52 protein-coding genes (1 of these 52 cut by a window edge) are annotated in these 56,448 nt (G+C 62.6%); 25 read left to right on the forward strand and 27 right to left on the reverse strand.

Annotation, left to right across the window (positions count from 1 at the left end; all coding sequences use genetic code 11):
- Positions 1-152: 152 nt before the first annotated feature.
- The 3 genes from OKB87_RS14370 to OKB87_RS14380 are packed head-to-tail and all read left to right on the forward strand — an operon-like array spanning position 153 to position 3,365.
- Complete coding sequence (locus tag OKB87_RS14370; protein WP_010636233.1) at positions 153-2,063, forward strand: ABC transporter ATP-binding protein; 1,911 nt, start codon at positions 153-155, stop codon at positions 2,061-2,063.
- Positions 2,056-2,517, forward strand: coding sequence for a DUF2390 domain-containing protein (locus OKB87_RS14375; RefSeq protein ID WP_270827805.1), 462 nt, complete (start codon positions 2,056-2,058; stop codon positions 2,515-2,517). Before OKB87_RS14370 ends, OKB87_RS14375 begins: the two co-directional genes overlap by 8 nt.
- Entirely contained in the window at positions 2,511-3,365 is an 855-nt protein-coding gene (locus OKB87_RS14380) for a 23S rRNA (adenine(2030)-N(6))-methyltransferase RlmJ (RefSeq protein ID WP_259241672.1), read from the forward strand. The genes OKB87_RS14375 and OKB87_RS14380 overlap by 7 nt, the downstream gene beginning before the upstream one ends.
- Positions 3,366-3,415: 50 nt before the next feature.
- Here the strand turns inward: OKB87_RS14380 and OKB87_RS14385 are convergent, their stop codons facing one another.
- Positions 3,416-4,345, reverse strand: coding sequence for a LysR family transcriptional regulator (locus tag OKB87_RS14385; RefSeq protein ID WP_270827807.1), 930 nt, complete (start codon positions 4,343-4,345; stop codon positions 3,416-3,418).
- A 109-nt stretch (positions 4,346-4,454) separates the two neighbouring features.
- On the opposite strand from OKB87_RS14385, the gene OKB87_RS14390 reads away from it, so the two are divergent.
- The gene (locus OKB87_RS14390) at positions 4,455-5,054 is read left to right on the forward strand and encodes an FMN-dependent NADH-azoreductase (RefSeq protein ID WP_270827808.1); all 600 of its coding nucleotides are present in this window, start codon (positions 4,455-4,457) and stop codon (positions 5,052-5,054) included.
- Positions 5,055-5,151: 97 nt separating this feature from the next.
- Here OKB87_RS14390 and OKB87_RS14395 read toward each other — a convergent pair whose 3' ends face one another.
- Positions 5,152-5,358: a hypothetical protein gene (locus OKB87_RS14395; protein ID WP_016351920.1), complete on the reverse strand. Its 207-nt coding sequence runs from the start codon at positions 5,356-5,358 to the stop codon at positions 5,152-5,154.
- A gap of 186 nt (positions 5,359-5,544) precedes the next feature.
- Between OKB87_RS14395 and OKB87_RS14400 the strand changes: the two genes are divergently transcribed.
- From OKB87_RS14400 to OKB87_RS14420, 5 genes are all read left to right on the forward strand, one after another.
- Positions 5,545-5,907: a DUF2061 domain-containing protein gene (locus OKB87_RS14400; protein ID WP_139724827.1), complete on the forward strand. Its 363-nt coding sequence runs from the start codon at positions 5,545-5,547 to the stop codon at positions 5,905-5,907.
- Between the two features lie 355 nt (positions 5,908-6,262).
- Positions 6,263-7,153 carry a DUF4747 family protein gene (locus OKB87_RS14405; protein ID WP_270827809.1) on the forward strand — a complete coding sequence of 297 codons (891 nt, stop codon included), beginning with the start codon at positions 6,263-6,265 and terminating at the stop codon, positions 7,151-7,153.
- Position 7,154: 1 nt separating this feature from the next.
- Complete coding sequence (locus OKB87_RS14410; protein WP_270827811.1) at positions 7,155-7,754, forward strand: hypothetical protein; 600 nt, start codon at positions 7,155-7,157, stop codon at positions 7,752-7,754.
- 97 nt (positions 7,755-7,851) lie between these two features.
- Entirely contained in the window at positions 7,852-8,100 is a 249-nt protein-coding gene (locus OKB87_RS14415; RefSeq protein WP_270827813.1) for a hypothetical protein, read from the forward strand.
- A 491-nt stretch (positions 8,101-8,591) separates the two neighbouring features.
- Positions 8,592-9,413 carry an alpha/beta fold hydrolase gene (locus OKB87_RS14420; protein WP_270827814.1) on the forward strand — a complete coding sequence of 274 codons (822 nt, stop codon included), beginning with the start codon at positions 8,592-8,594 and terminating at the stop codon, positions 9,411-9,413.
- Positions 9,414-9,446: 33 nt separating this feature from the next.
- Here OKB87_RS14420 and OKB87_RS14425 read toward each other — a convergent pair whose 3' ends face one another.
- From OKB87_RS14425 to OKB87_RS14475, 11 genes are all read right to left on the reverse strand, one after another.
- On the reverse strand, positions 9,447-10,556 hold the full coding sequence (locus tag OKB87_RS14425; RefSeq protein ID WP_270827815.1) for a hypothetical protein: 1,110 nt from the start codon (positions 10,554-10,556) through the stop codon (positions 9,447-9,449).
- 299 nt (positions 10,557-10,855) lie between these two features.
- Positions 10,856-12,373 (reverse strand): sodium/proline symporter PutP, encoded by a 1,518-nt coding sequence (putP, locus tag OKB87_RS14430; RefSeq protein ID WP_270827816.1) that lies wholly within the window; start codon positions 12,371-12,373, stop codon positions 10,856-10,858.
- A 288-nt stretch (positions 12,374-12,661) separates the two neighbouring features.
- Entirely contained in the window at positions 12,662-13,588 is a 927-nt protein-coding gene (locus tag OKB87_RS14435) for a L,D-transpeptidase family protein (protein ID WP_016351926.1), read from the reverse strand.
- Between the two features lie 186 nt (positions 13,589-13,774).
- The gene (locus OKB87_RS14440) at positions 13,775-15,016 is read right to left on the reverse strand and encodes a mechanosensitive ion channel family protein (protein ID WP_011707327.1); all 1,242 of its coding nucleotides are present in this window, start codon (positions 15,014-15,016) and stop codon (positions 13,775-13,777) included.
- Between the two features lie 133 nt (positions 15,017-15,149).
- Entirely contained in the window at positions 15,150-16,349 is a 1,200-nt protein-coding gene (locus OKB87_RS14445) for an acetate kinase (RefSeq protein ID WP_024945799.1), read from the reverse strand.
- Between the two features lie 174 nt (positions 16,350-16,523).
- A complete protein-coding gene (locus OKB87_RS14450) occupies positions 16,524-16,994 on the reverse strand; it encodes a YhcH/YjgK/YiaL family protein (protein WP_049048167.1) in 471 nt (156 codons plus the stop codon).
- Between the two features lie 310 nt (positions 16,995-17,304).
- Positions 17,305-18,411: a 1-acyl-sn-glycerol-3-phosphate acyltransferase gene (locus OKB87_RS14455; RefSeq protein WP_060390729.1), complete on the reverse strand. Its 1,107-nt coding sequence runs from the start codon at positions 18,409-18,411 to the stop codon at positions 17,305-17,307.
- A gap of 160 nt (positions 18,412-18,571) precedes the next feature.
- Positions 18,572-20,236, reverse strand: a complete 1,665-nt coding sequence (gene cueO, locus OKB87_RS14460; protein WP_077096558.1) for a multicopper oxidase CueO — start codon at positions 20,234-20,236, stop codon at positions 18,572-18,574.
- 126 nt (positions 20,237-20,362) lie between these two features.
- A complete protein-coding gene (locus OKB87_RS14465; RefSeq protein ID WP_270827817.1) occupies positions 20,363-21,055 on the reverse strand; it encodes an aspartate/glutamate racemase family protein in 693 nt (230 codons plus the stop codon).
- Positions 21,056-21,199: 144 nt separating this feature from the next.
- Entirely contained in the window at positions 21,200-21,790 is a 591-nt protein-coding gene (locus OKB87_RS14470; protein ID WP_017411093.1) for a LysE family translocator, read from the reverse strand.
- 124 nt (positions 21,791-21,914) lie between these two features.
- Positions 21,915-22,511, reverse strand: coding sequence for a LysE family translocator (locus OKB87_RS14475; RefSeq protein WP_043127371.1), 597 nt, complete (start codon positions 22,509-22,511; stop codon positions 21,915-21,917).
- A gap of 117 nt (positions 22,512-22,628) precedes the next feature.
- On the opposite strand from OKB87_RS14475, the gene OKB87_RS14480 reads away from it, so the two are divergent.
- From OKB87_RS14480 to OKB87_RS14500, 5 genes are all read left to right on the forward strand, one after another.
- On the forward strand, positions 22,629-24,005 hold the full coding sequence (locus OKB87_RS14480) for an aminotransferase-like domain-containing protein (RefSeq protein WP_041216550.1): 1,377 nt from the start codon (positions 22,629-22,631) through the stop codon (positions 24,003-24,005).
- A gap of 42 nt (positions 24,006-24,047) precedes the next feature.
- Entirely contained in the window at positions 24,048-24,512 is a 465-nt protein-coding gene (locus OKB87_RS14485; protein ID WP_270827819.1) for a hypothetical protein, read from the forward strand.
- 93 nt (positions 24,513-24,605) lie between these two features.
- Entirely contained in the window at positions 24,606-26,666 is a 2,061-nt protein-coding gene (locus tag OKB87_RS14490; RefSeq protein WP_270827820.1) for a hypothetical protein, read from the forward strand.
- Entirely contained in the window at positions 26,636-27,361 is a 726-nt protein-coding gene (locus OKB87_RS14495) for a DUF3142 domain-containing protein (protein WP_270827822.1), read from the forward strand. The genes OKB87_RS14490 and OKB87_RS14495 overlap by 31 nt, the downstream gene beginning before the upstream one ends.
- 110 nt (positions 27,362-27,471) lie before the next feature.
- Complete coding sequence (locus OKB87_RS14500) at positions 27,472-29,097, forward strand: hypothetical protein (RefSeq protein WP_270827823.1); 1,626 nt, start codon at positions 27,472-27,474, stop codon at positions 29,095-29,097.
- Positions 29,098-29,130: 33 nt separating this feature from the next.
- On the opposite strand, the gene OKB87_RS14505 is transcribed toward OKB87_RS14500, so the two are convergent.
- Positions 29,131-30,444: a sodium-dependent transporter gene (locus tag OKB87_RS14505; protein WP_049048160.1), complete on the reverse strand. Its 1,314-nt coding sequence runs from the start codon at positions 30,442-30,444 to the stop codon at positions 29,131-29,133.
- Positions 30,445-30,894: 450 nt separating this feature from the next.
- Between OKB87_RS14505 and OKB87_RS14510 the strand changes: the two genes are divergently transcribed.
- The gene (locus OKB87_RS14510) at positions 30,895-31,611 is read left to right on the forward strand and encodes a substrate-binding periplasmic protein (RefSeq protein WP_270827824.1); all 717 of its coding nucleotides are present in this window, start codon (positions 30,895-30,897) and stop codon (positions 31,609-31,611) included.
- On the opposite strand, the gene OKB87_RS14515 is transcribed toward OKB87_RS14510, so the two are convergent.
- Together OKB87_RS14515 and OKB87_RS14520 are read right to left on the reverse strand one after the other, a co-directional pair.
- Complete coding sequence (locus tag OKB87_RS14515; protein ID WP_011707342.1) at positions 31,612-32,925, reverse strand: sodium-dependent transporter; 1,314 nt, start codon at positions 32,923-32,925, stop codon at positions 31,612-31,614.
- 214 nt (positions 32,926-33,139) lie between these two features.
- Positions 33,140-33,979 carry an isopenicillin N synthase family dioxygenase gene (locus OKB87_RS14520; protein WP_011707343.1) on the reverse strand — a complete coding sequence of 280 codons (840 nt, stop codon included), beginning with the start codon at positions 33,977-33,979 and terminating at the stop codon, positions 33,140-33,142.
- A gap of 208 nt (positions 33,980-34,187) precedes the next feature.
- On the opposite strand from OKB87_RS14520, the gene OKB87_RS14525 reads away from it, so the two are divergent.
- Positions 34,188-34,751 carry a DUF2799 domain-containing protein gene (locus OKB87_RS14525; RefSeq protein WP_011707344.1) on the forward strand — a complete coding sequence of 188 codons (564 nt, stop codon included), beginning with the start codon at positions 34,188-34,190 and terminating at the stop codon, positions 34,749-34,751.
- A gap of 50 nt (positions 34,752-34,801) precedes the next feature.
- Here OKB87_RS14525 and OKB87_RS14530 read toward each other — a convergent pair whose 3' ends face one another.
- Entirely contained in the window at positions 34,802-35,623 is an 822-nt protein-coding gene (locus tag OKB87_RS14530) for a Cof-type HAD-IIB family hydrolase (protein ID WP_041216541.1), read from the reverse strand.
- Between the two features lie 379 nt (positions 35,624-36,002).
- The gene (locus OKB87_RS14535; RefSeq protein WP_113995059.1) at positions 36,003-37,244 is read right to left on the reverse strand and encodes an MFS transporter; all 1,242 of its coding nucleotides are present in this window, start codon (positions 37,242-37,244) and stop codon (positions 36,003-36,005) included.
- Between the two features lie 166 nt (positions 37,245-37,410).
- On the opposite strand from OKB87_RS14535, the gene OKB87_RS14540 reads away from it, so the two are divergent.
- Positions 37,411-38,031 (forward strand): helix-turn-helix transcriptional regulator, encoded by a 621-nt coding sequence (locus tag OKB87_RS14540; RefSeq protein WP_270827825.1) that lies wholly within the window; start codon positions 37,411-37,413, stop codon positions 38,029-38,031.
- On the opposite strand, the gene OKB87_RS14545 is transcribed toward OKB87_RS14540, so the two are convergent.
- The gene (locus tag OKB87_RS14545; RefSeq protein ID WP_123785047.1) at positions 38,007-38,222 is read right to left on the reverse strand and encodes a hypothetical protein; all 216 of its coding nucleotides are present in this window, start codon (positions 38,220-38,222) and stop codon (positions 38,007-38,009) included. The genes OKB87_RS14540 and OKB87_RS14545 overlap by 25 nt on opposite strands.
- Positions 38,223-38,339: 117 nt before the next feature.
- Here OKB87_RS14545 and OKB87_RS14550 point away from each other — a divergent pair, with 117 nt between their 5' ends.
- Positions 38,340-38,816: an Lrp/AsnC family transcriptional regulator gene (locus OKB87_RS14550; RefSeq protein ID WP_005304871.1), complete on the forward strand. Its 477-nt coding sequence runs from the start codon at positions 38,340-38,342 to the stop codon at positions 38,814-38,816.
- Positions 38,817-38,906: 90 nt separating this feature from the next.
- Here OKB87_RS14550 and OKB87_RS14555 read toward each other — a convergent pair whose 3' ends face one another.
- The 3 genes from OKB87_RS14555 to OKB87_RS14565 all read right to left on the reverse strand — a co-directional run bounded on the left by OKB87_RS14555 (position 38,907) and on the right by OKB87_RS14565 (position 40,057).
- Positions 38,907-39,224 (reverse strand): hypothetical protein, encoded by a 318-nt coding sequence (locus tag OKB87_RS14555; protein WP_005304873.1) that lies wholly within the window; start codon positions 39,222-39,224, stop codon positions 38,907-38,909.
- 145 nt (positions 39,225-39,369) lie between these two features.
- Complete coding sequence (locus OKB87_RS14560) at positions 39,370-39,597, reverse strand: hypothetical protein (RefSeq protein WP_044800769.1); 228 nt, start codon at positions 39,595-39,597, stop codon at positions 39,370-39,372.
- A 34-nt stretch (positions 39,598-39,631) separates the two neighbouring features.
- Entirely contained in the window at positions 39,632-40,057 is a 426-nt protein-coding gene (locus OKB87_RS14565; RefSeq protein WP_270827826.1) for a MarR family winged helix-turn-helix transcriptional regulator, read from the reverse strand.
- A gap of 142 nt (positions 40,058-40,199) precedes the next feature.
- Here OKB87_RS14565 and OKB87_RS14570 point away from each other — a divergent pair, with 142 nt between their 5' ends.
- The 4 genes from OKB87_RS14570 to chrA all read left to right on the forward strand — a co-directional run bounded on the left by OKB87_RS14570 (position 40,200) and on the right by chrA (position 43,701).
- Positions 40,200-40,646 (forward strand): organic hydroperoxide resistance protein, encoded by a 447-nt coding sequence (locus tag OKB87_RS14570; protein WP_270827827.1) that lies wholly within the window; start codon positions 40,200-40,202, stop codon positions 40,644-40,646.
- Between the two features lie 82 nt (positions 40,647-40,728).
- Positions 40,729-41,733: an NADP-dependent oxidoreductase gene (locus OKB87_RS14575; RefSeq protein ID WP_270827828.1), complete on the forward strand. Its 1,005-nt coding sequence runs from the start codon at positions 40,729-40,731 to the stop codon at positions 41,731-41,733.
- Between the two features lie 193 nt (positions 41,734-41,926).
- Positions 41,927-42,370 (forward strand): nucleotide triphosphate diphosphatase NUDT15, encoded by a 444-nt coding sequence (locus OKB87_RS14580; RefSeq protein WP_270827829.1) that lies wholly within the window; start codon positions 41,927-41,929, stop codon positions 42,368-42,370.
- Positions 42,371-42,549: 179 nt separating this feature from the next.
- A complete protein-coding gene (gene chrA, locus OKB87_RS14585) occupies positions 42,550-43,701 on the forward strand; it encodes a chromate efflux transporter (RefSeq protein ID WP_270827830.1) in 1,152 nt (383 codons plus the stop codon).
- A gap of 82 nt (positions 43,702-43,783) precedes the next feature.
- On the opposite strand, the gene msrB is transcribed toward chrA, so the two are convergent.
- The 4 genes from msrB to malQ all read right to left on the reverse strand — a co-directional run bounded on the left by msrB (position 43,784) and on the right by malQ (position 50,823).
- Positions 43,784-44,176, reverse strand: coding sequence for a peptide-methionine (R)-S-oxide reductase MsrB (gene msrB / locus OKB87_RS14590; RefSeq protein WP_017411114.1), 393 nt, complete (start codon positions 44,174-44,176; stop codon positions 43,784-43,786).
- Between the two features lie 56 nt (positions 44,177-44,232).
- Positions 44,233-46,374 (reverse strand): glycogen debranching protein GlgX, encoded by a 2,142-nt coding sequence (glgX, locus tag OKB87_RS14595; RefSeq protein ID WP_270827831.1) that lies wholly within the window; start codon positions 46,372-46,374, stop codon positions 44,233-44,235.
- Entirely contained in the window at positions 46,374-48,551 is a 2,178-nt protein-coding gene (glgB, locus tag OKB87_RS14600) for a 1,4-alpha-glucan branching protein GlgB (RefSeq protein ID WP_270827833.1), read from the reverse strand. Before glgB ends, glgX begins: the two co-directional genes overlap by 1 nt.
- 82 nt (positions 48,552-48,633) lie before the next feature.
- On the reverse strand, positions 48,634-50,823 hold the full coding sequence (gene malQ / locus OKB87_RS14605) for a 4-alpha-glucanotransferase (protein ID WP_270827834.1): 2,190 nt from the start codon (positions 50,821-50,823) through the stop codon (positions 48,634-48,636).
- A 346-nt stretch (positions 50,824-51,169) separates the two neighbouring features.
- On the opposite strand from malQ, the gene gap reads away from it, so the two are divergent.
- Positions 51,170-52,165 (forward strand): type I glyceraldehyde-3-phosphate dehydrogenase, encoded by a 996-nt coding sequence (gene gap / locus OKB87_RS14610; RefSeq protein ID WP_011707358.1) that lies wholly within the window; start codon positions 51,170-51,172, stop codon positions 52,163-52,165.
- Between the two features lie 115 nt (positions 52,166-52,280).
- Positions 52,281-53,147: a D-hexose-6-phosphate mutarotase gene (locus OKB87_RS14615; protein ID WP_045525443.1), complete on the forward strand. Its 867-nt coding sequence runs from the start codon at positions 52,281-52,283 to the stop codon at positions 53,145-53,147.
- A gap of 70 nt (positions 53,148-53,217) precedes the next feature.
- On the opposite strand, the gene nadA is transcribed toward OKB87_RS14615, so the two are convergent.
- Complete coding sequence (gene nadA / locus OKB87_RS14620) at positions 53,218-54,291, reverse strand: quinolinate synthase NadA (protein ID WP_045789014.1); 1,074 nt, start codon at positions 54,289-54,291, stop codon at positions 53,218-53,220.
- A gap of 140 nt (positions 54,292-54,431) precedes the next feature.
- Here nadA and OKB87_RS14625 point away from each other — a divergent pair, with 140 nt between their 5' ends.
- A protein-coding gene (locus tag OKB87_RS14625; protein ID WP_065475698.1) for a methyl-accepting chemotaxis protein crosses the window boundary here: on the forward strand, positions 54,432-56,448 show its 5' portion. Its footprint extends 89 nt past the window's final position; the window shows 2,017 of its 2,106 coding nt (coding positions 1-2,017); the start codon lies at positions 54,432-54,434; its stop codon lies beyond the right edge, outside the window.

Genomic DNA, 56,448 nt, shown 5'->3' on the forward strand with positions numbered 1-56,448 from the left:
GCCTCCACCGTCATACTGTTTGATAGTTCTGTTATGACATGTTTTTGTGGTGCCAGCCAGTAGCAGGCCCGTACCTAAAGTGCAAACCGGCGCCATTTCACGTAAGATCCGCGCCAGTTTTTCTCCTTCATTTGAGCCAAGCAGACCAATCCATGATAGTTGCCAGTCAAATCGAACTGATCCGCGGCGGCCGCAAGCTGCTGGACAACGCATCCGCCACCATTCACCCCGGCCACAAGGTGGGTCTGGTGGGCAAGAACGGCTGTGGCAAGTCCACCTTTTTTGCACTGGTACGGGGCGAGCTGGCCATCGACAGCGGCAGCTTCAGCCTGCCCGCCGGCTGGCAGATTGCCGGGGTGGCACAGGAGACCCCGGCGCTGGAGTGCTCCGCCCTCGACTACGTGATCGACGGCGACAAGGAGTTCCGCGCGCTGGAGGCCGAGCTGGCCCAGGCCGAGCAGGATGACAACGGTCTGCTGGTGGCCGAGCTGCACGGCAAGCTCGACACCATAGGTGCCTACAGCATCCGCGCTCGCGCCGCCGAGCTGTTGCACGGCCTCGGCTTTGGCGACGAGCAGCTCGGCTCGCCGGTGCGCAGCTTCTCTGGTGGCTGGCGCATGCGCCTCAACCTCGCCCAGGCGCTGCTCTGCCGCTCCGATCTGCTGCTGCTCGATGAACCGACCAACCACCTGGATCTCGACGCCGTCATCTGGCTGGAGAAGTGGCTCAAGGGCTATCAGGGCACGCTGGTGCTCATCTCTCACGACCGCGACTTCCTCGACTCTGTGGTGACTCGCATCATCCATATCGAGAACGGCAAGCTCAACGAATACAGCGGCGGCTACTCCGACTTCGAACTGCAGCGCGCCGAACACCTGGCCCAGCAGCAGTCCATGTACGAGAAGCAGCAGCGGGAGATGGCCCACATGCAATCCTATGTGGATCGCTTCCGCTACAAGGCCTCCAAGGCGCGCCAAGCCCAGAGCCGATTGAAGGCCATGGAGCGGATGGAGAAGATCCTGCCCGCCCACGCCGACTCCGAATTCAGCTTCGAGTTTCGCGAGCCGTCGGCCCTGCCGACCCCGCTGATTGCCATGGAAAACCTCAGCGCCGGTTACGGCGACAAGGTGATCCTGGAGAAGATCAAACTCAACCTGGTACCGGGTTCACGCATCGGCCTGCTCGGTCGCAACGGCGCCGGCAAATCCACCTTCATCAAGATGCTGGCGGGCTCCAACCCGCCGCTCTCCGGCAAGCTGGAAGTGAGCGCCGGGGTCAGCATCGGCTACTTCGCCCAGCATCAGCTGGAGACCCTGCGCCTGGATGACTCCCCCCTCGATCACCTGGTGCGCCTCGCACCGGACAAGACCGAGCAGGAGCTGCGCAACTACCTGGGCAGCTTCGGCTTTCATGGTGACAAGGCGCTCGACAAGGTGGCCCCCTTCTCCGGTGGCGAGAAGGCGCGACTGGTGCTGGCCCTCATCACCTGGCAAAAGCCCAACCTGCTGCTGCTGGATGAACCAACCAACCACCTGGATCTGGAGATGCGCCACGCCCTGACCATGGCGCTGCAAGGGTTCGAGGGCGCCATGGTGGTGGTCTCCCACGACCGTCACCTGCTGCGTACCACCACAGATGACTTCTATCTGGTGCACGGTGGCCGGGTCGAGGCCTTCGACGGCGATCTGGACGACTACCACAAGTGGCTCGGCGAGCAGGAGAAAGAGGCCAACGCCAAACAGGACGACGGCGTCGTCTCCGCCAACTCGGCAGTGGCGCGCAAGGATCAGAAGCGGCGCGAGGCGGAGTTCCGGCAACAGACCCGACCGCTGCGCCAGAAGCTGGAGAAGCTCGAAACCAGCATGGAGAAGCTGCAGGCCAAGCTGGCCGCGGTGGAAGAGCAGCTGGCCGACCCCGCCATCTATGAAGAGAGCGCCAAGCAGAAGCTCTCCGAGCTGCTCAAGTCCCAGGGCCCCATCAAGGAGGAGCTGGAAGGGGTGGAGCTGGAGTGGATGAGCCTCTCTGAGGAGCTGGAAACCATGGAGCAAGCCTTCCTTGCGTGACGAACAGCTGATGACGAGCGAGCGGATCGACGCCCACGAACTGCCGGGCCCGCTCGACTTCTGGCACTGGAGCGGCGAGGTTTACGGTGCGCGCAGCCAGGACTGGCTCAGCGTGCAGGCGCAGGGGGGCAACGTCAATCTGGCGCTGTTGCTGCACCGGCTGGATCAGTTCGGGATCCCGGTCGATCTGACCGACCTGCAACCAGCGCTGGTGCAGACCGAGGCGGTGCTCGGCCCCTGGCGCACCCTGCGTTCGAGCGCCAAGGCGCGGCTCGGCGAGCAGGAGTATCAGGCCATGCTGGCCCACGAGCTGGAGCTGGAGCGGCTGCAACAAGGGGTGCTGCTGCAGACCCTGCGCAGCCTCACCCTGTTTCGCGGCAACAGCCGCAACCTGTTGAACTATCTATTGTTACTGGGGGCCCAGCAGGGCCCCCTCAGAGACCTAATATGCTGAGTTATCGCCACGCCTTTCACGCCGGCAACCACGCCGACGTGCTGAAACACGCCGTTCAGGCCCTGATCATCGAGTCCCTCAAGAAGAAGGAGAAACCCTTCATCGTGCTGGACACCCATGCCGGCGGCGGTCTCTACGACCTGCGCGGCGACTGGTCGCAGAAGAAGGCGGAATATGCTGACGGCATTGGCCGGCTGTGGGACGAGCGGGCCCAGTGGTCCGCCATGGCGCCCTATCTCGGCGTCATCGAGGAGATGAACAGCGATGGCCAGCTGCACTACTACCCCGGCTCGCCGGAGCTGTCGCGCCGCCTCGCCCGCGAGCAGGACAAGCTGGCGCTGATGGAACTGCACAACAACGAGGTGGACGATCTGCGCGCCAACATGGGTTACGACCCCCGCGTCGCCGTCCACCACCGTGACGGCTTCGAGGGGCTGGTGGCCCTGCTGCCGCCCACGCCACGCCGCGGCCTGGTACTGATCGACCCGCCCTATGAGCTGAAGGAAGATTACTTCGCGGTGGTCGATACCCTTAAAAAAGCGCAAAAACGCTGGGCTACCGGCATCTATGCCCTCTGGTATCCCATTCTGGGGGAAGAGGCGGACAAGTCTCGCGATATGCTGCGCGCCATCAAGCGCGAGAACTTCGGTAACGTCCTGGTGGCCGAGCTGGAAGTGGCCGGTCAGACTGCCGACTGGGGCATGAACGGCTCAGGCATGCTGATAGTGAGCCCCCCCTGGCTGCTGGACGAGCAGATTGAAGCCTTCCTCAAACCCCTCTGTGCCAAGCTGGCGCAGGGCGCCGGCGCCCAGTACAAGGTCGAGTGGCTCAACAAGGTTGAAGCGTAACGCCTTGCATCACTCGCACACCGCCAAGGGCCTGCCACTGCAGGCCCTTTTTATTGGTCATGGCTGCCCGCCCCCGCCACGCTGGCAAGCCGCTCCGGCAGCCGGCTCGCCAACCAGTCGATGGCCATTCTGGTCTTGAGCGGCAGGTGCGGGCTGTGGGGCCAGAGGGCATTGATGGGGTAGCTCCGACCCTTGAGCGAACCCAGCACTTCGTGCAGCTCGCCCCGCTCAAGGTGCGGGCGCGCCAGCCAGCTCGGCAACCAGGCAAGACCAAAGCCCGCGATGGCCGCCTGGGTGATGGCGTGCAGATCGTCCAGCTGCAGGCGCCCCGTCGGCCGCACCGATTGCCACTGGCCATCCAGCTGCCACTGCCACGCCAGCACCCGCCCCTGTCGTAGATAGGCGATGCTCTCGTGCTCGGCCAGAGCCGCCAGCGTCATCGGTTCGCCCCGCTCGGCCAGATAGCTGGGGGCAGCGCAGAGCGTCATGCCATGCTCGCCGAGCCGGCGCGCCGCCAGATCCAGGCTGTCTGGCGGCTCCCCGTTGCGGATCACCAGATCGAGCCCCTCCTCCACCAGATCCACCTTGCGATCGCTGAACGACAGCGACAGCGCCAGCCCGGGATGAGCCTGCGCCAGTTCCAGCAGCAGGGGCGCCACGCACAGCTGACCGAATAGTACCGGCATGGAGACCTTGAGGCTGCCGTTGAGAGTGAGCTTGTTGCTGGCCAGCGCCGCCTCGCCGAGGCGCACCTCCTCCAGCGCCCGCAGGCAGTGACGATGGAACAGCGCCCCCTCCTCGGTCAGGCTCTGGCTGCGGGTGGTGCGGTGAAACAGCTGGACGCCGAGACGCTGCTCGAGCCGGGCAATCCCCTTACCCACCGCCGAGCGAGTGAGGTGGAGCCGCTCGGCGGCCTGGGCGAAACTGCCCGCCTCCACCACGCTGGCGAACAGATCGAGGCCATTGAGACTGTTTGCCATCGATTGCATACCTTGTGGAACCAATATGGCGAAATAGTATCAGCACTGCGGAAAAAAATGACTGATAAGCTCCCTCCATCCCCACACTTTGTTAGATGGAGTTCACCTCATGAGTCAGATCCTGCTGCTGCAATCCAGCCTCAACGGCCCCGCGTCCCGCACCAACCAGTTGATGGAACGCTTTCTGCAAGCGCGCCGGGAGCAGGGCCACCAGGACCAGGTGGTGGTGCGCGACCTGCCTGCCCTCGCCCTGCCGTCACTGGACAGCGCACTGTTTCACGCCCTGCGGGGGGCCGAGCCGGCCAGCGAGGCCATCCGCCAGGCGGTGGCGCTGTCGGATCAACTGATTGCCGAGCTCAAGGCCGCCGACCTGCTGCTGATCGGCGCCCCCATGTACAACCTCAACGTGCCGACCCCGCTCAAGAACTGGTTCGATCTGGTGGCGCGAGCCAGGGTCACCTTTCGCTACACCGACCGCTACCCCATGGGGCTGGTGGAGGGGGTAAAAGCCCTGGTGTTCAGCAGCCGCGGCGGCGTGCATCAAGGCCAGACAACGGATGCGGTCACCCCCTACCTCGAGTCCGTGCTCGGCCTGATGGGCATCGCGCAGGTGGAGTTCGTCTACGCAGAGGGAATGGACCTGCTCCCCCACGGGATGGAGCAGGGCATGCACCAGGCCCATGAGCGGATCGCCGCCCTCAGCCGGTGAGCCCCTCGCCCGCCTCTTGCCGCCACAACCGGCAACTGTGCGGGAGACGAGCAAATAAAAAAGCCCCGTCACGGGGCTTTTTCCATGCCTGCCGACCTCACGTTTTGCCCGGGAGATCCCGCCAGAGCGCCAGAATGAGCAGCGCCAGCAGGGCGAAAGGCGGGGCCAGACTGAGCAGCATGCACAGCACTGTGATCAGCACCGGATGCTCGCTCTTGCGGCGGGCCAGTCGCCAGGCCACGACGCCGACGATGATCATCAGCAACAGGATGAACTGCCCCATCAGGGTGGCGTTGATATTCATATGCATGAAAGCTCCTTTTTCATGGCAAAGGCTCACTCTAGCGCCGCTGTGGCCCCAGGCAACTCCCAATCCGGTGAGGGCGTTCTCACTTGATAGGTCGTCCCTATCCAACCATTAGATGAGAATAGCTTTCATTTAATGGGGTTTCGGGGGATACTCTGCTCATCACCAGAGGGAGCCGCCATCATGAAAAAGACCATCAGCTTTGCCGTTTTGCACTTCACCGTGGCCTTTACCGTGGCTTACCTGCTGACCGGTGAACTGCTCACCGCCAGCCTGATCGCCCTGATAGAGCCCGCCGTCAACACGGTCGCCTTCTACTTCCATGATCTCAGCTGGCACAAGCTCAAGCCCCACCATAGCCTGCAGGCCAAGACCAGCAGCTTCGCCCTGGTGCACTTCTCGGTGGCCTTCGGCGTCGCCTACCTGCTGAGCGGCGAGCTGCTCACCGGCGGCGTGATGGCGATGATCGAGCCTGCCATCAACACCGTCGTTTTCTTCTTCCACGAGCGGCTGTGGCGCGCCCGCCAGTCGCTGGCACTGGCCTGAGGGAGGGGCTGCGGCCCTTCCCCCTGAACAAGCTTCTCTCCCCCGGCAAGGGGACCCCCTTGCCGTACTGACCAATTTGTTGATCCCGCCCCAACATTTATCACCTCGCCCTTCCCCTGCGCCTCTCTCTCGCTACCATACCCGAATGGCAATCCAAGCCTCGTCGGAGTCATCCATGGGCCCTCTCCGCCATCCCCGTTGGTTACCAAGCAGCAGACTGGAGGCTGAAATTCAGGGGCGGTAGCCAACGCGCATGAAGACGACTCAGGTCGCCGCCCTAACAAGATTTCATCCGTTCTTCAGGCTGTTACGCTCACACCCTAATGTGACATCAATTAGTATTGGAATTTTCAAAATGACTAGACTCAACTCAGTATCCTACACAGCATTAAATATCAGAACTCATCCCCATTCGGCTGAAACATATGTTAACTTAATGAATAGGGTCTTCGATCTAAAAATCCCTATTAATCTCAGAGGTGAATCATATGCAATATTGACCGAAATAAAGCCGATCAGTGAAAACCCTGTAGATGGAATAGAAGGTGAATTAACAAAATATACCAAAATTGAAATCGGTCGTTGGTTCAATATATCAACGCTAAAACCAGCAGAAGAAGATGAAACCAGACGAATTCAAATCCCTGAGGAACTAAGACCTAACTTTTCTAGTTTTAGGTTCGTTTTTTACCCAAGGAATCACTATTTAGTCATTGAGCATAAGGATAAATTTGGCTCTATAGCACCCAAAAATATTGAAAAGTTTTTTAGAGGCCTTTTCAATGCTGATTCGATCATTAGTGAGTTCAATGAAATCGAACTGACATTAATACCAGATACAGACCAATTAGACGCAATATTTCGCATAAATACAATAACTGAGCTTTTGTTAGTTATCCGCAGGCCAAATACTGATGGGTTAGATGATTTAGAAGATGAAGTATTAGAGAGACTTAACAACCAAAATATTGCTGAAGAAAAAATAGTTTATAAATCTCAAAAAAACCAATCCATCATACCAGATAACAGAACAATTAATTTAAGTAATGTGGCTCAATTGAACGGTGAAGTTAAAGCAATTGGTAGAGATGCCGAAGGGAAAAGAATTGAGAAATCTACCCATGAACACCCTTTTAGTCACACGGAACGATATTCACCTAATGAACATACACAAATTTCATTTTTACATATAGTAGCCGAGAGAATTATTAATCGAATCAAGGCCATGACTAGAATAAGGGTTTGATATGCGTACCTCACAATACAAAGGGGCTTTAAAATTATTTAAGAGATACTGGGTGGCTTATGGAGGCTTGAAAGCCGTTACTTTATCACCTTACTTTCACCTGTCTTTACTAATAACGATTATTTCATATGGCTCTTGGATTAATCCAAACTGGGTTGATACTCCAATATCAGTGCTACCAAATGTAATTGGTTTTTCTTTAGGTGGTTATGCAATTTGGCTCGCATTGGGTGATGAAAAATTTAGATATACAATTTCAGGTAAGTCAAAAGATGGTTCAGATTCACCGTTCATAAAAGTGAACGCTACTTTTGTTCACTTCATTATATTGCAAGTTATATCTTTGCTGTTTGCATTAATTGTAAAATCAAAACCTCTTTATAACAGCCCATTAGATTGGCAACACTATGCTTTAAATATTGCGCCATGGCTTTATGATTTTTCTAACATAGCGCACATAGTTGCATCTTTTGTTGGCTACCTCTTATTTATCTACGCAATCTTATCTGCACTCGCAGCCACAATGGCAATATTTAGAATTGCGGGTTGGCTAGAGGTTTACCACATGAAGCAAAACCAGCAAGAAGAAAGAAGGAAATAATAGGTTTGGTGATAACCAACAAAAATTTTTGTTGACTGTAACACAGCCCCACATATAAAGATCATTTTGTATACAAAGTTATAAAGCACGGAGAATTATGGAAATTGAATTAGCATGGTCATCTTTATTGAAAATCATAGCCTTAGGTGTACTTACATATGTTGTCTCTCCATTATTGATGGTAGTGAGAGACAGCATTTTATGGTGGGTGATTAACAAGGTTGTTTTTACAAAAAGAGCTAGGAAAATAGTCGCAGAATACTCTATAGATAAATCCTGGCTAGATTGCGCTGATATACTTCCTTTTCGAGTTCTGGGTTCGGAGATGAACAAAAATTTTACTTAAATAAAAATGAGGTAACTCCAGAAATCTGGCTTAATCAAAAGAAATATTGGGAGGAAACATCAGAAAAAGTAGCTAAGCAAGAATTTTATTTAAAATCACTTGAGAAACGTGTTGATCGTTTCTTACATCATTACAAACTAGATGATGTCAATCCAGTTAGAGCTATGCGGGAAAAGCTTTATGATAATTTCTGCAAGACATTCGAACGAAAGGCAGCCATAGATTTAAATAGCGCTGGGTATTCGGACAATCGCGAATAACCCCACCACTGAATAATAATGATCGGAAGTTCCCCCTGCGGGGTTGATATCGGCCAACCTGAAGTAGCACAAGGTGCGCCGGTGTCAATATAAGCTGGATTTATGGGTTTTCCGCCGATGATCTAACTTCTGCTTATAGTGGCCATCGCCAGCTTGATATAGCTCGATTACGGGCCGCAGGGCCCTTTCATATACTCTCCCACTTCTACGACACGCCGAGGAGGCGTTGATATGCAGTCACAGACTCACACTTTTATGATCAATGGCAGCCCAATGCCCTGCCTGCAGGCCGGTTCCGGTGAGCCGCAGCTGCTGATCCATGGCGCGCTGGCCAACCATACCCTCTGGCTCGAACATATCGAGCGGCTCTCACAGCACTACACCGTCTATGCCCCCACCCTGCGCCACTTTGGCGAGGCGGGCACAGAGGGGCCTTTCGGCCTAGAGACCCATGCCGGCGATCTGCTGGCGCTGCTGGCACAGCTGGCGTGTGGGCCTATCCATCTGGTCGGCTGGTCTTATGGCGCTGATGTGGTACTGACCGTCGCCTTGCAAGCTCCGGAGCGCGTCCGAAGCCTCTATCTGGTGGAGCCGGGCTGCCCGGGGGTGCTGGATGAGCAGGGGCTCGCCGCCTTTATGACCGATGCCGGCGCCATGTTCGGCCCCGTGTTTGGTCAGGTTGAAGCTGGGCAGTTGCAAGAGGCGGTGGCCACCCTGATCGATGGCTCGGGGGGCCGCCCGGGCTACTTTGCCGCGCAATCCCTCAAGTGGCAGCAGGCCCAGCTGGCAGAGGCCGCCAGCCTGCCCAAGCAGCTGAGCCAGAACAAGCGGCCGGATTGGTCGCCGTCGCGCCTTGCCGCGCTCAGCATGCCCACCTGCATCGTGCAGGGCGCGCAGACCAGAGCGCTGTTTGCGCAAGTGTGCGAGGCCCTTGGCAACGCCATCCCCGCCTGCCAGCGCCTGCAGGTGGCGGATGTCGGCCATCTCTACCCCATCGAGCAACCCGCGCTGTTTGTGCAGCAGCTGCTGCGTTGGCTCAAACAGCAGGCATGAAAAAACCGGAACCCAAGGGTTCCGGTTTTTTCATCAAGGCATCAGCTGTGGTAATCGCCCCGGGTGCTGCTTGATAACCGACCAGGGTAGTATGCTCCACTCGGTCAGCTCGCAGTTACGCTCGACACGGGGAAAAGAAGGGTCCAACACTATCCCCTTCTCTGTCATATACCAAGAGGCATACTCCCAGACTGACGGATCTGCGTAATTGCACTCTTCCGCATCGGGAACCATATCATTGGGGTAGAGCCGCCGAAACTCGTTTACGAGCCAAGGGGCCAGATACTTCTCCTTGTACTCAGATGCTGCAGGGTCATACGACCGACTATCGAACTTTACTGGAGCTCCACTACCAACCCAGAGCAGGTCTTCGAGTGTCAGCATCTCTCCGGTGGCAAGATTAATGTTTAATGGCGAATCACCAAAGTCAGGGTGTGCACCACCGCAAAAATAGCCGGTAAAGATACTGGCGCTGAGCAAGTTCGGACTGATGAAACGGGGCGTAACCGTCTGGTCGAATTCCCCACCCATAGGGGTACTCATACACTGAAAATAACTGGCGACCTCGCTCCACTGACGCTCTGCCAGCACATGATTGAGTTTCCCAAGCTGCTCAGCAGGTAGCCCTGACGTAATACGAAAATACGCAATTTTGCTTTGCGGCTCTTGCAGCCATTGCAAGCTATAACCCTGAAATGACTCTCGCTTGCCCGGTTTTAGTGAAAGTCCTTCAAGTCGCATGAGTTCATAAAGATCACGCTTACGCCAGCTGACAAGAACCGGATCCTGTATATCAATGGCGCTGCTATCGACCACCTTCAATACCACAGAAATAGGCTTCTTCCCGGCCCATGTTCCCTGAAGGCCATTACCGGAGCGCTCAAGGAGCATGGCGATCTTTTCGGGTTCACTGTTATCCCACAATTCTGAGAGCTGCAGGGTCTTACCCTCCCACTTACCCGACAGGGGAATATCCTTTCGGTACTTGCGGTAGAAGTAACGCCCACTGACCGTACCATCTGATGACGTATCAAGGGTCATCACTACCGGCATTCGTCCTACCTTGCCCTGATACACCTCGCTGGCCTGCGTAACCATAGCTAGCAACAAACAACCCAACCCCAGCCAAAACCTTGCTATCACCCTTCTCTCCTGTGTTGTGGCTATTGTCCATCCTCACGCTGCCCACTCATCAGAGTGGGCATATTGAAATTTTCTCTCGCAGAAATGGGCAATCAACAGATGAAACAGGAACCATACGGTTCCGGCTTTCATCATGCCAACTCAAACACGAGCAAGCCAAGCAATTAAGCCCGGTTTTTAACTTCTTTCAGACCGCAGAAAGGATCTTTGGCATCTAGAGCGTCTTCGATACGGATCTGTCGCTTGTACTGGTAAAAAGCCCCGCATCGCGGGGCTTTTTGTTATCGGCAGTAGCCAACTCAGTTGACTGCAACCGGCTGACCCAGCGCATCCGGCGGGGTCTGGAACTCGCGCTCGGCGTCGTCGAAGCGCTCCAGCATGGCCTTGGAGGGGGCCTTGTCCAGCAGGCTGAACACCACGATGGCGAGTCCGGAGAAGAGGAAGCCCGGGATGATTTCATAGAGCCCCAGCCAGCCGAACTGCTTCCAGACGATGACGGTCAGGGCGCCCACCAGCATGCCCGCCAGGGCGCCGTTGCGGGTCATCCGCGACCAGAGCACGGAGAGCAACACCACGGGGCCGAAGGCAGCGCCAAAGCCGGCCCAGGCGTAGCTCACCAGCCCCAGCACCCGGTTCTCCGGGTTCATGGCGACGGCGATGGCGATCAGCGCGATCACCAGCACCATGGCACGACCGACCCACACCAGCTCCTGCTGGGAGGCGTTCTTGCGCAGGAACGGCTTGTAGAGATCCTCGGTGATGGCGCTGGAGCAGACCAGCAGCTGGCAACTGAGGGTACTCATTACCGCCGCCAGGATGGCGGAGAGCAGCACGCCGGCGATCCAGGGATTGAACAGGATCTTGGAGAGCTCGATGAAGACCCGCTCCGGGTTGCCGGTGACGCCGGCCGCCTGTTCGGTGAAGGTGGAGAAGTAGGCCAGGCCGAAGAAGCCGATGGCCACGGCGCCGCCCAGGCAGAGCACCATCCAGGTCATGCTGATGCGACGGGCATTGGTCATGGAGTGGTGGGAATCCGCCGCCATGAAGCGCGCCAGGATGTGGGGCTGGCCGAAGTAGCCCAGGCCCCAGGCCATCAGCGAGATGATGGCGATGAAGTCCAGGTTCTTGAACATGTCGAGGTTGCTGGCGTTCTGCGCCGCCACCTGCACCATGGCAGTGTCGATGCCGCCCACCGCGATGATGACGAACACCGGGGTCAGGATCAGGGCGAAGATCATCAGGGTGGCCTGCACCGTATCGGTCCAGCTCACCGCAAGGAAGCCGCCGAAGAAGGTATAGGTGATGGTGGCCGCGGCGCCGACCCAGAGGGCGGTGTCATAGCTCATGCCGAAGGTGCTCTCGAACAGGCGGGCACCGGCCACTACGCCGGAGGCGCAGTAGATGGTGAAGAACAGCAGGATCACCAGGGCGGAGAGGATGCGCAGCACCCGGCTCTTGTCCTCGAAGCGGTAGGTGAAGTAGTCCGGCAGGGTCAGGGCGTTGCGGTTCTTCTCGGTATGCACCCGCAGCCGGCCGGCGACCCAGCGCCAGTTGAGGTAGGCCCCCAGGGTGAGGCCGATGGCGATCCAGCTCTCGGAGATGCCGCCAATGAAGACGGCGCCCGGCAGGCCCATCAAGAGCCAGCCGCTCATGTCGGAGGCACCGGCGGAGAGGGCGGTCACCCAGCTCCCCATCCGGCGGCCGCCGAGAATGTAGTCGTCAAAGTTGCGGGTGGCGCGATAGGCGATAAAGCCGATCAGGACCATCCCGAGGATGTACACCAGAAAGGTGATGAGCATGGGTGTGCTGGCTGTCATTCAAAACTCCGTTATGTGACGTGTGTACCCGTTCTGACGACGGGCTCTTCCTTAAAAAACCGCCCTAGCTTAATCAGCAGATCCCATGACCTCAACCTTTTTTAACAAACAGAAAACACAATATAAACGTTTCATCTTTAACCAACAGACCAGCTTTGCCCCGTTCCGCCAGATTTTATCCTGATGCAGCAACTGCTTATCCGCCGGGCACGATCCGCGGCACAACCCCGCCACGGCAGCAAAAAAAAAGCCCCGACCAGAGGTCGGGGCCATGTCGGCAAGCACCAATCAGCGATTGATCGCGATCGGCATGCCGCTGCGCTGCTCCAGCGCCTGCTTGACCAGCTGGGAGTCGCTGTCGGCGTGGGCGATGAAGCGGGTCACCGCCGGGGTCATCGGCAGCGGTGCAGGCAGGCTGGAGTTGAACTCCTCCTGATTGCGGGAGAGCGGCTGATGCACTTCCAGGTAGCGGCGGCCATCCGGCTCGACACTGGCCTTGATCGGCTGGTTGACGAACTGGACGCGGGTACCGACCGGTACCTTCTTGAACAGGTACTCGATATCGTCGTTGCGCAGGCGCACGCAGCCGTGGCTCACCCGCAGGCCGATGCCGAACTGGGCATTGGTGCCGTGGATGGCGTACATCTTGCCGATGTAGAGCGCGAACAGCCCCATGGGGTTGTCCGGGCCGGCCGGCCACACCGCAGGCAGGCTTTCGCCACGGGCGGCATATTCGGCATGCATCTTGGCGGTCGGGGTCCAGGTCGGGCCCGCCTTCTTGCGCTGCACGCTGGTCACCCAGTTTTCCGGGGTGTCGGTGCCGAGCTGGCCGATGCCGATGGGCAGCACTTCCACCACCTTCTTGCCTTTCGGGTAGTAATAGAGGCGCATCTCGGCCACGTTCAGCACGATGCCTTCACGGGGTGCATCCGGCAGGATCAGCTGGTGCGGCACGATCAGCTTCTCGCCGGTCTGCAGCAGCAGGGGATCCGCCTTGGGATTGGCCTCCAGCATGTTGGTCAGCCCCAGCTGGAATTTGGCGGCGGCGGCCTCCAGCGGCTGGCCGTTTTCTTCGGCCGGGACCACGTATTCCAGATTTTCACCCACCAGGCGGCTGTTGGCCGCAGGCAGGGCGTATTCAACCGCGAGCGCAGGCGCGGCGCCCAAGAGGAGGCTGCAGCACAGCGCGGCCGCAGTAGTGTGGAGGAGCTTCATAACTTTCCTGTAATGGATGACGTGGTTCAAGACTCTGGGCTGACCCGGGAGCGGCGGGCGATCCAGGGGGCGAAGAGAAGGCCGCCATTTTTCTCCTCTGCCGGGCAAATTTCAACTGACAAGTGGCGGCGGGTCAGCGATTAATATCGCTTTTTTATCCGCCGCCAGCCCCTGCCGGTCGGTCGTTTACCCCTTTTGCCAGGCGCGCATATCGTAACCTGTGGGAGATTGGTGCAACCGCAGATGAAATTGCTCAATGATGGCAAAGATGTGGTCGAAAATGTCGGCCTGGATCCCTTCGTAATCGGCCCAGGCGGTGGTCGCCGTGAAGCAGTAGATCTCCAGCGGCAGGCCGTCCGAGGTCGGTGCCAGCTGGCGCACCATCAGGGTCATGTCCTTGCGAATGCCGGGGTGGGCGCGCAGGTAGGCGTCCAGATAGGCGCGCAGGGTGCCGAGGTTGGTGAGGTGACGACCGTTGATGGGGCAGCTGATGGCGTCGCTCAACTGCTGGTTGTAGGCGCTCAGCTCCTGCTCCTTGCGGCTCAGATAGGGCGCCAGCAGCTGGGCCTGCTTGAGCTGCAGCTGCTCGTCCGCCGTCAGGAAGCGCACGCTGGTCATGTCGATGTTGACGCTGCGCTTGATGCGCCGACCACCCGACTCCGTCATCCCCTGCCAGTTCTTGAAGGAGTCGGAAATCAGGGCATAGGTGGGGATGGTGGTGATGGTCTTGTCCCAGTTCGACACCTTGACCGTGGTGAGGCCGATGTCGGTCACCTCGCCATCGGCGCCGTACTTGTCCATCTGCAGCCAGTCACCGACACTCAGCATCCGGTTGGCGGAGAGCTGGATGCCGGCCACCAGCCCGAGGATAGGATCCTTGAACACCAACATCAGCACTGCGGTCATGGCACCCAGACCGCTGAATAGGAACAGCGGCGACTTGCCGAGCAGCAGGGCGATCATCAGGATACCCACCAGGATGCTGCCCACCAGCTTCACCCCCTGGAAGATACCGCGCAGGGGCAGATCCCGCCCGAGCCGGGTGTAGCGGCTCACCGACAGCATGCAGTCGAGCAGGGCAAACAGGGAGAGCAGCAGGAACAGCAGGATCCAGAGCTGGGCCACCATCTCGATCAGTTGCAGGCTGTCGGAGTTGCGCGGCAGCCAGATCTCGGCCTGACCGAGCAGCACGGCCCCCTGCAGCACGAAGGCGAGCCGGTAGAACAATCGCTGCTGCAACTGGGGCGGCAGCCATACCTGCTTGGTCTTGCCGAGCACCCCCACCAGCCGCACCAGCAGCACCCGGTGCAGCAGCATGTGCAGCAGCAGTGAGGTGAGCACGATAAAGCCGAGGGCGATCACCAGCCCCATCATGCCGGTTACCTCCAGCCCGAGCCCGGCCAGCCAGCGAAAAAACATCTCCTTCATCCCATCCTCCTGTGCGTGAAACTGCGGTCAGGGTACGTATCTGCCACCCCATGTCAAATGACAGCCGGCGCCACGGCCGCCACAAACGACAACGCCCGGCAGGGGCCGGGCGTTGTCTGGGAGCGAGGGTGCGTTAGCCGACCAGGCTCAGGGCATCGCGGGCGATGACCAGCTCTTCGTTGGTGGGCATCACCAGCGCCAGGCGGCTGCCTTCGGCCGTGATGGGGCCTTCACCGCCCAGCACCGCGGCGTTGTTGGCTTCCTTGTCGATCTTGAAGCCGAACAGGGCCAGACGGGCCAGCACCATCTCGCGCACCATGGCGGCGTTTTCACCGATACCACCGGTGAACACCAGGGCGTCCAGACGACCATCCATGGCGGCAGCGTAGGCGCCGACATACTTGGCCACCCGGTAGGTGAACACGTCCAGCGCGCGCTTGGCACCGGCGTCGGTGGCGTAGTTGGTGGTGACATAGCGGCAGTCGCTGCTCGCCTCGGTCATGCCCAGCAGGCCGGACTCGCGGGTCAGGGTGTGGTTGATCTGCTCCACGCTGTAACCGAGCTGGTCGTGCATGAAGAAGACTACAGCGGGGTCTATGTCGCCGGAGCGGGTGCCCATCGCCAGCCCTTCCAGCGGGGTCAGGCCCATGGAGGTGTCGACGGATTCGCCGCCACGGATGGCGCAGACGGAGGCGCCGTTACCCAGGTGGCAGTTGATGATGTTGAGCTCGGAGAGCGGCTTGCCCAGCGCCTTGGCGGTCTCTTCTGCGATGAAGCGGTGGGAGGTGCCATGGGCGCCGTAACGACGGATGCCGTTCTCTTTGTAGAGCTTGTAGGGCAGCGCGTAGAGGTAGGCTTCCTGTGGCAGGGTCTGGTGGAAGGCGGTGTCGAACACGGCCACGTTCTTCTCTGCCAGCGCCGGGAACACCTTCAGCGCGGCACGGATGCCGATCAGGTGCGCCGGGTTGTGCAGGGGGGCGAACGGAATGGCGGCTTCGATACCGGCAATCACGCCGTCATCGATGCGAACGGAACGGGAGAACTGCTCGCCACCGTGCACGATGCGGTGACCGATGGCCACCAGCTGCTCGGCCAGAGTCGGATCCTGCGGCAGGATGTGACCCACGATGTGGTCGAGGGCCTCCTGGTGCGCGGCGCCCGCGCCCAGCATGGCTTCGCCTTTGACCCCGTGGAGTTTCCATTTGATACGTGCATCATCCAGATTGAAGCATTCGGCCAGGCCGGACAGCATGTCCTCACCTGTTTCGGCGTCCATTACGGCAAATTTCAGGGAAGAGCTACCGCAGTTAAGGATCAATACCAACTTGCTCATGTTCTACATCTTCCTGTGCTTCGGCTTTATGCCGACAGTGTCGTGTCATCCAAAGTGGATGGGATTCCCCTGCCGGGGGCTTATGGTCGCAGGAAAGTGCGCCCAATTTTTCAATATGTTAAGTGCAAATCCGGATGATTCCGGGCACTCGTCTCAGCCAGGCTGCGCCAGCGGTCACAGGCCGGCCAGCAGATCCCGGTGCACCTTGACCACCAGCTTCTTCACCTGAGCCGGCTGGTTGGGGGTGCAGAGGGGGCGATGCAGTTCTCCCGGCCAGAAGATGGCGAAGTCGCCGGGCTGCAACGCCAGATAACTGGTCTGTTCGTCCTCGACGAACCAGAGGTCGGGATGGGGATGATCGGCGCCTTCGGCAACATAGCCATGGGGCCCGACCCCGATCCACTCTTCGCCACGCAGCAGCAGCTGGATGTCCAGATACTGCTGATGGAACTCGCCACGGCGATCCGCGGCCGGCTCGGTCAGCTCTTCGCTCACCAGGCAGAACAGCTTGAGACCGTCGATCTCCTGCTTGCCGAGCGGCGCCTGCAGCCACTGTTCGACGCTTTGCACCACCTCGACCATGATGCGGTCCAGCGGGGCGGGCAGCGGCGTGCGCTGCAGGGTGTTCAGACTGCCGGTGATCATGGCGCTTCCTTAGGTGTATTCAGGCGACATCTTAGCCGCAAAATGAAAAAGGACCCTGTTGAGGTCCTTGTGTCACACCGCCTGCAATCCGTGCAGACAGAGATAGAGCATTTGCTCGTATCAAGCGGGATGAGTGCACTGTTACACACTCATCCGCGGCTTGCCAAGAGGCGCAAGCGCGTTCGCCCAGTGATCGTACCAGCTGAAACAATATTATTCACTACTCCAGCACCGCCGACTTTGACCAGACGCAAAAACGGGAGCATCTGCTCCCGTTTTTTTCGCATCACCCGGTGATAACCGGTGCCATTCAAGCCTTGCCGGCGTTCTCCACCGGCTTGGCGTACATGGCGCGCCAGATGGCCTTGTGCTCTTCCGGCACCTCCGACTGACGGCTCAGGAAGGCAGCCTGCTCGATGGTGTTGGCCTTGCCTGCCACATCTGCAGCCAGGTAGTTGCCCGGGAAGAGGCGGTAGTTGCCCCAGATCGCCTTGTCGATGAGCGCAGCCAGTTCATCCGGATCGCTGAAGCCCTCGGTGATGGGGGCGCCGAAGGAGACGTGTACCCGCCCCTTCTGGCCGACGATGCCGGCGACAATGCTCTCGATGTCTTCGAACTCGCCCTTCTCGTAGCTGCCGTTGACCGACTTCTCGTACAGCTCGCGCGCCTTGGCCTTGTCGGTGGGATCCAGCTCGTAGCTGATGCTGACCGGCACGATATTGAGGCTGCGCATGTAGTCGACGAACTCGATCTTCTGCTTCTTGCCGTCCACGTAGAACATCTTGAGGATGGCCGGATCGGTCTTGTCATCGCCGTTCTTGGCGCGCCCTTCCTTCTGGGCAATCCAGATGGAGTGGCCTTCGTGCACCGACTGGCCGATGTAGGCGGACAGCTCGCCGAGCGCCTTCATCATCTCCCGCGGCCCCTTTGCGGAGCGCTTGACGATGAAGCTCTTGTTGAGCTTCATCAGCTCGGTGGCGCAGGGTTTGCGCAGCAGGTTGTCGCCGATGGCAATGCGCACGGTATCGAACCCGTGGGTGTGCAGCCCCCAGTTGACGAACGCCGGATCCATGGCGATGTCCCTGTGGTTGGAGACGAACAGGTAGCCCTGCTCCTTCTTCAGATGCTCGAGCCCGGAGAAGGTCACCCCCTGGGTGGAGGTGGCGATCATCCGGCTCATGTAGCGGGTCACTCCCATCTGCACCTGATGGATGGTGGTCACCTTGGACCACTTGTAGCGCAGGAACTGGCGGATCAGCGGGCGGATGGCCCAGCCCAGCCAGCTCATCAGGGAGCCGAAACGATACTTGGCGATGGCGCCGACAAATTCATCATCCCGGATCAGCCGTTCGATGGCTGCCGGCACTTCCTCATCGCGGTAGGGGCGAATGTCCGCGAATCTATCTACTTCAGTCACAGTGTCAGCCTTGCAGGTAAGGAGTCGCGGCCAGCGCGCGCTGGCCGGAAAATTCAGGGCGCAATTTTACACGCTTTTATGCCGAGGGGTATGTGGCGTGCGTAGATAGTGAGATCTGACCAGTGAAATGAACAAATGGCCCCGTTCGGGCCATTCTTTTTTACTCTTCCACCGTGAACGAGAGCATCATGCCGGTATCCTCGTGCTCCAGCAGATGGCAGTGGGCCATGTAGGCCCGCTCCTTGGGCGCCGTGTGATCGAAACGCACCAGCACCTCGCTGCGCCCGCCCTCCACCTTGACGATGTCCTTCCAGCCGGCGCGATGCGGTGCCACCGGCTGACCGTTCTCGCTCAGGATCCGGAAGCGGGAGCCGTGAATATGGAAGGGGTGCAGCATCATGTCCCCCTCCCCCGAGATGATCCAGCGCTCGGTACGGCCGCGCTTGACCGCAAACTGCGGGTCGTTCATGGCGAAGGCCTGGCCGTTGATGCGGTTGCCGCCGTGCAGATCCAGCGGCTTGGCACTGCCCTTGTCCTCCTGCATCCCCGCCATGGTGTCGTGCTGCATCTCGCCCGCTGGCATGGCCATGGCGCCATGATCCATCCCCGCCATCGACATACCGGCCATCCCCTCGCCCTGCCCGTCCATCTTCATCCCGGCCATGGTGCCCGTATCGCCGTGGGCCATGCTCATGCCCGCCATGGCGCCGTGGCCGTAGCGGCTCATTAGCGCCTGCATCCCCTGCCGGTCCAGCTCGGGATCCATCGACAGGGTCAGGGTGCGGCTCGGCAAGCCTTGGGTGGCCGGCAGCGCCGGCAGCCGGGCCAGGCTGTCCGGCAAGCGTCCCTTGCCCTCGATGAGGGAGGGCCGGATCCGCAGCAGCGGCAGGGCCGCATCGAACGGCGCCAGGGTCATCCCCATCTGGCGTACCGGCAGGGTGAGCAGGTCGAACGCCTTGCCGTTGCGGGCATCCACCATCACCTCGAAGCGCTCCCCCGGCAGCAGCGCCAGCTCGCTCAGCGCCACCGGCTCCGCCAGCAGGCCGCCATCACTGCCGATCACATACAAGGGGCGGCCGTCACTGGTCGCCAGCGTGAGGGAGCGGGCATTGCAGCCGTTGAGCAGCCGCAAGCGCAGCCAGCCGCGAGGCGCATCGTGGGCCGGATAGACGGCGCCGTTGGTCAGCATCAGATCGCCGAACCAGCCGACCGCCGCGCTCATCACATCCAGCTGGTAGTCCACCTGATCCCGCCCATCGAGGCGCTTGTCCTGCAGTACCAGCGGGATGTCGTCCACACCCCAGCGCTGGGGCAGCGGCAGCCGCAGGCTCTCCTCGTCGTCGAGGATGAAGAGCCCGGCCAGCCCCATGGCCACCTGATGGCCGGTCTGTCCGTGGGTGTGGGGGTGATACCAGCAGGTGGCCGCCGGCTGCTCGATGCGAAACGCCGCCTGCCACTCTTTGCCGGACGGGATGCTGGCCTGCGGGCCGCCATCGGCGGTGCCGGGCACCTCCAGCCCGTGCCAGTGCACAGTGGTGGTCTCCGCCAGCTGGTTGGCGACCCGGACTCGCACCGCCTGCCCCTGACGGGCACGCAAAGTGGGGCCGAGCAGGTTGCCGTTGTAGCCCCAGCTATGGGTCGGCTGGCGTCGCCACTGCATCTGGCCCGGCTGGGCCCTGAGCTGGAACACGCCGCTGGTATCCGCCTCCAGCAACGCGGGAATCGGCAGGGCTGGCCGCTCGGCGGCAACCGCCCGACCCCACCGGGGCAGGGCGCCGGCGATACCGACGGCAGTGGAGAATTTGAGAAAATCGCGACGCTGCATGAGTCGTTCCTCGTTGGCCAAAGCGGACCTTCAGCCTAAGCAGCAACCCTGCGTCAAGGTCAAGCCCTGCCAAGCCGGCGGCCGGACAATTTCTGGCTTATCCGCTTGCCAGCAGTGCCATGGTCGTCAAGCCAACGCCAGGCTCACCGCCGCCTCGGCGTGGATGGCAGTGGTATCGTAGAGCAGCACCGCAGCATTGGCCTCCCCCACCAGCAGGGCTATCTCGGTGCAGCCGAGGATCACCGCCTGGGCTCCCGCGTCGGCCAGCGCACTGATGATGGCCAGGTACTCGGCCCGCGATGCCTCGCGAATGTCGCCAAGGCACAGCTCGTCATAGATGATGCGGTGCACCCGCTCCCGCTGCGCCTCGCCGGGCACCAGCACCTCCAGCCCGAACTTGTCCTGCAAGCGCCCCTTGTAGAAATCCTGCTCCATGGTGAAGCGGGTGCCGAGCAGGCCGACCCTTTGGATCCCGTCCGCTTGCAGCTGACGCGCGGTGGCATCGGCGATATGGAGCAGCGGGATATCGATGGCAGCCTCGATCTCGGGCGCCACCTTGTGCATGGTGTTGGTGCCGATCAGCAGAAAATCGGCGCCGCCGGCCTGGATGGCCCGCGCCTCGGCCGCCAGCAGACGAGCGGTGGCGGGCCAGTCCCCGATGTGCTGCAACCGCTCTATCTCGGCAAAGTCGACGCTGCTCAGCAGCACCCGCGCCGAGTGCAGGCCGCCGAGCCGCTCGCGCACGCCCCGGTTGAGCGCCTGATAGTAGCTGACGGTGGACTCCCAGCTCATGCCACCCAGCAGACCGATACATTTCATGGGACCTCCTTGTGCAAACCGATCGTGTACACCGATTGTGCAAATCAACCAGAGGGCGGCGCGCGTCATCGCACCGCCCCGTGAATAAAAAAGGCCCCGCAGGGCCAACAAGACAGCCGGTAAAGGCCCGGGCACAGGCCCGGACTAAATCCATATCATCAGCACGCAGGCCGCCGTGGCGACCCCCATGCCGAGATTGAAACGACGCCAGCCTCTGGCGGTGCGAATGAGGCGGCGCACCTGGGCACCGAACAGCACCCAGAAGGCCCCGGTATAGAGGCCGGTCACGAAGAAGATGCCGAGCACCCAGATGGCGGAGGGCCAGTAGGCCTCCCCCGCCAGGGTGAAGCCGCTGATGGCGGAGAGCGCCATCATCCACGCCTTGGGGTTGAGCAACTGCAGCATGGCTCCCTGATGGGCCGGGATCAGCGGCCGGTTGCCCTCGGCCGGGCCGCTGGCGGTCGCCACCTTCCAGGCCAGCCAGAGCAGGTAGGCCGAGCCGATGAGCTTGAGCCCGTCGTGCAGCAGCGGCAGCTGCTCGAACATCACCCCCAGCCCCAGCGCCGTGGCCAGGATCATCAGGTTGATCCCCCCCACCACGCCCACCAGCAGGGGTACGCTGCGGCGAAAGCCCTGGGCCGCACCGGCGCTGGTGAGCAGCATGTTGTTGGGGCCCGGCGTGCCACAAGTGATGAGGGCAAAGCCCGCCAGGGGAAGCAACCAGTTCAGATCCATCTCAACCTCTTGATGATGCAGGGCGCCGACTCGGCGACAAGCCTTCTAATATGCAGAGCCGGTGCCCGTCAGACAAGGCCGCAGATGCACTTTCTTCGCATCTTTATGCGGCCCCTGGCAGCACTCAGTACCAGAGCATCACCACGCAGAGCGCGGTCAGCGCCCCCAAGCTGCCGTTGAGCCGGCGCCAGCCTCTGTCAGAGTTGATCCAGCGGCTGAGCTGATGACCGAACAGCACCCAGGCGAAGCAGACTGGCAATCCGGCCATGGGGAAGACGGCCATGATGCCCCACAGACTCGGCCAGTAAGCACTGCCCGGCAGACTGAACAGACTGATGGCGGAGATCCCCATCATCCAGGCCTTGGGGTTGAGGAACTGGAAGCCCAGCCCCTCCAGCAGGGTCAGCGGGCGTGAACGTCGTTCCGGATCACCGGGGGCGCCAGCCACCGCGATGCGCCATGCCAGCCACAACAAATAGAGGCTGCCCAGCACCTGCAGGCTCAGCTTGAGCAGCGGCCAACGCTCGAACAGGGGGTAGAGCCCCAGCGCCAGCACCAGTTGCAGGACGGGTTGTCCCACCACGACACCGATCAGATGGGGCAGGGTGCGACGCACCCCGAAGTTGGCGCCGGAGGCGGTCAGCATGAGGTTGTTGGGGCCCGGCGTGCCACAGGTGAGCAACGCAAAGCCAAACAGGGTGGCATACCATTCGAACGTCATCTTTGTACTCCTGAACTGCGCACATTGTATCGATACAATGTGCTACTTTTGGTTGTTATCGGGTTCAAAATCACGCTATATTGCCGATACATTTCGATCAATGGATTTATTGTCACCATGACAATCTGGACCCCGGACCTCACCCCCTTCGCCGGCCCCCTCTACCTCAAACTGGTGAAGGCCATCGAGCAGGCCATTCAGGACGGCTCCCTGCCGCCCGAGACCCGGCTGCCCACCCACAGGGCGCTGGCGGACAAGCTGGGGGTCACCGTCGGCACCGTCACCCGCGCCTATGGCGAGGCGGAGCGACGCGGGCTGCTGGCCGCCCGAGTGGGGCACGGCACCTGGGTCAAGGGGGAGCATGAGGATCCGGCCAACGCCTGGGTGATCCGCAAGGAGGAGGGGCACCGCATCGAGTTGTGGCAGAACCTGCCGGTGCAGCTGGATCGGGCCGCCATCATCCGCCCCATGCTGGCGGAAGTGGCGGACGGGGATCTCAACGCCCTGCTCGGTTATGACAAGGAGGCGGGCCAGCCGAGCCAGCGCCAGCTGTTCATCGACTGGCTGGCCGAGCAGGGGGTGGCGGGCAGCGAGGAGTATCTGCTGTTCAGCCACGGCGCCCAGCACGGCATCATGCTCTCCCTGCTGGCCACCGGCTGCGTGGGGGAGACCCTGTTCTGCGAAGGGCTCAGCTACCCCGGCATGCTGGGCAACGCCCGTCAGCTGAAGAATCAGGTGGTGGGGTTGGCGATGGACGCAGAGGGGCTGCTGCCCGACGCGCTGGAGGCGGCCTGCCGTACCCGCCGCGCCAAGCTGCTCTACCTCACCCCCACCCTGCAAAATCCCACCACCGCCACCATGAGCCTGGCGCGGCGCGAGGCCATCGTCGCCATCGCCCGTCGCCATGACCTGCTGATCATCGAGGACGACGTCAACGGCCTGCTGCCCCAGCAACCGGTGACGCCACTGGTCAATCTGGCGCCGGAGCGGGTCATCTATCTGGGCAGCCTGGCCAAGATCGCCTGTGGCGGCCTGCGGGTCGGCTTCGTGCTGACCCCGCCGGCCCTGCGCGGTGCCTTCGCCCAGGCGATGCGGCTGTCGAGCTGGATGGTGAGCCCGCTGCTCATCGAGCTGGCCTGCAAGCTGGTGAGCCAGCGCCAGATCATGCCATTGGTCGAACAGCAGCGGCAGATCCTGGCACGTCGCGGCGAGCTGCTGCGCCACCTGCTGCCGGGGGCCTGCTGGCAGGCGGGCTCCATGCACGCCTGGCTGCCACTGCCGGAGCCCTGGCGCAGCCAGGAGTTTGCCGAGGCCGCCAATGCCCTTGACGTCGGCGTGGCCAGCGGGGAACACTTCGCCGCCGGCCAGTTCGCCGCCCCGCAGGGCGTGCGGCTGAGCCTGAGCCAGCCGGCCACCGACGCCCGCGTCGCCGAGGGGCTGGAGCGGCTCGCCGGTCTGCTGCGCGCCGCGCCGCCCACCAATACCCTGCTATAGTCAGCCCCGGCCCAGCCCATCCGTGCGCCCAAAGGAGAGCCCATGCACCCGACCCGCGCCCCCTTGTTGCTCCTCACCCTGCTGCTGGGGGGCTGTGCCTCCCCCGCTCATCAACAGCTGGGGGCCGCGCTGAGCGGGCTGGAGGGGGAGTTGCAACGGCTGGAAGAGGAGCTGGCGGCCATGAACGGCCTCCATTACCAGAAGGCGATCGACGCTCCCTTGAGTCTGCGCCGCCGGCTGAGCGCCCCCGTCCCCACGGAGCAGGGGCTGCTGCCCAGCCGCAGCACGCTGACAGACGGCCCCCTGCTGCGCTACGACTACCAACTGCCGGCCGGCATGGCCAGCCTGCCCCTCACCGAACCCTGCCTGCGCTACGAGTTCGAACTGCGCCACCTGGGCCGCCTCGGCCAGCTCACCCTGCACTGGCAGGGGGCGGCGGGCTCGGGGGAGCAACTGATCCAGCAGCGCGACTGCCCCTTTTCGGCCAAAGGGCCCGGTCTGCAGTAGGCCCGCCGCCGGCCGACCTGCCCCTATGGTCAGTTGAAAGGGGCGAAGCCATCTTGTAGCGTGCCAGCATCCCGACTCCTGCTGGAAGCGCCCATGAAACTGACTCCCCTGTGGCTGGCCCTGTGCAGCCTGCCCGCCCTGGCCTGCGGCCCGGATGGCTGCGAGACGCCGCTCACCCTGCAACTGACCGCCGCCCAGTGCCACCTGAACGGGCTGCCGTTCCTCTCCCCTGACAACGACACCCGCACCAACCTGGCGTTGCTGCTGGCCGATGAGCAGGCCTTCTCGCTGCCCAAGGCGCCGCTGCCGCTGCCCTTCGCCATCGAGGATCTGCTCAACCCGGCCCTGCTCAACCCGACCCAGGCCGAGCCAGTCCCCGCCGTGCCGGATCCCCTGCTGGCGCTGGCCGCCGGTCTCGGCATCGAGCAGAACACCACCCAGGCCGCCCTGGAGCGGGCCGCCGGCTGGAGCGAGGGGCGCTGCATCAGCAACAATCCGGTTGCGGCCGAAGCCTTCCTGCAAGCGCTGGCCGACACCCCGGCGCTTGGCGCCGACGAGCGCAGCCAGCTGGCCCGCCAGCGGCTGGCCATGCTGGGCCAGTGCGCCCAGCAAGCCGAAACGGCGCCAGAAGCCAAGGCCACGCCGCTGTCGGCCGCCGGTCAGGGCTTTGCCGACTACCTGGCCGCCAGCCAACGCTTCTATCAGGGGGAGTTCGCCCAGGCCGATGCGCTGTTTGCCGCCCTCGCCGGGCAGGATCAGCCCTGGCTGAAAGAGACGGCGGATTACATGCGGATCCGGGTCGCCCTCAACCAGTCCCAGCAAAGCGCCTTCGATGACTGGGGCACCCTGGATCGCAACCAGATTGACCAGGCCGCAGTGCAGCGCGCCGAGCAGTTCATCGCCGACTATCGCAGTCGCTACCCAGAGGGGCGCTATCTGGACTCCGCCAACGGGCTGCTGCGCCGGCTCGCCTGGTTCAAGGGGGACGAAGCGGCGCTGGCCAGCCTGTTCCAGCAGGCGAGCCGCCAGCCGGGCAACCCGGAGCTGCTCAACGAAATAGACCTCAAGCTGCTGATGCAGCCCGGTTTCACCGGCTCAGCCGCCATGCCGCAGCTGACCCTGGTGCAGGATCTGCGCCGGCTGCGGCTGCACGAGAGCTGGGACGAGTGGCAGCCGCTGCAAAGCGGCGAACTGGCCCAGCAGAACGCTCAGTTTGCCAGCAACCCGGCCTGGCTCGCCTATCTGCAACAGGCCGAGCGCTACTATCTGGCCAAGAATTATGCCGCCGTCATCGCCGCCGCTCCCGCCCTCGGCAAGGGGCCACTCGACAACCTGGCCTTCAGCCAGCAGGTGCTCAAGGGCATGGCGCTGGCGGCCAGTCAGGCGCTGCCCGAGGCGGAGCAGCAGTGGCGTACCCTGCTCGCCAGCCAGCCCACCCCCTTGCAGGATCAGCTGTTGCAGCTGGCACTGGCCATGACCCTGGAGCGGGCCGGCCGGCTGGAGCAGGTGTTCGCCAAGGAGAGCCCCATCCAGAGCGATCACTTCCGCATTCCACTGCTGGAGTACGTGGCACCGGCCCCGCTGCTGCGCCGCATGGTGCAGGATGAGCAGGCCTCCGACACCCTGCGCCAGCGCGCCGGCCACACCCTGCGCTACAAGCAGCTGACCCACGGCGACTACCAGGGCTTCCTGCAGGATCTGGCGCTGGCCCCGCTGGCCGCCCCGTTCGACTGGCAAGGGAGCCAGGAGTATCAGTGCCCGGCACTCACGGCGGTGGTCACCACCCTGGCGGACAACCCCAAATCCCCCAGGGCGCTCAACTGCCTCGGCGAGTTTTTCCTGAGCCAGGGGCTGGACTGGGATCCACTCCTGCAGCGGCCGGGCGCCGACACCCTGGCGGGCAGCCGGGATCTGTTTGCCGGCCAGCAGCGCAGCCGGCTCGACTGGTATCAACAGGTGATCGCCCACCCCAAGGCCGCCAAGGAGGAGAAGGCCTACGCCCTCTACCGCGCCATCAACTGCTATGCCCCGAGCGGCAACAACAGCTGCGGCAGCCAAGAGATCCCCCTCAGCCAGCGCAAGGGCTGGTTCAACACCCTCAAACGCCAGTACGGAACGAGCCAGTGGGCCAAGCAGCTCAAATATTACTGGTGATGCTGGCGCTGCTGGGCGCCGAGACCAGCGCCGCCGTCGAGGCGAGCCACTACCGCCAGTTCTGGCTGTGGGCCGGGGTCAGGCCCCAGCCTGTGCTGCAGCAGGCCGAGCGGCTCTATCTGCATCAGGGGGAGATAGGCCCGCTCGATGCGCGCCAGCCCGTGCGTTTTCAGGGGCAAGGCATAGCGCCGAGCAAGCTGCCGGTAAAGGAGCTCTGGCTCGCCTACCGGGTGGAGCGGCTCGACTGGGATGAGGCCCTGCTCAAGAACCTGACCAACCAGCTGGCGGCCTGGCAGCGCAAAGGCAATGGGGTGCGCGGCGTCCAGATCGATTTTGATGCCCGCACCCACCGGCTGGCGGACTATGGCGACTTCCTGCGCCAGCTCCGTCGCCAGCTGCCCGCCGACTGCGCCATCAGCATCACCGGCCTGCTGGACTGGACCCGCACCGGCGATGTGGCGACCCTCAACGCCCTCGCCGGCGTGGTCGACGAGCTGGTGGTGCAGACCTATCGCGGCCGCCGCACCGAGCCGGGCTACGCCCGCTACCTGCAGGCGCTGACGCGGCTGACCCTGCCCTTCAAGGTGGGGCTGGTGCAAGGAGGCGAGTGGGATCAAACTTGGGAAAGCAGGCTGGCCGACTCGGCGGCCTATGGCGGCGCGGTGGTGTTTCTCATCAACCCGCCAGGTGCCTGATACCGGGGAGGAATTGACCGCCCCCAGGCTGGCGTCGAGCATGGTAGCTCTTTGACTCCGGCAACATGCCATACTTGTCCGTACCCTGAACCAGCCAAGGAGCGCCAAGGATGCAGATCCTCCTGATCGAAGATGATGCCATGCTCAGCACGGCCCTCTCCCGAGGGCTGAATGAGCAAGGGATCACCCCCGCCCAGCTGACCCACTGCAAGGAGCTGGCGACCCTGCCCACCCTGCTGCGCCAGCAGTCGTTCGATGTGGTCATCTGCCGCCAGTACCACCATCAGGCCCGTGAGGGGGTGCGCTTGCTGCAGGAGGCCCACTATCTGGGTCTGCTCGAACCGGGCTGCGTGCTGCTGTTGCTGGACGAGGATCACGATCAGCTGCAGTTTCCCCCTTCCGACCTCTACTTTCCGCTGTTGCTGCCCATGCCGTTTACCGCCGATCAGCTCACCGCCAGTCTGCGCGAACTGGTGCAGCTGACCGGGCTGACCCGCACCCTGCCCGCCCCGATGAAGCTCCGGGAGTGGCAGGTCAGCTGCGCCCTGTGCGAGGACCTGCTCTACCAACAGCAGAAGTACCGGGAGCTGGGGCCGCTGCTGGACAGGATCAAGGGCTACATGCTGCTGCAGCAGCAGGATCACTTTCACGCCGCCCAGCACTACGCGGTCTGCACCACTGAGCACGATGCCTGGTGGCCGCGCAAGGGGTTGATCCACGCCCTGCTGGGACTGAACAAGCTGGAGAGTGCGCGCAAGGATCTGGCCCGCAACCGGGAACGGCTGCCTGCCCCCCTGCAACTGGAGCTGGCGCTGGCCTGTCTGTTGCACGAGCGGCAATGGGAAGGGGCCTGGGACGTGCTCACCCTGCTGCTGCAAAAGCAGGCCTGGCAACCGGAGTGGCGCCAGGCGGCCATTCTGCTGGCGCTGCTGCTCAAGGACGAGGGCAAGGCGCTGGAGCAGGCCAACGCCCTCAGCCTGCGCTTCTTCGCCGATCACAAGTTCCGGGTATCCATCGAGAACTTCATCCTCAATGCCAGCCTGGCGGTGCTCTGGCACTACCCGAGCGCCACCCGGATCAGTGCCTTGCAGCAGGAGTATCGCTACCTCAGCCAGGCGGTCACCCTGCGGGCCCACGAGGATGCCTTGCTGCAGGCCCTGATGCTGAGCCTGGACTACCGCTTCGACGAGGCCCTGTTGCTGCTCGCCAAGCACCCGCCGGAGAGCGCGCGGGACAACCACCTCAACCAGCTGCTCGGCTTTGCCGTCAGCCAGTTCTGCGGCCTGCCCCACCACGCCCAGCGCTACCTGAGCCAGCTCAGCCAGTATCAGGCCAGGGTTGCCCCGGCCCCGCTGGTGCAGCAGCTGTTCAAGCAGGTCATAGGCGATTTCATGAAACAGCTGGAGCGGCGCGAGCTGCGGCTGACCTACCTGCGCCAGGAACGGCAGCGGGCCAGCGCGGCGGGCCAGCACCAGCTGGCCGTGCAGTATGCGCTGACCCTGCAGGAGGAGTTCCCCGCCCTGCCCGGCGATGCCTGGCAGCTGCTGGAGCTGCTGCAACTGTGCTGGCCGGCCGGTATGGCCGCCCCCAGGGTGGCCCTGCTGGTGGATCGGCTGGAGCGACGCCTCAACCACAGCGCCTCCTTCATGGAGCACCACGCCGAGGAGTACCGCAAGACCCTGCTGCAGATCCGCTCCCACCTCAATCCCCGTCTGCCCGCCACACCGCCCAACTAGGCCCAACTAGGCTCGGTCAGCGCCGGGCCGCGGTTACAGCAGCCCGCGCACCAGGATCCCCGCGATCAGCAGCGGCGCCACCAGCCGCCAGCACCAGAGCAGGCAGCCGCGCAGCAGCGGCGACAGACCGGCAGGCAGCACGGACTCACCCAGTCGCCAGCCCAGCAGCAGGGTCAGCACCAGACCGAACAGCGGCATCATCAGGTTGGAGGTGAGGTAGTCCAGCAGATCGAAGATGGTCTTGCCGAACAGGGTCAGCTCGCTCCAGGGCCCGAACGACAGGCTGACCGGAATGCCGGAGGCCATGATCAGCAGGGTCAGCACCCGGCAGGCGCCGCGCCGCGACCAGCCCCACTCCTCGGTGGTGAAGCGCACCAGGTGCTCCAGCATGGAGATGGAGGAGGAGAGCGCCGCCACCAAGAGCAGCAGGAAGAACACCACCGCCAGCCCCTGGCCGAACGGCAGATGGTTGAACACCGCCGGCATGGTCATGAAGGTGAGCCCAGGCCCGGCAGTCGGGTCAATACCGGTGGAGGCCAGCACCGGGAAGATCATCAACCCCGCCAGCACCGAGATGAGGCTCGCCAGGGTCACGACCCAGACGCCGGAGCGCAGCACGCCCTCGCTGCTGGGCAGATAGGCACCATAGGTGGTGTGCACGCCAAGCCCGATGGATAGGGAGAAGAAGGCCAGCCCCAGCGCGTCCAGCACGCCCTGGCCGGTCAGCATGGAGAAGTCCGGCAGCAGGAACTGGCGCACCCCGGCCATGGCGCCGGGCATGGAGAGGCCAGTCACCACCAGCAGCATCATCATCACGAACAGAGCCGGCATCATCCAGCGCAGCGCCCGCTCCACCCCCTTCTGCAGGCCCCCCTGCACGAACCACCAGGTGAGGCCGGCAAACACCAGATGGGTCAACACCGGCCACCAGGGGTGGCTGACATAGCCGTTGAACAAGGCGGTCAGCGCCGTGCCCTCGCTCAGGTTGAGCTGCCCGCTCACCGCCAGCGCCGCGTAACCCACGGTCCAGCCACCCACCACACTGTAGAAGCTGTAGATGAAGAAGCCGCACAGGATCCCCATGTACCCCATCCAGCGCCAGTTCGGCCCCACCAGCTTGTGGAAGGCACCGAGCACCCCGCGCTGGCTGCGGCTGCCGAGCAGGGTCTCACCCACCAGCACGGCCACCCCCAGGGTGAAGCTGAACAGCAGAAACATCAGCAAGAAGGCACCGCCGCCGTTGGTGGCAGTCACATAGGGAAACTTCCAGATGGCGCCAAGGCCGATCGCCGAACCGGCGGCTGCCAGCACATGACCGATACGGGAAGACCACTGAACCTGGCTCATACAACCTCCGGGCAAGACAACATTCGATACTCCATGGGTAACCGCCTGGGCGGGGCAACAAAAAAGGCCGCCTGGTGGCGACCTTTGCAATGAACATTCAGACAAGCTGCGCGTGCAAGGTCACCTCTCTTGCGAGCTAAAAAATCGACCGAACAGGGCAACGCGACGTGACATGAATAATCTGATCTGAATGCTGAAAAGGGATCACAGCCTAAATCATGGAAAGAAAAATTGACACAACATAACCAAACTTTTTTTCATGCGGTCAAAAAAATCTTGTTTTCACCCGGCCGGCGCCAAAAATCAGCGCCGCAGCTTCTCCGCCCACGTCTTTGAACGATAATGGTCTTAGTTTGAGCGGGTTCGAGCTAACCGGATGGGACCGACCTGCCCTGCCACTCCCTTGCGCAACATGGATGTACCGACGTGACGCACCTGACCGGATACTGGATGAAATGGCTGCTGCCCTGGCTACTGTTGCCCGGCCTGGCACAGGCCACGCAACCCCCGCTGACCCTGCTCAGCCACGAACTGCCCCCCTTTACCCATACCAGCGACGGCAAGCTCGGCGGACTGGCGGTACAACTGGTGCAGGAGGCCCAGCAGGAGATGGGGGTCGACTATCCCATCAAGATCTACCCCCTCAAGCGGGCGCTGGCGCTGACCCGGGTCGAGCCCGGCTTCGCCCTGTTCGTCATTCTGCGCACGCCCCAGCGGGAACCCCAGTTCAAGTGGGTGGGGCCGCTGTTTCTGAACCGGGTGGTGATCTACCAGGCCAGGGGCAGCCAGCCGCTGACCGATCTGGCCCAGCTGCGCCAGCTGGCGCGGGTCGGCGTGCTGCTCGGCAACGCCGATGACGAGCTGCTCACCCGCGAGGGCTACACCAATCTGGTGCGCTGCCAGACCATCGAAGATGCCATCGAACGACTGATGCTCGGCAAGATAGACGCCTTCCCCATGGGGGAGCAGATCATGCCGGCCATCCTGGCCAAGATGAAGTTCTCCCCCCGCAGCGTGGTGAACTCAGGGCTGCTGCTGCAGGAACACTGGCTCTACATCGTCTTCTCGAAGAGCGAGGATGACGCCGTGATCGCCCGCTGGCAGGCGGCCATCGACAAAGTCAGAGACCGTCACCAGCAGCCGCAGCAACCCACCCGCCAACCCTGATTACACCAGCCCGCGCACCAGGATGCCGCCGATCAGCAGCGGCGCCAGCCAGCGCCAGCAGCCCATCACCAGGGTACGCCAGTGCAGTGCCAGCCCGGCGGGCAGCGCCTGGCGCCCCAGTTTCCAACCCAGCAGCAGGGTGAGCGCCAACCCGAACATGGGCATCATCAGGTTGGAGGTGACGAAATCGAGCAGCTCGAAGATGTTCTTGCCAAACAGGGTCACCTGCGCCCAGGGACCGAACGACAGGCTGACCGGAATGCCGCCCGCCATCACCAGCGCGGTGATGAGGCCGCAGGCGGCCCGTCGTGACCAGCCCAGGCTCTCGCTGACGAAGCACTGCAGGTGTTCCAGCAGCGAGATGGCCGACGACAGCGCCGCCACCACCAGCAAGGCGAAGAACACCACCGCCAGCCCCTGGCCGAACGGCAACTGCTGGAACACCGCCGGCATGGTCATGAAGGTGAGACCCGGGCCGGAGGCGGGATCGATGCCGGTCGCTGCCAGCACCGGGAAGATCATCAAGCCCGCCAGCACGGCGATGAGGCTTGCCAGCAGCACCACCCAGAGGCTGGAGCGGCCGACCCCGTCACTGGAGGGCAGGTAGGCGCCATAGGTGGTGTGAATGCCAAGGCCGATGGAGAGGGAGAAGAACGCCAGCCCCATGGCGTCGAGCACGCCGGACATGCCGAGCTTGCTGAAATCCGGCATCAGGAAGTGGCGCACCCCGGCCATGGCGTTGGGCAGGGTGAGGCCGAAGGCCACCAGCATCAGGATCATGATGAACAGGGCCGGCATCATCCAGCGCAGGGTGCGCTCCACCCCCTTCTGCACGCCTCCCTGCACGAACCACCAGGTGAGCCCGGCAAACAGCAGATGGGTCAGCACCGGCCAGAGCGGATCCCCCACATAGTCGTTGAAACGGGCGGTGAGGGCCGCGCCGTCACCGTGCTGCAGACTGCCCGCCAGCGCCATGCCGGTGTAGCCCAGGGTCCAGCCACCCACCACGCTGTAGAAGCTGTAGATGAGCAGGCTGCTGAGCAGCCCCATGGCGCCGACCCAGCGCCAGCGCTTGCCCATCAGTGCACCGAAGGCCCCTACCACCCCGCGCCGGCTCAGGCTGCCGAGCAAGGTCTCCCCCATCAGCACCGCCACCCCCAGGGTGAAGCTGAACAGCAGAAACACCAGCAGGAAGGCGCCGCCACCGTTGGCGGCCGTCACATAGGGGAACTTCCAGATAGCGCCGAGACCGACTGCGGAACCGGCGGCGGCCAGGATATAACCGAGCCGGGATGACCATTGGGACTGCTTCATAAGAACTCCAACCGTGGGGCCCGCCACAAGGGGCCCAAAATGACGCTCAGAGTACGGGTGGGGCTGCGCAATCACAACGCCGCTTATTTGGATAAAGCGCGCATTATTGGCAGCATTACCTAATTAAATTCTATTTAACGCGCAATCCTGCCAACAAATAAAAACCGGAGCAATTTTGCTCCGGTTTTACAGGGTGGTGAACCAGCGTTGGGGACTAGATCACCCCCAGCTCCCGCAGCCGCTCCATCAGGTAGCTGTGGGCGGTGTGACGCTCGGAGAGCACCACGTCCGGGCGCGGATGGAGGAACAGCGGCAGGGAGATGCGGGACTTAGCGGCGCTGCCACCGGTCGGGTTGATGACCCTGTGGGTGGTGGAGGGGTAATAGCCGTGGGAGGCTTCCTGCAGCATGTCACCGATGTTGATGATGAGGGTGCCAAAATCGCACGGCACGTCCATCCACTCGCCGTCGGACCCCTTCACCTGCAGGCCCGGCTCGTTGGCGGCAGGCAGTATGGTCAGCAGGTTGATGTCTTCATGGGCGGCGGCGCGGATGGCACCCGGCTCCTCGGTGCCGTCGAACGGCGGGTAGTGCAGCACCCGCAGCAGAGTCTTCTGGCTCTCTTCGATCATGGAGGAGAGCGGGCAGCTGTAGTGGGCGGCAATGTCGCTCGGGGTGTACTGCTCGACCCAGCCCAGCAGCTCGGCCGCCAGGTTGTTGGCGAGGCGGTAGTACTCCATCGCCTGCTCTTTCAGCTCGGCCGGCATCTGGCCCCAGGGGTAGAGGTGGAAGTACTCCTTGATGTCCTTCTGGCTGTGGCCCTTGGCCACCTCGGACACCGACGGCGGGAAGTAGCCGTCCTGGGTCTCGCGATTGAACAGAAAATCCTGCTTCTGCTCGCTCATGAAGAAGCGATACCAGTTGTCATAGATGGACTGCACCAGCTCTTTCGGGATGGGGTGATTGGTCAGTACCCCGAAGCCGGTGGTCCGCAGGGATTCGGTGAAGCGCTGCGCCGCATCGGGCGAGCGGTAATCGACGGTCAGGACTTTCATTGTTTTTGTTACGCGCCAGTTAAATGATGGCGCAGTTTACCCCGTGACCGGCAACAAGGAAAGGGCGCGGGCCGCCACGCCGCCAGCCCGCGCAAATAGTGACAAACCGCTCAGAAAACGGCGCCGGCCAACACCGTTTTTCATCCCTTGTCCTGCCCCGGCATCCTCTCTAGAATGCCCCCATCATCCCTCTCGGAGCCCGTCGTCCATGTCCCCCAAGATCCTGTTGCTGACCCTACCTTTCCTGCTCGCCGGTTGCAGCTCGCTGTCGGAAGAAGAGTGCCGCACCATGAGCTGGTACAACCTGGGTTATCAGGACGGCGAGCAGGGCAAGACCCGGGCCGCCACCCGTGACTACGTCTCGACCTGCGGCGAATACGGCCTCAAGGTGGACGAGGCGGAGTGGAAACGGGGATATGCCAAGGGGCTGGAGCTCTACTGCATTCCGGAGCTCGCCTACAGCAAGGGCAAGTCCGGCGCCGAGTATCAGGGCGTCTGTCCCAACGATGCCAGCTTCCTGACCCAGTACGATCGCGGCCGCCAGGAGTACCTGGTGGAAAAACAGCTCAGCGATCTCAAGAGCGACATGGAGCGGACCGAGCGCGACATCGAGACGCTGGAGCGCCAGATCCGCAACGAGAACGACAGCAAGCAGCGCGACTACTACCGCGCCCAGCGCGAACGCGCCATCCGTCACTACGAGGGGCTGCGCCGTGACTACAACCGGATCCGCTTCCCGGATCGGGTGATCCAGTTCTCCTTCGGGAACTGACAAACAAAAAAGGGGCCGACATGGCCCCTTCCTGTTGCTGTTTCTGTCCCTCAGGCGGGCAAGACCCAGCGCTGCAGCGCCAGCGCGATGCCATCTTCGTTGTGATCGGCGGTGACCCGATCCGCCAGCGCCTGGATCTGTGACGCCGCGTTGCCCATGGCCACCGCCAGCCCCACCTGCTCGAACATGCTGATGTCGTTGTTGTTGTCACCAAACGCCACCACGTTCTCCATCGCGATCCCCTCGCTCGCCGCCCACTGGGCCAGCCGGTTGCCCTTGCTGCAGCCGGGTTGCACCAGCTCCACCGCATAGGGCGCCGCCCAGTCACGGGTAAAGGGCAACTGTTCGACCACCTCTGCCATGAAGTGATGGAGCAGGGCGGGATCCTGATTGAACAGCTCCAGCTTCCAGACCGGCCGGCTGAGCCAGCTCGCCAGATCCTCCGCCGGCAGCAGGGAGATCTTGAGATGATCCGGCTGGGTCGCCGACCAGTGGCGCATCCGGGTCACATGCTCCTCGCAGCCCAGGTAGCCGATCCCCTCGTCGAGGTGAAACAGGGCCCCCATCTGGTGCGCCTGCACCTCCGCCAGCAGCCGGCTGAGGGGAGCCACCGCCAGCGGATCCCCGACCAGGATCTGCTCCTGTACCGGATCATAGAGGTAGGCGCCGTTGCTGCAGATGATGGGGGTGTCGAGGGCCAGCTCGTGATGGAAAGGACGGGCCGTCATGAAGTGGCGCCCCGTCACCAGCAGCACCTTGATGCCGTGGGCGCGGGCCTGGGCCAGCGCGGCCCGGGTGGCGGACGAGATTTTGTGATCCCGGGTCAGCAGGGTACCGTCCATATCCAACGCAATGGCCTGAAAACGACTCATATCACCTCCAAAATGTCGAAACGGCTGGGGTACCATACAGTCCCGCTTCCAGTGCAATGGCCTGAAAACAACTCATGTCACCTCCAAGAGTGTCGAAACGGCTGGGGTGCCATACAGTCCCGCTTCCAGTGCAATGGCCTGAAAACGACTCATGTCACCGCCAACATGTCGAAACGAATGCGGCGCCATACCAACCCGCTTTCAACGTAATGGCCTGATAACGATTCATGCCACCGCCAAAGGCTGATTATCGCAAGGTGTATGATGGAGCAAGGGAGCACCGGGCGATCGGGCAAGCAAGGCAAAGAGCCATACCGTCCCAGAGTCGGCGCCACGATGCAAGCACCGGTTGCCCCCTCCGCGTCATTCTGTGATCCCGTCAGCCGGCTTCTACCTGGACGTCGAGCCGCTGCCGCCGATCCGCCGCCCGGCGCAGGCCATAGAAGCCGATGGCACAGAGCAGGCTGCACAGCGCCGCCAGATAGAAGGGCCACTCGGTGCCCGCCAGCAGCACCAGACTGCCGACCACCACCGCCAGGATCTCGCTGCCCACCGCCAGCCCGCGATAGAGCCCCATCGCCTGCCCCTGCTGCTCGGCATGGCTGCGGTTGGAGACCGCCACCGAGGTCGCCAGCTCTCCCAGGCTCATGCCGATACCGGTGGGAATAAAGGTGAGAGCCAGCCCCCACCAGTGGCCGGGCAGCACGAACATCAGCATGCCCGCCGCCATCACCAGATGGCCGACCACCCCCAGACTGCTGCCACGCCAATGACGAGCCAGACGTGAGCCCAGCCAGGATCCCAGGATCATGGGCACGCTCACCAGCACGGCGGCCTGCGCCAGCTGCACCGGATCCCAGGCCAGCCGCTCCACCAGCCAGACGTTGAAGTAGGTGAAGTAGAGCTGCACCGCGCCGTAGCTGAGCAGAGTCAGCACGAAGTAGGGCAGCAGCGCCGGTTGCAGCAGCAGCTGGCGGGAAGAGAGAGCCGGTGCCGGCTGCTCACTGCGGGCCGCCGCCGGCCGATTGGGCAGCAGCCAGAGCACCAGCAGCAGGTTGACCAGGGTCATGGCCACCGCCAGCCAGGCCGCCAGGCTGTAATCGCCGGACACCACGGCGGCATAGCCACCGATCATGGGGCCCACCACCCAGCCCAGGTTCATGCCGATGTTGATCCAGGCGAAGCTGCGCGCCTTGGTTTTGGCGGTGCTCATGTCGGCCGCCATGGCCTGCACGATGGCGATGTCACCGTTGAAGAAGCCCTCCACCACCCGGCTCAGCAACAGCAGCGGCAAAGAACGCCAGGCGATCCCCAGCGCCATCAGGGCGTAGCCCACCAGCACGCCCACCAGACACAGGGTCAGCACCGGCTTGCGGCCATGGCGATCGGAGAGCTTGCCGAGCCAGGGAGCCCCTACCAGTTGAAACAGCGGATAGAGCCCCATGATGACCCCCAGCCACACCTTGCGGCTCCAGTCCGACGCTTCCGGTGTCAGCATGCCCTGGGCCGGATCCAGCAACAGCGGCGCCAGCACCGGAGACGGCAGACTGAAGCCCGCCACCGCCAGCGTCACCGTCATCACCAATACCCACAGGCTGGCCTGCCCCTTGATCCCTTCCATGTTTGCCCCATTAAATAAAGTCATTGGTTTATTTATGTTGGCAATCAAACCAGATTAAGTAAAGCGAAATGTTGATTTAAAAAATCCCCCTCCCCATAATGCTCTTATCCATGCCAGAACCGCAGCCGCGCAAGCGGCCGCACCTGCCGACGATGAGAGCCTTGCCATGAACGCCAGCACCGACAAGATACTGTTTCTGCTCAAGAGCCACGGGCCACAGAGCGCCGCCGAGCTGGGAGAGCAGTTGCAGATGACTTCCATGGGGGCTCGCCAGCACCTGATGACGCTGGAGGCGGACGGCTGGGTGAGCTTCAACGACGAGGCCCGCGGGCGCGGTCGACCGGTACGCTTGTGGCACTTGACCGAACAGGCCTGGCAACGCTTCCCCGACAGCCACAGCGAACTGACGCTGCAGCTTATCGACAACATCCAGCAGCTGTTTGGCGAGGTGGGCATGGAGCGGCTGATCGCCCAGCGGGAGCAGCAGCAGCTCGCCCGCTATCAGGCCGAGCTGATCCAACCGGCGCTGGCCGACAGGCTGGCGGCACTGACGGCGCAGCGTACACGAGAGGGCTATATGGCGGATTTTCGCCAGGAGGAGGATGGCAGCTGGCTGTTGTGGGAGAGCCACTGCCCCATCTGCGCGGCGGCGCGGGCCTGCCGGGGTTTTTGTCGCAGCGAGCTGGAGATGTTTCGCCGCTTGCTGGCGCCGGCCGGGGTGGAGCGGGAGCAGTATCTGCTGGAGGGGGATCACCGCTGCCTCTATCGCATCAGGCCGCAGCCCTGATCCGCAAACGCCAGAAACAACAAAGCAGGCGCCGGGATGCCTGCTTTGTTGCCTTCGGGGAGGGGATGCTCTCGTTCCAGCCCGTCGTTGCCCGATAAGGTGAGACGGCTGATGGGGTTGTTGACCCGGTAAGGTCCTTCACCACAGAGACCGGGTTGGGTTTCTGTCTTGCCACCGGAAGATGTAACCATGGTATCCCTGCCGGCCCGGTGAGTGGTTGCGAAGTAGCATGTATTTTCAGTTGTTTTTGCAATAGTTCACCCTTAATCTAGGAAAAGTGAATTAATAATTGCAACGAGGAACGGAGAATGCTGAAACTTGATCGCATAGACAGGCATATTCTGGAGTTGATGCAGGAGAATGGCCGCATCAGCAACCTGGAGCTGGCCGAGCTGGTCGGGCTCTCCCCCTCCCCCTGCTCCCGCCGGGTCAAGGCGCTGGAGGATGCCGGTCTCATCGACACCCACGTCACTCTGCTCAACGCCCGCCAGCTGGGGCTGACCCTCACCGCCTACATTCACATCTCCATGGACCGGCACACCCCGGAGCGGTTCGAAAATTTTGACCGCGCCATCAGTGAGCTGCCCGAAGTGCTCGAGTGTGACCTCATCACCGGCAACGACGCCGACTACCAGCTCAAGGTGGTGGTGCGGGACATGGAACACTACCAGCACTTCCTGCTGGACAAGCTGACCCACATTCCGGGGGTGACCGGGGTGCGCTCCAGCTTCGTGCTGCGCCGGATCAAGCACAAGACGGCGCTGCCACTCAACCATCTGGGCTGACCGCCGGCCCTGATCATCGGATCAGGGCGGATAAAAGAAGAGGAGGCCAGTGGCCTCCTCTTCTTTATATCTGCAGTCAGCGACCTGTACTCAGACCGCTACCTGGCTGACATCCTGTACCTGCAACAGCCAGCCGGCCTGCTCCTGCTGGGGCTCGCCGCTGACCCGCAGCCGCTCGCCGGTCGGCACCCACTGCCCCTGGGGCAGGGAGACCAGCAGGCTCTCGCTGCCGTTGTCGAACAGCCAGCGATCTTCACCCAGCGACTCGATCAGATAACCTTCCATCTCCACTCTGGACTCGGCTTGCCAGGATGGCGCAACGGAATCACGGCTCTCGATGAAATCCCCCTGAACACCAAAACTGGCCAGCCCCCACAGAATGGAGAGCCCAACCAACGATGATTGCATCTCGTCTCTCCTCTTTTGGAACTGTAGGGCCAGTATGGGAAGAGAAAACTGAGCGCACCATGAACAAGATGGCAAAGTGCCGACGGGATCGCGAAAAAAACCGGTCAGTCGGCCGGTTGTGTCATTTTATGGCGCCTGGATCACACTATTTGGCGGCTTCCTCTGCCATCCGTGCGGCTCTTGGCTTATTCGTCCACATGGCAACACCGCGATGATCCGCGCAGATCCCCTCCTCCACCACGGCCCGCACCCGGGTACCGTCCTTGCAGATAGCCTGCCAGGCATCGGCATCGTCGATGGCCATCGAAGGGGCATGGGAACCGGCACTGCAGGCGGTCAGCAACAGGGCAAACAGGGGCAACAGAAGTTTCATCGGGTGATCCTCAGGCTGGATGGATGGGCCGCACTCAACGCCCCAGCTGGGCCGAGATGCGATCGCAGAGCTGCTTGAGCTGGGCCAGTTCAGCATCGGCCAGATCCACCTGATTGCGCAAGTTGTCCGCCAGACAACACTCCCTGACCTCCTGCTGCAGCTGACGTCCCGCCTCGGTCAGGCCGATGCATTTTTGCCGCTCATCCTCGCTGGAGATGGTGCGGGTCAACCAGCCCTTGCTCTCCAGCCGCTTGACGATGGGGGTCAGGGTGCCCGCATCCAGCCCGGTCTCCTGACCGATCTCCTTGAGGCTGACCTCGTCCCGCGCCCACAGCGACAGCATCACCAGATACTGGGTGTAGGTGAGATCCAGCTTGTCCAGCAGCGGCCGATAGGCCCGCATCACCGCGTTGGAGGCGCTATAGAGGGCAAAACAGACCTGCTTTTTCAATTCACTCATGGGGCACCTCGCTGACGACTGGGGCCAGTATACCCCAGGAAAATCGGGGGTCGAATAATTTGCACACAAAATAGTTGTCAGCCCGCATTTTCGGGATTAGTCTGGATTTACTTTGCACACAAACAAAATCAGAGACCCCGACATGAAGACGCTCTATCGCACTCAAGCCATCGCCCAGGCCGGCCGCAACGGTGAGGTTCACACCCTGGACAACAGCCTGCAGCTGGCACTGGCCCTGCCGACCGCCCTCGGCGGCAATGGCAAGGGCAACAACCCGGAGCAGCTGCTGGCCGCCGGTTATGCCGCCTGCTTCTCCAATGCGCTGATCCACGTGGCCCACAAACTGGATGCGCCCCTATCCAGTGCTCCCGTCACCGCCGGAGTCGAGTTGCTGGCGCTGGACGATGGCCGCTTCAACTTCGCCATCACGCTGGACGTAGCGCTCGCCACGACCCAACCTGAACAGGCGGCGCAGGCCGAGCAGATAGTGCGGCTGGCCCACCAGACCTGCCCCTTCTCCAACGCCATGCGGGGCAATGTGGTCACTCGGCTGCTGCTCAACGGCGTCCCGCTGGATGAAACGGCGTGAACCCGTTCAGCCTCAATCCCTTGGAAATAGCCATGCTGGCGACTCGCAGGTTGCCAACCCCCCTCACACTGGAGAAAAAACCATGAATCAGTCCAGCCATCAGATCCAGCTGCTGCGTCGCCCGGTCGGCCTGCCCAGCCTGGCCGATTTCACCCTGACCGAGGTGGCTCTGCCCGAGCTGCAAGAAGGAGAGGTGCGGGTCGCCAACCAGTGGCTGTCGGTGGATCCCTACATGCGCGGTCGCATGAGCGAAGCCAAGAGCTATGTGCCGCCCTTTCCCCTCAACGGCCCCCTCGATGGCGGCGCCATCGGCGTGGTGGAAGCCTCCCGTCACCCGGACTTCGCAGTGGGCGACCGGGTGAGCAGCATGCTGGGCTGGCGCGATCGCTTCGTCGCCAACGGCGCCCAGCTGACCAGACTGCCCGACACCCGCTTGCCGCCCCAGCTCTTTCTCGGCGCCCTCGGCATGCCGGGCATGACCGCCTGGACCGGGCTCAACCGCATCGCCAAACTGCAGGCCGGGGAAACCGTGCTGGTGTCGGCCGCCTCCGGCGCCGTCGGCACCATGGCAGTCCAGCTCGCCAAACGGGCAGGGGCCCGCGTCATCGGCTCCACCGGGTCGGCCGACAAGGTGGCCTACCTCAAGAGCCTGGGGGCCGACGAGGTGATCAACTACCGTGAGACCCCGGATCTCGATGCCGAGCTGGCCCGGCTGGCACCGGAGGGGATCCACGTCTACTTCGAGAACGTGGGGGGCGCCATGCTGGACGCCGCCCTCAACCACATGGTGGTGCACGGTCGCATCGTGATGTGCGGCCTCATCGAGCAGTACAACGGCCAGAGCGAGGCGAGCGGCCCGCGCAACCTCTCCCAGGTGATCCGCAAGCGCCTCACCATGCAGGGGCTGATCGTGTTCGATCACTGGCAGCACTACGGCGAGTTTCTGGCCGAGGTGACCCCGGCCTTCGACGCCGGCACCCTGCAGGCCGAAGAGACCGTCTATCAGGGGCTCGCCAGCATGCCGCAGGCCTTCATCGGGCTGTTCGAGGGGCGCAACACCGGCAAGATGCTGGTCAAGCTGGCGTGATCCGCAGCACTGGCGCCTGACGCCGCAGACTGCTTGCATGACGGGCCCATCCGCCCTAAGGTGGGCCCGTTTTTCATGGTCTGTCTCGTCTTTGCAAGGAGCTCATATGTCTACTCACAATCCCCGCGTCGGCGGTCGATGACAGAGTGATCCTGACCAACCCATTCCCCCCCCTCAGCAAGGAGCCCTTCTTATGTCTACTCCCTATCCCCGCGTCGGTGTCGGCGTGATCCTCACCAACCGCCAGGGCCAGGTGCTGCTTGGCAAACGCAAGGGCAGCCACGCCCCCTACTGGTCCATCGCCGGCGGCCATCTGGAGCTGGGAGAGACGTTCGAATCGGCAGCGATCCGGGAGGTGACCGAAGAGACCGGTTTTCAGATCAACAACCCCAGCGTCATCGCCGTCACCAACAACCTGGAGACCTGGCGTGAGAGCGGCCTGCACTATGTCTCGGTCACCCTGCTGGCCGAGGTAGAGGGAGAGCCCCAGCTGCTGGAGCCGGAGAAGTGCGAAGGCTGGGTCTGGTGCGATCCGCGCAATCTGCCGGAGCCCCACTTCGATGCCAGCCGCCAATCGATAGCCTGCTGGCTCGCCGGTCGTTGCTATCTGCCGACGCCAAACCAGCCCACCCCATAGACCATCGCCTGCTGGCTGGCTGGCGAATCGTTGCTATCTGCCACAACCAGGCCAGCCGATGGAGTGACCTGTGGCTGACAAGGCGCGGCTACCTGCCAGCAGCCCCCCTGATTTGTCATAAAAAAGTCACCGCTTTGTCATATCATCGGGGGCGATGATGACAACGAGGGAGTGAGGACGTGGGGCAGGTGTTTATTCAGTTTTTATGGTTGGGCTGTGTCAGCTTCGGCGGACCCGCCGCCCATATCGGCTACTTCCAGCGCACCTTCGTCGAGCGGCTGGGCTGGCTGACCCAGGCCGAATTCGCCCAGTCGCTGGCCCTCTGCCAACTGCTGCCGGGCCCCGCCTCCAGCCAGCTCGGCTTTGCCATCGGCCGCCAGCGAGCCGGGCTCGGTGGGGCACTGGCCGCCTTCGCCGGTTTCACCCTCCCCTCCTTCCTGCTGTTGCTGGCCGCCGCCATCGGTCTGGGCCAGCTCGGCAACAACGTCTGGCTCGATGCCGCCCTGCACGGCCTCAAGCTGCTGGCGCTGGTGGTGGTCGCCGATGCGGTGCTCACCATGAGCCGCCAGTTCTGCAAGACAACGCGCAATCAGGGGCTCATGGTCGCCACCGCGGCCGCCCTCTGGTGGCAACCCGGCCTGCTGACCCAGCTCGTCATGCTGGCGGGCGCCGCCCTGCTCTGTGCCCGCGTTGGCGCGCCGCAAACACCAGGCCCACAGCCCTCGCCCGCTCAGTCCCCCCCTGCGCGCCAACCCCACTGGCCCACCCTGCTGCTGTTTGCCCTGCTGTTTGTCGGCCTGCCACTGCTGGGTGGCCCCGTCGGCCAGCTGGTCGCCGACTTCTACCGGGCCGGCAGCCTGGTGTTTGGCGGCGGCCACGTGGTGCTGCCCCTGCTGGCGGAGAGCGTGGGCCACAGCCTCAACCAGCAGCAGTTCCTGACCGGCTACAGCCTGGCTCAGCTGGTGCCCGGCCCCATGTTCACCCTGGCGACCTATCTCGGCGCCCAGTTGCTGCCGGCGAGCCCGGTGGGCGGCGCCCTACTGGCGACCCTGGCGCTATTCCTGCCCGGCTTTTTGCTGCTGTGGGCCATGGGCCCCTGCTGGCAGAGCTGGCTGGCCCGCCCTCGCCTCGCCGGTGCCGTGGCAGGCATCAACGCCGCCGTGGTGGGTCTGCTGCTGGCGGCGCTCTATCAGCCGGTCTGGCAGAGCGCCGTGCTGGCCCCCACCGATCTGGCGCTGGCCGCCGTCGGCTTCTACCTGCTGCGGGGACTCAAGCTGCCCATTCTGGCGCTGGCTACCCTGCTGGTGGTCGCCACCCTGCTGCTGGCCTGATAGGCGCCCAGGCAGCGGCCACAAAGAAACGGCCCCCTGCCAAGGCAGGGGGCCGTTTTTGCATGCATGCCGGGCGCCAGACTCAGGGCTCGGGATCGAAATCCAGACTCAGGCTGTTGACGCAGTAGCGCTGACCGGTTTCGGTCGGCCCGTCCGGGAAGACGTGGCCGAGGTGGGAGCCACACTGGCTGCAGGTGATCTCCACCCGCTTCATGCCGTGGCTGCCATCCTCGGTGTAGGTCACGGTCCCCTCGATGGCCCGATCGAACGAGGGCCAGCCGCAGCCCGAGTCAAACTTGGCATCCGAGTGGAACAGCACCTGCTTGCAGCAGACACACAGGTAGTCGCCGCTCTTGCGGTTGTGGAGCAGGGCGCCGCTGTAGGGACGCTCCGTGCCCTTCTCCCAGCAGACGTGATACTGCTCGGCGCTCAACTGCCGGCGCCACTGCTCGGGGTTGGGGGTGTTGCCGCTCATACTGACTCCTTGCCGTGAATATCGGTGCCCAGCATACCCAGTCAGGGCGCCGCGCTCTACCCCGCCAGCGGGAACTGTGATCCGGTTGGCAACACGACGGCAACATCCGGGGTGGCGACCACTCCCTCCTCGGCCAGCGCCACCGCACTCAGGGCGACCCGCTCCAGCAGCTTGAGGGAGTGGGCCCGGCCCACCGCCACCTGCCGCTTGATGTCGTCGGGCAGGAACGGCAGCCCGTCGTTGGTGGCGGTGTCGATGGTCTGGATCCACTCCAGCCCCTCCCCCGGCGGCGGCAGACGGAACTGGATGTCGTAGTCGCTGGCGTTGAACAGCACGTACCAGCGCTCCCCGCCGCAGCCGATCATGCCGATGTCCATGGCGAACGCCTGCCCCATGGGGGCGTGCCAGTCCTGATCGGTGAGCTGATGGCCGTCCGGGTGATACCAGTTGACCTGGTGGCAGCTGCTGGGGGCGCCGTTCCAGCTGTCGTCGCTCAGCTGCAGGTTGGAGAAGACGGTGGACTCCGCCCGTAGCGCCAGCATCTGCTGGGTGAAGGCGAGCAGCCGCTCGTCCTCTGGCCGCCACTGCCAGTTGACCCAGCTGATCTGGTTGTCCTGGCAGTAGGCGTTGTTGTTGCCGAGCTGGCTGCGGCCCATCTCGTCGCCGGCGAGGAAGTGCGGGGTGCCTTGCGACAGCAGCAGGGTGGCGATCAGGTTGCGCTTCTGCTGCTGGCGCAGGTTGTTGACCCGCGGATCCAGGGTTGGCCCCTCGACGCCATGGTTGTTGGAGAGGTTGTTGCCGTGACCGTCCCGGTTGTCCTCACCGTTGGCCTGATTGTGGCGCTGGTTGTAAGAGACCAGATCCTCCAGGGTGAAGCCGTCGTGATAGCAGAGGTAGTTGACGCTGGTATGGGGGGAGCGCCAGTTCTTCGGGAACAGATCCCGTGAGCCGACCAGCCGGGTGGCAAAGTCCCCCATCTTGCCCGCATCGCCGCGCCAGAAGGCGCGCACCGTGTCGCGGTAGCGGTCGTTGATCTCCAGCCATTGGCTCGGGAACTGGCCGAGCCGGTAGCCGAAGGGGCCGATATCCCAGGGCTCGGCGATGAGCTTGACCCGCGCCAGCACGGGGTCTGCCATCATGGCCTTGAAGAAGGCCCCCATGGGGTCGAACTCGCCCGCCTCGCGCGCCAGGGTGACCGCCAGATCGAAGCGAAAGCCATCCACCTGCATCTCGGTGACCCAGTAGCGCAGGGCGTCGAGCACCAGCCGCAGGCTGTTGGGGTGATCCAGATTGACGCTGTTGCCGCAGCCGGTGACGTTGGCATGGCGAGTGTAATCGGGGCCGTGGGCGCCCGCCTCGAAGGCGTAGTAACCAGCGTTGTCAAAGCCCTTGAAGGAGAGCATGGGGCCGTCGAAGCCCGACTCCGCGGTGTGGTTGTAGACCACATCCAGGATCACCTCGAGCCCGGCCCTGTGCAGCTCGCGCACCATGGTCTTGAACTCGGTCACCGCCTCCTGCGCCGCATAGCGCGGTTCGGGGGCGAAGAAGGCGATGGGGTTGTAGCCCCAGTAGTTGGTCAGCCCCAGCTGCTCGAGCCTGGGCTCGGACATGAAGGCCGCCACCGGCATCAACTGCACCGAGGTGATGCCGAGGGATTTGAGATGCTCGATGATGAGCGGGTGACAGATGCCCAGATAGGTGCCGCGCAGCTCGCTCGGCACCCCCTGATGCTGGCGGGTGAAGCCCTTGACGTGGGTTTCATAGATGACGGTGCGGGCCGGCTCGATGGCGGGCTTGCCCACTCCCTGCCAGTCGAAGGCATCGTCCACCACCACGGACTTGGCCACCATGGCCGCACTGTCACCCTGATAGAGGGCATCATCCCAGTGGGTCGGGCGACTGAGCGCCTTGGCGTAGGGGTCGATCAGCAGCTTGTCCGGGTCGAACAGCATCCCCTCCTGCGACGTGCCGTGCACCCGGTAGCCGTAGCGCTGACCGGCCTTGACACCGCGCACATTGCCGAAGCGGTACTGGCCGCGCCGGCCGGGCAGCTCGAGGCGAGCCAGCTCCCGCTCCTGCTCGTCGAACAGGCAGAGCTCCACCTTGTCCGATTGCGGCGCCCAGACGCAGAAGTGACAACCCGTCTCGTCGAGCAGGGCCCCCAGCGGATGGTCCTGCCCCTTTTCCATTGCGAACATCAAGACTCCTGTTTGATGAACAAGGTCGCGAGCGGCGGCAGATCCAGCACTATGCTGTGCGCCATCCCCTGCCAGGGGGTCGGCTCGGCCGCGAAGACCAGACCCACATCATAGTTGCTGCCCCAGTAATGCTCGCTGTCGGTGTTGAGCACCACCCGGTAGTGACCGGCCGCCGGCACCCCGAGCCGATAGGCAAGCCGCGGCACCGGCGTGAAATTGCAGGCCACCACCAGCGGGTTGGCCCCCTGCTTGTCAGCCCGCAGCCAGGCAAAGATGCTGTTGTCAGCGTCGTTGTGATCCAGCCAGCGGAAGCCGTTTTGCTCATAATCCGCCTGATACAAGGCAGGTTCATGACGGTAGAGGTGGTTGAGATCGTGGATCAGCCGCTGCTGGCCGCCGTGCTTGGGATACTGCAGCAGGTGCCAGGGCAGCTGGGCATCGTGATTCCACTCGTTGCTCTGGGCGATCTCGGTGCCCATGAAGTTGAGCTTCTTGCCGGGATGGGCATACATGAAGCCCATGTAGGCGCGCAGGTTGGCCGCCTGCTGCCACTCGTCCCCCGGCATCTTGTAGAGCATGGAGTGCTTGCCGTGCACCACCTCGTCGTGGGAGAGCGACAGAATGAAGTTCTCGTCATAGTGGTACACCATGGAGAAGGTCATGTCGTTGTGGTGGTAGCGACGGTGAATGGGCTCTTTCTGCATGTAGGTGAGGGTGTCGTGCATCCAGCCCATATTCCACTTGAAGCCAAAACCCAGGCCCCCCAGGAAGGTGGGACGGGAGACCCCGGCAAAGGCGGTGGACTCCTCGGCGATGGTCATGGCGTGGGGGTACTTGCCGTACACCTCCTCGTTGGTCCACTTGAGCAGACTGATCGCCTCGTAGTTGTGGTTGCCGCCATCGACGTTGGGCACCCACTCGCCGGCGTTGCGCGAATAGTCCAGATAGAGCATGGAGGCGACCGCATCCACCCGCAGGCCGTCGACGTGGAACTTGTCGAGCCAGAACAGGGCGCTGGCCACCAGGAACTGGCGCACCGTATTGCGACCGAAGTCATAGATGTAGGAGTTCCAGTCCGGGTGCCAGCCGCGGCGCGGATCCTCGTACTCGTAGAGCGGGGTGCCGTCGAAGCGGGCCAGCCCGTGGGCATCGGACGGGAAGTGGGCGGGCACCCAGTCAAGAATCACGCCGATCCCCGCCTGGTGGCACTGATCCACGAAGTATTTGAAATCATCAGCGGTGCCGTAGCGGCTGGTGGGCGAGAACATGCCCACCGGCTGGTAGCCCCAGGAGCCGCTGAACGGGTGCTCGGAGACCGGCAGCAGCTCGATGTGGGTGTACTCCATCCCCTTGACGTAATCCACCAGTTCCACCGCCAGTTCGCGCCAGCTCAGGCTGTCGCCGTTGGGGTGGCGTTTCCAGGAGCCGACGTGCAGCTCGTAGATGGAGAGCGGCTGCTCACGTTTGTCGTTGAGCTGGCTCTCGCGCCAGGCGGCATCCTGCCACTGGTACTGGTCGTGGTCATAGACCACGGAGGCGAACGAGGGGTACTGCTCGCAGTAGAAGCCCACCGGGTCGCTCTTGTGCGGCAGCCGGTTGCCCGCCGGGTCTTTCAGTTCGAACTTGTAGCGATCCCCGGCCTTGAGGCCCGGCACGAACAGCACCCAGTGACCGCACTGGCTGCGCTGCATCGGGTGGCGACGGCCATCCCAGAAGTTGAAATCGCCGATCAGGCTCACCGCGGTGGCGCTCGGTGCATAGACCGCAAAGCGTACCCCCTCCACTTGCTGGTCCAGATGCGCCACGGTACGCAGCTGGGCACCCAGCGTGTGGTAGAGGTTTTCTGGCTGGTAGGTGAGTTCCGCCAACCCGGCCCAGCCCGCATCCTGGAACTGGTAGGGATCGATGACCTCGACGGTGGCATCTGGGTAGTCGGCAAGCAACTGGTAGGGGAAGGGATTTTTACGGCGGGTGAAAACAGTTTCAAAGAGGCCCGAATCATCGGTGGGCGCCAGGGTGGCAACAATCTTGCCCGACTTGAGATCCCTGACCCGTACGGCCTGGGCATCGGGTAACCAGACGGTCAGCTTGAGGCCGGGCCCATCCGGATTGGCCTGCAGGCCTAAGTGGGAGAAGGGATCGGAACAGCGGGCTGCAACCAAACGTTCAACGAGCATCGAGATTTCCTTTCATAGCTGAGCATCCGCTCCGGCCTGGGCCGAAGCGGATGTAAGTGAGTCACGTTTTGTCGGCAGTGGCTCAACGACTGGCCTCGTCACGGGCCTGGCTCATCTTGCCTGCCAGCGCCTTGAGCGCCTCATTGGCAAAAATATCCTCCAGATCGGTAGACAGCTTGCGGCGCCAGTTCGGGTACTCGTAACTGGTGCCCGGCACGTTGACCGGCTTGTCCATCTCCAGCCAATCCTCCAGCTGGGTGCTGAACAGGGCGCAGCTGCCGCGAGACATGTGCAGTTGCAGACCGTGGTTGAGCTCGGTGTTCATGCCGACCCAGTTCACGTCGTGGCTGATGTTGCCGGAGATCACCCCGTGGCCGTGCAGGCTGTCGAGGATGCGCTGCTTGGCCTGGTGGCGATCAGCATACAGGGTCTTGAGTACGTCTTCATCCGGATACAAGCCCAGTTCGCGTCCCAGCGCCAGATCGTCGCAATGCCAGAAGCCCTTGAGGGTCGGCATGTCATGGGTGGTCAGCGCCGACATCGCCTGCTCGGCGTAGTGAGCCGGAGAGATGAAGCCGCCATCGGCCTTGGAGCGCTCGAAGAAGAACACCTTGTAGGAGTGGACGCCGTTCTCTTTGAGGGTCACGTCGATCCCCTCCGGCACGGTCCCCAGATCCTCGCCGATCAGCAGACACTGATTGCGGTGGGACTCGAGGGCCAGGATGCCGAGCAGGTCGTTGACCGGGTAATAGATGTAGGCGCCCTTGGCGGCCGACTCTCCGGGCGGCACCCACCACAGGCGCAGCAAGGCCATCACGTGGTCGATGCGCAGCGCGCCGCAGGAGCGCATGTTGGCACGGAACAAGTCCACCATCGGCTGATAAGCCGCCTCGAACAGCTGGTTCGGGTTCATGGGGGGCAGGCCCCAGTTCTGGCCGAGCGGGCCCAGAATATCGGGCGGCGCACCGACCGAGGCTTTCGGGCAGTAGAGATCCCGGTTGGCCCAGATCTCGGTGGAGCCTTCGGAGACGCCCACCGCCAGATCGCGGTAGATCCCCATCACCATGCCGGCCGCCTTGGCACGGGCGTCGGCCTGGGCCAGCTGCTCATCGGCCAGGAACTGCAGATAGAGGTAGAAATTCACATCCTGGCGGTGCTCGGCCATCCAGGCTGCCACTTCGGGATTGTGGTAGTCACGGAACGGCTCCGGCCACACCGGCCAGCCCCAGGCATTCTCGCCTTTGGCGTAGAAGTGGGCTTGCAGGGCGTCGAAGGCGGCCTGTTGCTGCAGGCTGTCGCCACCGGCGGCAACGAAGGCATCGAAGGCGGCCTGACGCTCGGTGCTCAGGCTGGCCTGGTCAAACACCTGACGCAGCATGCCGAGTTTGGTCTCGACGACGCCGGTGTAATCCACGTTGCCCTTGGTACGCAGCTCGCTCAAGTGCTGCTGGAAGGCGGGGTTCGCCACCTCGGCCTTGAGCGGGGCATTGGCCAGAAATTCAGGCACCGCTTCCACATCGATGTAGGCCACGTTGAGCCAGCGTCGGGATGAGGGGCTGTAGGGACTGGCACTCTCCGGGTTGGCCGGATAGAGGGCATGAATCGGGTTGAGACCGACGAAGTGCGCGCCCCAGGCGGCCATCTTCTCGACCAGCTGGCCCAGATCGCTGAAATCGCCGATGCCCCAGTTGTGGCGGCTGCGCAGGCAATAGAGCTGCACGCTCGGGCCCCACACCTTGCGGCCATTGGCGATGGGAGGCTGCTTGTAGCACGCCTTGGGCGCGACGATGAGGCGCATGCTGGCGAGCGGCTCGTCATTGCCCTCCTCCAGCAGGATCAGATCGTGATAACCCAGCTCGGGCTGCACATCCAAAGCCACGCGATAGGCCTGGCACTCCATCTCTTCGAATTCGGCCACGCCGACCAGCTCGCCGTCGATGGGGGTGAGCTGACCGGACAACAGGCCGCCCTGCTCCAGCTTGAGCTGCCAGCGGAGGGCATCGTTGACGAATTCGATGGGCAGACGGACTTCGAGGGTAATGGGCTCGCCACTGCGGACCACCATCACGGGATCCAGCGCACGCAGCCAGTGCTGGCGGTGCTCCTGCTCAAGCTGCTCGGTCAGGGCGGCCTCGTCATCGACGCGGTAACCCATGGCGCCCAGCATGGCAGCCTTGCTCTCTTCGGATACCTGAGCCGGGTGGCCCCAGGCATCAACATACTCGCTGGCGATACCTTTGGCGGCAGCCAGCTGTTCAATCAGGGTGGTCATAGTTTGAGAATTCCCGCTGTGGATTCTATCTATACTATTTTGATTAATTTTTATGGGTGGTACTTGAACAGTGGCTCTATGGGCCATGCTAAACCGCGCACATTTTTACACATCTGCCTGGCTGGTTGTGTGACCGAGCAGGCACTATTGTTGATAACCGCACCGCCAAGAGATAGATAGTTATTTCGACAAAAGCTGGTAGTCAGTTACATAAACAGAAAATAAATTTCACAGTTTTTCATGATATAGCGCAATTTCAGACAGATTGTTGGTTGACTCACGGGGGAGTTCTAGTAAATTTACAAACGGAATTTTCTTTGACTACTGAACAGTTAGGTAACCAATTATGACTATCAAAGTAGGTATTAACGGTTTTGGCCGCATCGGCCGTTTCGTCTTCCGTCTGGCCGCTGAGCGTTCTGACATCGAAGTGGTTGGTATCAACGATCTGATCGACGTTGACTACATGGCCTACATGCTGAAGTACGACTCCACTCACGGCCGCTTCAAGGGCACCGTTGAAGTCAAAGACGGCAACCTGGTTGTCAACGGCAAAACCGTACGTGTTACCGCTGAGCGTGACCCGGCCAACCTGAAATGGGGCGAAATCGGTGTTGACGTTGTTGCCGAAGCTACCGGTCTGTTCCTGACCGACGAGACTGCTCGCAAGCACATCGCTGCCGGCGCCAAGAAAGTCGTTCTGACCGGTCCGTCCAAAGACGCTACCCCGATGTTCGTAATGGGCGTTAACGACGCTACCTATGCTGGCCAGGACATCGTTTCCAACGCTTCCTGCACCACCAACTGCCTGGCTCCGATCGCCAAGGTTCTGAACGATACCTTCGGTATCGAGTCCGGCCTGATGACCACCGTTCACGCTACCACTGCTACCCAGAAGACCGTTGATGGTCCGTCTGCCAAAGACTGGCGCGGTGGCCGCGGTGCGGCTCAGAACATCATCCCGTCCTCTACCGGTGCTGCCAAGGCTGTTGGCGTGGTTATCCCGGAACTGAAAGGCCTGCTGACCGGTATGGCTTTCCGCGTTCCGACTCCGGACGTGTCTGTTGTTGACCTGACCGTCAACCTGAAGAAAGCTGCCACCTACGCAGAAATCTGCGAAGCGATGAAAGCTGCTTCCGAAGGCGCCATGAAGGGCGTTCTGGGCTACACCGAAGACGAAGTGGTTTCTACCGACTTCCTGGGTGAGCGTCAGACCTCCGTATTCGACGCCAAGGCTGGTATCCAGCTGAACGACAAATTCGTTAAAGTTGTATCCTGGTACGACAACGAAATGGGCTACTCCAGCAAAGTTCTGGACCTGATCGCTCACATCTCCAAGTAATTTGGGATACGCAATCAAGTAGCTTGAAAAAGGCGGCCATGGGCCGCCTTTTTGTATTCTGGACCGGGATTTTTCCAACCCTCTCTTCTGAATGTGCGCGAGCACAGGAGTCCTCATGCAACCGACACGCTCTCTGACTGCCCACTGTACCCTCAGCCACCACCCGGCTGGCCAACCCTTGCTGACCGTCGACAACGGCTACGCCAAGGCAGAAATCAGCCTGTTTGGCGCCCACGTGCTCAGCTACCAGCGTCACGACGAACCCGCCTCCATCTGGCTCAGCGACAAGGCAGTACTGGATGGCAGCAAACCCATCCGCGGCGGCATTCCCCTCTGCTGGCCCTGGTTCGGCCCGGCTCCTGCCCGCGTCGGCAGCGGCAAGCCCTCCCACGGCTTTGCCCGCACCAGCCTGTGGACGCTGGACGGTGTTTCCGATCACGGCGATGGTACGCTCGTCCACCTGTCTCTGCGTGACAACGAGGCAACCCGTCAGCTCTGGCCTCATGCCTTCGAACTGGAGCTGGACGTGCTGGTCGGCAAGGAGCTGGCCCTGGTACTGACCACCCGCAACACCGGCAAAGCGCCGCTCGTCTACAGCGGCGCCCTGCACACCTACCTGCAGATAAGTTCACCGGAGTCAGTGAGCGTCAGCGGCCTTGGCGAGCCCTATGCCGACAAACTGACCGGCCAGAATGGCCAGCAGCAGGGCCCTCTGACCCTGAACGGACCGCTGGATCGGGTCTATTGGCAGCCTGCGGCCCATGTCAGCATCCAGGATGGCGAACGCGAGACCCGAGTGGTCAGCGGTAACCACGACAGCGTGGTGGTCTGGACCCCCTGGCTGGAAGGCGCCCGCGCCATGGCCGACATGAGCGATGATGGTTATCGCACCATGCTCTGCGTCGAAGCCGCCATCGCCAGCGAGGCAGGCGTGACCGTTGCACCGGATGAGGAGCACAGCTTCTCCACCGTGATCATCTGAGCTGGATGAGGTTCAGATAAATAAAGAGGGCTCCCGCGGGAGCCCTCTTTGCATCTCTTTGTCTTGGTGATCAGGCATTGCCCTGGGTCTTGAGCCTGAGCTCGGCGGCGAAGTTGAGCATGCGGTCGAGCGGGATCAAGGCCTTCACCCGCAGATCCTCGTCCACCAGGATCTCGTGACGCTCGGCGCCATCGGTGAGGGCCTCCTTGATGGCCACCAGGCCATTCATCGCCATCCAGGGGCAGTGGGCGCAACTGCGGCAGGTCGCACCATCGCCACCGGTCGGCGCCTCCACCATCTCTTTCTCCGGGCAGGCCTGCTGCATCTTGTAGAAGATGCCGCGATCGGTCGCCACGATCAGCTTCTGCTGGGGCAGCTCCTTGGCCGCCTTGATCAGCTGGCTGGTAGAGCCCACCGCATCGGCCAGCTCGATCACCGAGGCAGGGGACTCCGGGTGGACCAGCACGGCGGCATCCGGATTCTGCTCCTTCAGCTCACGCAGGGCGCGGGCCTTGAACTCGTCGTGGACGATGCAGTGGCCCTGCCAGCGCAACATCTCGGCGCCAGTCTTCTTCTCGATGTAGGCACCGAGGTGACGGTCCGGGCCCCAGATGATCTTGTGACCCTGGCTATCCAGATGTTCGACGATCTCCAGCGCGATGCTGGAGGTGACCACCCAGTCCGCCCGCGCCTTCACCGCCGCCGAGGTGTTGGCATAGACCACCACGATATGGTCGGGATGGGCGTCGCAGAAGGCGGAGAACTGTTCGATGGGGCAACCCAGATCAAGCGAGCACTCGGCCTCCAGCGTCGGCATCAGGACTCGCTTGTGGGGGCTCAGGATCTTGGAGGTCTCTCCCATGAAGCGCACCCCGGCAACGATCAGGGTCTGCGCCTCATGATCGCGGCCAAAGCGGGCCATCTCGAGGGAGTCGCCGACGAAACCACCGGTCTCCTCCGCCAGCGCCTGGATCTCGGGATCCGTGTAGTAGTGGGCGACCAGCACCGCCTTGCGCTCCTTGAGCAGTGCCTTGATGTCTGCGATCAGGGTCGTCTTCTGCTCGGCGCTCAGGGGAAGGGGCTTGGCCGGAAACGGATAGTCCATCTCGACTACCGGCGGGACATTGTTCAGTGCATTGCTCATTGCGACTGTTCCATCAACGCTTGGAAAGGCAAAAATTATAACCAGAAGCCGCGCACAAACCCATCAACAAATCCGGTGCTGCGCAAGTGTCCGAATATACTCAAGTAATTCGTTGTCATTCTTGCTAAAGGAGTTGTCGAATGAAACAACGCTCCCTCAAAACCAAGCTGCTACTGCTCACCATGGGGCTGTTTCTCGCCAGCGGCCTCGCCATGACCCTGATGCAGTCCTCCTCGCTGAACACCCTGCGCAGCAACATTGTCAGCCAGACCCGCCAGGCGCTGGAGCAGGAAGTCTCCCGTACCCTGCAGTTCCAGGCCGAACGCTATGCGGTGCAGATCGCCGACCTGTTGCAGCAGTCCTATCAGGTACCGCTGGGCATGGCGGCCCAGCTGGAGGGCAGCATGGCGCAGCCGGACAGGCTGCTGAGCCGCCCCCAGGTCGAGACGCTGCTTCACAGCCGACTGCAGCAAGCGGGCGGCATCAGCTCCATCTATGCCCAGTTTGAACCCGACGGGTACGACGGCCAAGATGCCAGCTGGCAGGCCGGCGCCTCCCACTCCGTCGTCGGCAAGGGCAGCCTGGAAATTTATTTCACCCGCGACCAGGGCGGCCAGATCAGCCAGCAGCCGGTGGATGCCGCCACCAGTGCCGCCAAATACGACACCTCGGTCAACGAGTTCGGCATCCGCAACAGCGAATGGTACCTGTGCGGCCGCGACACCCTGCACCCCTGTCTGATGGAGCCCTACCTCTACGAGATAAGCCCGGGCAACAAGATGCTGATGACCAGCCTGACGGTGCCCGTTCTGAAAGCCGGCAAGTTTGCCGGCATCACCGGCGTCGACATGAACCTGCCCATCTTCCAGCAATTGGCAGAGAACCTCGGCAAGAGCCTGTATGACAACCAGGCCGAGGTCACTCTGGTCAGCAAGATGGGCCTCATCGTCGGCAGCAACCGTCACGCCGACAAGCTGGGACGGCCGCTGACGGAAGCCGGTCTCACCGCCCCCACCGGCCAGGAGCAGGACACCGAGACCGACTTCATCCTGCAACAGCCGGTCAGGATCGACGCCGCCGATACCCAGTGGTGGCTGATGCTCAAGGTGCCCAAGGCGCTGGCACTCAGCCAGGCCAACACCATCAGCAACCAGCTTGGCGACTTGCTGCAGGCCACCCAGCAGCAACAGCTGATCGCCATCGTCGTCATCACCCTGCTGGCGCTGGCGCTGCTCATCTGGTTCATCCAGACCATCACGGCCCCCCTCTCCCTCATCAGCCGCCATGTGTCCCACCTCTCCAGCAACGAGGGCGACCTGACCCAGCAGATGAGGATAGACACCCACCAGGAGCTGATCGAGCTGGGCGGCCACCTCAACGCCTTCCTCGGCAAGTTGCGCGGCATGGTGCAGGGCAGCAAGCAGATCGGCCAGCAGGTGCACCAGCAGGCCCAGGGCATGAAGCAGACGGCCGACACCATGCGCAGCAGTCTGGACGAGCAGAGTCTGGAGCTGGAGAGCGTGGTCAGTGCCATGCATCAGATGAGCACCACGGCGGTCAGCGTAGCGGGCTATGCCGAGCAGGCAGCCCAGGAGTCGGAAACGGCCACCCATCACATCAGCACGGCCCAACAGACCCTGAGCCGGGCCCGCACCGAGATCCACACCCTGGTTGAAGACATGCACCTCGCCGACAAGGCGGTCGCCCAGGTGGCTCAGCGCAGCACCAACATCAGCCGCATTCTCGACGTGATCAGGGCCATTGCCGAGCAGACCAACCTGCTGGCGCTCAATGCGGCCATAGAGGCGGCGCGGGCCGGCGACATGGGGCGCGGCTTTGCCGTGGTAGCAGACGAAGTGCGGGCGCTGGCCAACAAGACCCGGGAGTCCACCGACGAGATAGGTCAGCTCATCGGCAGCCTGCAGACCGAGGTCAACAGCAGCCAGCAGTTGATGAGTACCGGCATCACTCGCTCGGCCAGCACGGTGGAAGGGACGGAGCAGGCCTTTGAGGCCCTCAATCAGGTGGTCACCCAGATCCAGCAGATCCACGATCACATCAGCCAGGTGGCCACGGCGGCCGAGCAGCAGAGCGCCGTCAGCGACACCATCAACCAGAATCTGATGCGGATCGGCGACGCCGCCACCACCCTGGGGC

The sequence above is a fragment of the Aeromonas sp. Y318-1 genome, from assembly GCF_027706125.1.
Taxonomy (GTDB): domain Bacteria; phylum Pseudomonadota; class Gammaproteobacteria; order Enterobacterales; family Aeromonadaceae; genus Aeromonas; species Aeromonas hydrophila.

Bases quoted from the DNA above. Each gene is read 5' to 3' on its own strand.
- OKB87_RS14415 (WP_270827813.1), top strand. From the start codon at position 7,852: ATGGAAATTGAATTAGCATGGTCATCTTTATTGAAAATCATAGCCTTA.
- malQ (WP_270827834.1), bottom strand. From the start codon at position 50,823: ATGACCACCCTGATTGAACAGCTGGCTGCCGCCAAAGGTATCGCCAGC.
- OKB87_RS14480 (WP_041216550.1), top strand. From the start codon at position 22,629: ATGACAATCTGGACCCCGGACCTCACCCCCTTCGCCGGCCCCCTCTAC.
- OKB87_RS14420 (WP_270827814.1), top strand. From the start codon at position 8,592: ATGCAGTCACAGACTCACACTTTTATGATCAATGGCAGCCCAATGCCC.
- OKB87_RS14555 (WP_005304873.1), bottom strand. From the start codon at position 39,224: ATGCAATCATCGTTGGTTGGGCTCTCCATTCTGTGGGGGCTGGCCAGT.
- OKB87_RS14570 (WP_270827827.1), top strand. From the start codon at position 40,200: ATGAAGACGCTCTATCGCACTCAAGCCATCGCCCAGGCCGGCCGCAAC.
- msrB (WP_017411114.1), bottom strand. From the start codon at position 44,176: ATGAGCGGCAACACCCCCAACCCCGAGCAGTGGCGCCGGCAGTTGAGC.
- OKB87_RS14545 (WP_123785047.1), bottom strand. From the start codon at position 38,222: ATGGTTACATCTTCCGGTGGCAAGACAGAAACCCAACCCGGTCTCTGT.
- OKB87_RS14435 (WP_016351926.1), bottom strand. From the start codon at position 13,588: ATGAAGCTCCTCCACACTACTGCGGCCGCGCTGTGCTGCAGCCTCCTC.
- OKB87_RS14450 (WP_049048167.1), bottom strand. From the start codon at position 16,994: ATGATCACCGGCAGTCTGAACACCCTGCAGCGCACGCCGCTGCCCGCC.
- gap (WP_011707358.1), top strand. From the start codon at position 51,170: ATGACTATCAAAGTAGGTATTAACGGTTTTGGCCGCATCGGCCGTTTC.
- OKB87_RS14525 (WP_011707344.1), top strand. From the start codon at position 34,188: ATGTCCCCCAAGATCCTGTTGCTGACCCTACCTTTCCTGCTCGCCGGT.
- OKB87_RS14565 (WP_270827826.1), bottom strand. From the start codon at position 40,057: ATGAGTGAATTGAAAAAGCAGGTCTGTTTTGCCCTCTATAGCGCCTCC.
- OKB87_RS14530 (WP_041216541.1), bottom strand. From the start codon at position 35,623: ATGAGTCGTTTTCAGGCCATTGCGTTGGATATGGACGGTACCCTGCTG.
- OKB87_RS14395 (WP_016351920.1), bottom strand. From the start codon at position 5,358: ATGAATATCAACGCCACCCTGATGGGGCAGTTCATCCTGTTGCTGATG.
- glgB (WP_270827833.1), bottom strand. From the start codon at position 48,551: ATGCTCGTTGAACGTTTGGTTGCAGCCCGCTGTTCCGATCCCTTCTCC.
- OKB87_RS14505 (WP_049048160.1), bottom strand. From the start codon at position 30,444: ATGAGCCAGGTTCAGTGGTCTTCCCGTATCGGTCATGTGCTGGCAGCC.
- OKB87_RS14575 (WP_270827828.1), top strand. From the start codon at position 40,729: ATGAATCAGTCCAGCCATCAGATCCAGCTGCTGCGTCGCCCGGTCGGC.
- OKB87_RS14390 (WP_270827808.1), top strand. From the start codon at position 4,455: ATGAGTCAGATCCTGCTGCTGCAATCCAGCCTCAACGGCCCCGCGTCC.
- OKB87_RS14515 (WP_011707342.1), bottom strand. From the start codon at position 32,925: ATGAAGCAGTCCCAATGGTCATCCCGGCTCGGTTATATCCTGGCCGCC.
- OKB87_RS14580 (WP_270827829.1), top strand. From the start codon at position 41,927: ATGTCTACTCCCTATCCCCGCGTCGGTGTCGGCGTGATCCTCACCAAC.
- OKB87_RS14465 (WP_270827817.1), bottom strand. From the start codon at position 21,055: ATGAAATGTATCGGTCTGCTGGGTGGCATGAGCTGGGAGTCCACCGTC.
- OKB87_RS14500 (WP_270827823.1), top strand. From the start codon at position 27,472: ATGCAGATCCTCCTGATCGAAGATGATGCCATGCTCAGCACGGCCCTC.
- OKB87_RS14370 (WP_010636233.1), top strand. From the start codon at position 153: ATGATAGTTGCCAGTCAAATCGAACTGATCCGCGGCGGCCGCAAGCTG.
- OKB87_RS14485 (WP_270827819.1), top strand. From the start codon at position 24,048: ATGCACCCGACCCGCGCCCCCTTGTTGCTCCTCACCCTGCTGCTGGGG.
- OKB87_RS14410 (WP_270827811.1), top strand. From the start codon at position 7,155: ATGCGTACCTCACAATACAAAGGGGCTTTAAAATTATTTAAGAGATAC.
- OKB87_RS14535 (WP_113995059.1), bottom strand. From the start codon at position 37,244: ATGGAAGGGATCAAGGGGCAGGCCAGCCTGTGGGTATTGGTGATGACG.
- OKB87_RS14385 (WP_270827807.1), bottom strand. From the start codon at position 4,345: ATGGCAAACAGTCTCAATGGCCTCGATCTGTTCGCCAGCGTGGTGGAG.
- OKB87_RS14520 (WP_011707343.1), bottom strand. From the start codon at position 33,979: ATGAAAGTCCTGACCGTCGATTACCGCTCGCCCGATGCGGCGCAGCGC.
- putP (WP_270827816.1), bottom strand. From the start codon at position 12,373: ATGACAGCCAGCACACCCATGCTCATCACCTTTCTGGTGTACATCCTC.
- glgX (WP_270827831.1), bottom strand. From the start codon at position 46,374: ATGTTCGCAATGGAAAAGGGGCAGGACCATCCGCTGGGGGCCCTGCTC.
- OKB87_RS14400 (WP_139724827.1), top strand. From the start codon at position 5,545: ATGAAAAAGACCATCAGCTTTGCCGTTTTGCACTTCACCGTGGCCTTT.
- OKB87_RS14490 (WP_270827820.1), top strand. From the start codon at position 24,606: ATGAAACTGACTCCCCTGTGGCTGGCCCTGTGCAGCCTGCCCGCCCTG.
- OKB87_RS14475 (WP_043127371.1), bottom strand. From the start codon at position 22,511: ATGACGTTCGAATGGTATGCCACCCTGTTTGGCTTTGCGTTGCTCACC.
- OKB87_RS14560 (WP_044800769.1), bottom strand. From the start codon at position 39,597: ATGAAACTTCTGTTGCCCCTGTTTGCCCTGTTGCTGACCGCCTGCAGT.
- OKB87_RS14510 (WP_270827824.1), top strand. From the start codon at position 30,895: ATGAAATGGCTGCTGCCCTGGCTACTGTTGCCCGGCCTGGCACAGGCC.
- OKB87_RS14445 (WP_024945799.1), bottom strand. From the start codon at position 16,349: ATGAGCAAGTTGGTATTGATCCTTAACTGCGGTAGCTCTTCCCTGAAA.
- OKB87_RS14405 (WP_270827809.1), top strand. From the start codon at position 6,263: ATGACTAGACTCAACTCAGTATCCTACACAGCATTAAATATCAGAACT.
- OKB87_RS14440 (WP_011707327.1), bottom strand. From the start codon at position 15,016: ATGAAGGAGATGTTTTTTCGCTGGCTGGCCGGGCTCGGGCTGGAGGTA.
- cueO (WP_077096558.1), bottom strand. From the start codon at position 20,236: ATGCAGCGTCGCGATTTTCTCAAATTCTCCACTGCCGTCGGTATCGCC.
- nadA (WP_045789014.1), bottom strand. From the start codon at position 54,291: ATGAGCAATGCACTGAACAATGTCCCGCCGGTAGTCGAGATGGACTAT.
- OKB87_RS14615 (WP_045525443.1), top strand. From the start codon at position 52,281: ATGCAACCGACACGCTCTCTGACTGCCCACTGTACCCTCAGCCACCAC.
- OKB87_RS14380 (WP_259241672.1), top strand. From the start codon at position 2,511: ATGCTGAGTTATCGCCACGCCTTTCACGCCGGCAACCACGCCGACGTG.
- OKB87_RS14550 (WP_005304871.1), top strand. From the start codon at position 38,340: ATGCTGAAACTTGATCGCATAGACAGGCATATTCTGGAGTTGATGCAG.
- OKB87_RS14540 (WP_270827825.1), top strand. From the start codon at position 37,411: ATGAACGCCAGCACCGACAAGATACTGTTTCTGCTCAAGAGCCACGGG.
- OKB87_RS14470 (WP_017411093.1), bottom strand. From the start codon at position 21,790: ATGGATCTGAACTGGTTGCTTCCCCTGGCGGGCTTTGCCCTCATCACT.